55 protein-coding genes (1 of these 55 running past the window's edge) are annotated in these 55,810 nt (G+C 67.4%); 33 read left to right on the top strand and 22 right to left on the bottom strand.

Annotation, left to right across the window (positions count from 1 at the left end; all coding sequences use genetic code 11):
• Window positions 1-105: 105 nt before the first annotated feature.
• Window positions 106-474 carry a cell division protein ZapA gene (locus AC2FAN_RS25395; RefSeq protein WP_265054786.1) on the bottom strand — a complete coding sequence of 123 codons (369 nt, stop codon included), beginning with the start codon at window positions 472-474 and terminating at the stop codon, window positions 106-108.
• A gap of 20 nt (window positions 475-494) precedes the next feature.
• Entirely contained in the window at window positions 495-800 is a 306-nt protein-coding gene (locus AC2FAN_RS25390; RefSeq protein ID WP_320109574.1) for a DUF4164 domain-containing protein, read from the bottom strand.
• A gap of 342 nt (window positions 801-1,142) precedes the next feature.
• Between AC2FAN_RS25390 and tkt the strand changes: the two genes are divergently transcribed.
• The 12 genes from tkt (at window position 1,143) to AC2FAN_RS25330 (ending at window position 13,929) form a co-directional block, all read left to right on the top strand.
• Window positions 1,143-3,140 carry a transketolase gene (gene tkt, locus AC2FAN_RS25385; protein ID WP_485176819.1) on the top strand — a complete coding sequence of 666 codons (1,998 nt, stop codon included), beginning with the start codon at window positions 1,143-1,145 and terminating at the stop codon, window positions 3,138-3,140.
• A gap of 119 nt (window positions 3,141-3,259) precedes the next feature.
• Window positions 3,260-4,270 (top strand): type I glyceraldehyde-3-phosphate dehydrogenase, encoded by a 1,011-nt coding sequence (gap, locus tag AC2FAN_RS25380; RefSeq protein ID WP_265054788.1) that lies wholly within the window; start codon window positions 3,260-3,262, stop codon window positions 4,268-4,270.
• Between the two features lie 103 nt (window positions 4,271-4,373).
• A complete protein-coding gene (locus AC2FAN_RS25375) occupies window positions 4,374-4,871 on the top strand; it encodes a hypothetical protein (RefSeq protein ID WP_485176818.1) in 498 nt (165 codons plus the stop codon).
• The gene (locus AC2FAN_RS25370) at window positions 4,868-5,440 is read left to right on the top strand and encodes a putative glycolipid-binding domain-containing protein (RefSeq protein WP_485176817.1); all 573 of its coding nucleotides are present in this window, start codon (window positions 4,868-4,870) and stop codon (window positions 5,438-5,440) included. Before AC2FAN_RS25375 ends, AC2FAN_RS25370 begins: the two co-directional genes overlap by 4 nt.
• Before the next feature lie 10 nt (window positions 5,441-5,450).
• A complete protein-coding gene (locus AC2FAN_RS25365) occupies window positions 5,451-6,644 on the top strand; it encodes a phosphoglycerate kinase (protein ID WP_485176816.1) in 1,194 nt (397 codons plus the stop codon).
• A 143-nt stretch (window positions 6,645-6,787) separates the two neighbouring features.
• Window positions 6,788-7,870: a class II fructose-bisphosphate aldolase gene (gene fba, locus AC2FAN_RS25360; protein WP_265049935.1), complete on the top strand. Its 1,083-nt coding sequence runs from the start codon at window positions 6,788-6,790 to the stop codon at window positions 7,868-7,870.
• Between the two features lie 316 nt (window positions 7,871-8,186).
• On the top strand, window positions 8,187-9,341 hold the full coding sequence (locus AC2FAN_RS25355) for a benzoate/H(+) symporter BenE family transporter (protein ID WP_485176815.1): 1,155 nt from the start codon (window positions 8,187-8,189) through the stop codon (window positions 9,339-9,341).
• Window positions 9,338-9,991 carry a thiamine phosphate synthase gene (locus AC2FAN_RS25350; RefSeq protein WP_265049937.1) on the top strand — a complete coding sequence of 218 codons (654 nt, stop codon included), beginning with the start codon at window positions 9,338-9,340 and terminating at the stop codon, window positions 9,989-9,991. Before AC2FAN_RS25355 ends, AC2FAN_RS25350 begins: the two co-directional genes overlap by 4 nt.
• Window positions 9,988-10,905: a tetratricopeptide repeat protein gene (locus tag AC2FAN_RS25345; protein ID WP_485176814.1), complete on the top strand. Its 918-nt coding sequence runs from the start codon at window positions 9,988-9,990 to the stop codon at window positions 10,903-10,905. Before AC2FAN_RS25350 ends, AC2FAN_RS25345 begins: the two co-directional genes overlap by 4 nt.
• 91 nt (window positions 10,906-10,996) lie before the next feature.
• A complete protein-coding gene (locus AC2FAN_RS25340) occupies window positions 10,997-11,785 on the top strand; it encodes an inositol monophosphatase family protein (RefSeq protein WP_485176813.1) in 789 nt (262 codons plus the stop codon).
• An 87-nt stretch (window positions 11,786-11,872) separates the two neighbouring features.
• On the top strand, window positions 11,873-12,883 hold the full coding sequence (locus AC2FAN_RS25335; RefSeq protein WP_485176812.1) for a flagellar motor protein MotA: 1,011 nt from the start codon (window positions 11,873-11,875) through the stop codon (window positions 12,881-12,883).
• A 29-nt stretch (window positions 12,884-12,912) separates the two neighbouring features.
• A complete protein-coding gene (locus tag AC2FAN_RS25330; protein ID WP_485176811.1) occupies window positions 12,913-13,929 on the top strand; it encodes a peptidoglycan -binding protein in 1,017 nt (338 codons plus the stop codon).
• A gap of 193 nt (window positions 13,930-14,122) precedes the next feature.
• Here AC2FAN_RS25330 and AC2FAN_RS25325 read toward each other — a convergent pair whose 3' ends face one another.
• Entirely contained in the window at window positions 14,123-15,928 is a 1,806-nt protein-coding gene (locus tag AC2FAN_RS25325) for an ABC transporter transmembrane domain-containing protein (protein WP_485176809.1), read from the bottom strand.
• Between the two features lie 241 nt (window positions 15,929-16,169).
• On the opposite strand from AC2FAN_RS25325, the gene rpmE reads away from it, so the two are divergent.
• Entirely contained in the window at window positions 16,170-16,406 is a 237-nt protein-coding gene (gene rpmE, locus AC2FAN_RS25320; RefSeq protein WP_265049942.1) for a 50S ribosomal protein L31, read from the top strand.
• 306 nt (window positions 16,407-16,712) lie between these two features.
• Here the strand turns inward: rpmE and rcdA are convergent, their stop codons facing one another.
• Both rcdA and AC2FAN_RS25310 read right to left on the bottom strand, forming a co-directional pair.
• Window positions 16,713-17,243, bottom strand: a complete 531-nt coding sequence (gene rcdA, locus AC2FAN_RS25315) for a protease adaptor protein RcdA (protein ID WP_485176808.1) — start codon at window positions 17,241-17,243, stop codon at window positions 16,713-16,715.
• A gap of 372 nt (window positions 17,244-17,615) precedes the next feature.
• The gene (locus AC2FAN_RS25310; RefSeq protein WP_265049944.1) at window positions 17,616-17,816 is read right to left on the bottom strand and encodes a DUF1192 domain-containing protein; all 201 of its coding nucleotides are present in this window, start codon (window positions 17,814-17,816) and stop codon (window positions 17,616-17,618) included.
• A gap of 94 nt (window positions 17,817-17,910) precedes the next feature.
• Here AC2FAN_RS25310 and AC2FAN_RS25305 point away from each other — a divergent pair, with 94 nt between their 5' ends.
• Both AC2FAN_RS25305 and AC2FAN_RS25300 read left to right on the top strand, forming a co-directional pair.
• Window positions 17,911-18,909 carry an NAD(P)H-quinone oxidoreductase gene (locus AC2FAN_RS25305; RefSeq protein WP_485176807.1) on the top strand — a complete coding sequence of 333 codons (999 nt, stop codon included), beginning with the start codon at window positions 17,911-17,913 and terminating at the stop codon, window positions 18,907-18,909.
• Between the two features lie 383 nt (window positions 18,910-19,292).
• Window positions 19,293-20,021, top strand: a complete 729-nt coding sequence (locus AC2FAN_RS25300) for a DUF1013 domain-containing protein (protein WP_265049946.1) — start codon at window positions 19,293-19,295, stop codon at window positions 20,019-20,021.
• A 122-nt stretch (window positions 20,022-20,143) separates the two neighbouring features.
• Here AC2FAN_RS25300 and AC2FAN_RS25295 read toward each other — a convergent pair whose 3' ends face one another.
• Window positions 20,144-22,078, bottom strand: coding sequence for a propionyl-CoA synthetase (locus AC2FAN_RS25295; RefSeq protein ID WP_485176806.1), 1,935 nt, complete (start codon window positions 22,076-22,078; stop codon window positions 20,144-20,146).
• A 175-nt stretch (window positions 22,079-22,253) separates the two neighbouring features.
• Between AC2FAN_RS25295 and AC2FAN_RS25290 the strand changes: the two genes are divergently transcribed.
• A complete protein-coding gene (locus AC2FAN_RS25290; RefSeq protein ID WP_265049948.1) occupies window positions 22,254-23,018 on the top strand; it encodes a sulfite exporter TauE/SafE family protein in 765 nt (254 codons plus the stop codon).
• A 99-nt stretch (window positions 23,019-23,117) separates the two neighbouring features.
• Window positions 23,118-24,746 carry an acyl-CoA synthetase gene (locus AC2FAN_RS25285; protein WP_485176805.1) on the top strand — a complete coding sequence of 543 codons (1,629 nt, stop codon included), beginning with the start codon at window positions 23,118-23,120 and terminating at the stop codon, window positions 24,744-24,746.
• 19 nt (window positions 24,747-24,765) lie between these two features.
• Here the strand turns inward: AC2FAN_RS25285 and AC2FAN_RS25280 are convergent, their stop codons facing one another.
• The 3 genes from AC2FAN_RS25280 to AC2FAN_RS25270 form a co-directional block, all read right to left on the bottom strand.
• Window positions 24,766-25,263, bottom strand: coding sequence for a YidB family protein (locus AC2FAN_RS25280; protein WP_265049950.1), 498 nt, complete (start codon window positions 25,261-25,263; stop codon window positions 24,766-24,768).
• 37 nt (window positions 25,264-25,300) lie between these two features.
• Window positions 25,301-25,561, bottom strand: a complete 261-nt coding sequence (locus tag AC2FAN_RS25275) for a GlsB/YeaQ/YmgE family stress response membrane protein (RefSeq protein WP_265049951.1) — start codon at window positions 25,559-25,561, stop codon at window positions 25,301-25,303.
• Window positions 25,562-25,731: 170 nt separating this feature from the next.
• The gene (locus AC2FAN_RS25270) at window positions 25,732-25,920 is read right to left on the bottom strand and encodes a YdcH family protein (protein ID WP_265049952.1); all 189 of its coding nucleotides are present in this window, start codon (window positions 25,918-25,920) and stop codon (window positions 25,732-25,734) included.
• Window positions 25,921-26,149: 229 nt separating this feature from the next.
• Here AC2FAN_RS25270 and AC2FAN_RS25265 point away from each other — a divergent pair, with 229 nt between their 5' ends.
• From AC2FAN_RS25265 to AC2FAN_RS25245, 5 genes are all read left to right on the top strand, one after another.
• Window positions 26,150-26,368 (top strand): YdcH family protein, encoded by a 219-nt coding sequence (locus AC2FAN_RS25265; protein WP_055728071.1) that lies wholly within the window; start codon window positions 26,150-26,152, stop codon window positions 26,366-26,368.
• 102 nt (window positions 26,369-26,470) lie between these two features.
• Complete coding sequence (gene purE, locus AC2FAN_RS25260; protein ID WP_265049953.1) at window positions 26,471-26,971, top strand: 5-(carboxyamino)imidazole ribonucleotide mutase; 501 nt, start codon at window positions 26,471-26,473, stop codon at window positions 26,969-26,971.
• On the top strand, window positions 26,968-28,068 hold the full coding sequence (locus AC2FAN_RS25255) for a 5-(carboxyamino)imidazole ribonucleotide synthase (RefSeq protein WP_485176804.1): 1,101 nt from the start codon (window positions 26,968-26,970) through the stop codon (window positions 28,066-28,068). The genes purE and AC2FAN_RS25255 overlap by 4 nt, the downstream gene beginning before the upstream one ends.
• Window positions 28,069-28,352: 284 nt before the next feature.
• Window positions 28,353-28,586, top strand: a complete 234-nt coding sequence (gene rpsU / locus AC2FAN_RS25250) for a 30S ribosomal protein S21 (RefSeq protein WP_038359685.1) — start codon at window positions 28,353-28,355, stop codon at window positions 28,584-28,586.
• Window positions 28,587-28,829: 243 nt separating this feature from the next.
• Window positions 28,830-29,681 (top strand): tetratricopeptide repeat protein, encoded by an 852-nt coding sequence (locus AC2FAN_RS25245; protein ID WP_265049955.1) that lies wholly within the window; start codon window positions 28,830-28,832, stop codon window positions 29,679-29,681.
• 21 nt (window positions 29,682-29,702) lie between these two features.
• On the opposite strand, the gene AC2FAN_RS25240 is transcribed toward AC2FAN_RS25245, so the two are convergent.
• The 5 genes from AC2FAN_RS25240 to AC2FAN_RS25220 form a co-directional block, all read right to left on the bottom strand.
• Complete coding sequence (locus tag AC2FAN_RS25240; RefSeq protein WP_476806178.1) at window positions 29,703-30,584, bottom strand: alpha/beta hydrolase; 882 nt, start codon at window positions 30,582-30,584, stop codon at window positions 29,703-29,705.
• Window positions 30,585-30,661: 77 nt separating this feature from the next.
• A complete protein-coding gene (locus tag AC2FAN_RS25235) occupies window positions 30,662-32,068 on the bottom strand; it encodes an NAD(P)(+) transhydrogenase (Re/Si-specific) subunit beta (protein ID WP_265049957.1) in 1,407 nt (468 codons plus the stop codon).
• 3 nt (window positions 32,069-32,071) lie between these two features.
• Entirely contained in the window at window positions 32,072-32,506 is a 435-nt protein-coding gene (locus AC2FAN_RS25230; protein WP_485176803.1) for an NAD(P) transhydrogenase subunit alpha part 2, read from the bottom strand.
• 17 nt (window positions 32,507-32,523) lie between these two features.
• Entirely contained in the window at window positions 32,524-33,663 is a 1,140-nt protein-coding gene (locus AC2FAN_RS25225) for a Re/Si-specific NAD(P)(+) transhydrogenase subunit alpha (protein ID WP_485176802.1), read from the bottom strand.
• Between the two features lie 36 nt (window positions 33,664-33,699).
• Window positions 33,700-33,984, bottom strand: a complete 285-nt coding sequence (locus AC2FAN_RS25220; RefSeq protein ID WP_265049960.1) for an aa3-type cytochrome c oxidase subunit IV — start codon at window positions 33,982-33,984, stop codon at window positions 33,700-33,702.
• Between the two features lie 277 nt (window positions 33,985-34,261).
• Between AC2FAN_RS25220 and AC2FAN_RS25215 the strand changes: the two genes are divergently transcribed.
• A complete protein-coding gene (locus AC2FAN_RS25215; RefSeq protein WP_485176801.1) occupies window positions 34,262-34,483 on the top strand; it encodes a hypothetical protein in 222 nt (73 codons plus the stop codon).
• 5 nt (window positions 34,484-34,488) lie between these two features.
• Here the strand turns inward: AC2FAN_RS25215 and AC2FAN_RS25210 are convergent, their stop codons facing one another.
• The 3 genes from AC2FAN_RS25210 to AC2FAN_RS25200 form a co-directional block, all read right to left on the bottom strand.
• On the bottom strand, window positions 34,489-35,856 hold the full coding sequence (locus AC2FAN_RS25210; RefSeq protein WP_485176799.1) for an ABC1 kinase family protein: 1,368 nt from the start codon (window positions 35,854-35,856) through the stop codon (window positions 34,489-34,491).
• 122 nt (window positions 35,857-35,978) lie between these two features.
• Complete coding sequence (locus AC2FAN_RS25205) at window positions 35,979-36,731, bottom strand: bestrophin-like domain (protein WP_485176797.1); 753 nt, start codon at window positions 36,729-36,731, stop codon at window positions 35,979-35,981.
• Between the two features lie 48 nt (window positions 36,732-36,779).
• Window positions 36,780-37,685, bottom strand: a complete 906-nt coding sequence (locus tag AC2FAN_RS25200) for a beta-keto acid cleavage family enzyme (RefSeq protein WP_485176796.1) — start codon at window positions 37,683-37,685, stop codon at window positions 36,780-36,782.
• Between the two features lie 125 nt (window positions 37,686-37,810).
• Between AC2FAN_RS25200 and AC2FAN_RS25195 the strand changes: the two genes are divergently transcribed.
• On the top strand, window positions 37,811-39,436 hold the full coding sequence (locus tag AC2FAN_RS25195) for an acyl-CoA synthetase (RefSeq protein ID WP_442865030.1): 1,626 nt from the start codon (window positions 37,811-37,813) through the stop codon (window positions 39,434-39,436).
• Between the two features lie 118 nt (window positions 39,437-39,554).
• Here AC2FAN_RS25195 and AC2FAN_RS25190 read toward each other — a convergent pair whose 3' ends face one another.
• Genes AC2FAN_RS25190 through AC2FAN_RS25180 form a run of 3 tightly spaced genes read right to left on the bottom strand, consistent with a single transcriptional unit; the run spans window position 39,555 to window position 42,924 of the window.
• Entirely contained in the window at window positions 39,555-40,409 is an 855-nt protein-coding gene (locus tag AC2FAN_RS25190) for a PCC domain-containing protein (protein WP_485176795.1), read from the bottom strand.
• Window positions 40,406-42,040 carry an acyl-CoA synthetase gene (locus AC2FAN_RS25185; protein ID WP_485176793.1) on the bottom strand — a complete coding sequence of 545 codons (1,635 nt, stop codon included), beginning with the start codon at window positions 42,038-42,040 and terminating at the stop codon, window positions 40,406-40,408. The genes AC2FAN_RS25190 and AC2FAN_RS25185 overlap by 4 nt, the downstream gene beginning before the upstream one ends.
• Window positions 42,037-42,924 (bottom strand): IclR family transcriptional regulator, encoded by an 888-nt coding sequence (locus tag AC2FAN_RS25180; RefSeq protein ID WP_485176792.1) that lies wholly within the window; start codon window positions 42,922-42,924, stop codon window positions 42,037-42,039. The genes AC2FAN_RS25185 and AC2FAN_RS25180 overlap by 4 nt, the downstream gene beginning before the upstream one ends.
• A 226-nt stretch (window positions 42,925-43,150) precedes the next feature.
• Here AC2FAN_RS25180 and AC2FAN_RS25175 point away from each other — a divergent pair, with 226 nt between their 5' ends.
• The 8 genes from AC2FAN_RS25175 (at window position 43,151) to iolB (ending at window position 54,219) form a co-directional block, all read left to right on the top strand.
• On the top strand, window positions 43,151-45,019 hold the full coding sequence (locus AC2FAN_RS25175) for a TRAP transporter large permease (protein WP_265049969.1): 1,869 nt from the start codon (window positions 43,151-43,153) through the stop codon (window positions 45,017-45,019).
• A 189-nt stretch (window positions 45,020-45,208) separates the two neighbouring features.
• The gene (locus AC2FAN_RS25170) at window positions 45,209-46,228 is read left to right on the top strand and encodes a TRAP transporter substrate-binding protein (RefSeq protein ID WP_265049970.1); all 1,020 of its coding nucleotides are present in this window, start codon (window positions 45,209-45,211) and stop codon (window positions 46,226-46,228) included.
• A gap of 152 nt (window positions 46,229-46,380) precedes the next feature.
• On the top strand, window positions 46,381-47,184 hold the full coding sequence (locus AC2FAN_RS25165; protein WP_485176791.1) for an SDR family NAD(P)-dependent oxidoreductase: 804 nt from the start codon (window positions 46,381-46,383) through the stop codon (window positions 47,182-47,184).
• 214 nt (window positions 47,185-47,398) lie between these two features.
• Window positions 47,399-48,262, top strand: coding sequence for a MurR/RpiR family transcriptional regulator (locus AC2FAN_RS25160; protein WP_265049972.1), 864 nt, complete (start codon window positions 47,399-47,401; stop codon window positions 48,260-48,262).
• Window positions 48,263-48,368: 106 nt separating this feature from the next.
• Window positions 48,369-50,303 carry a bifunctional 5-dehydro-2-deoxygluconokinase/5-dehydro-2-deoxyphosphogluconate aldolase gene (locus AC2FAN_RS25155; protein ID WP_485176789.1) on the top strand — a complete coding sequence of 645 codons (1,935 nt, stop codon included), beginning with the start codon at window positions 48,369-48,371 and terminating at the stop codon, window positions 50,301-50,303.
• Window positions 50,304-50,463: 160 nt separating this feature from the next.
• A complete protein-coding gene (iolD, locus tag AC2FAN_RS25150) occupies window positions 50,464-52,314 on the top strand; it encodes a 3D-(3,5/4)-trihydroxycyclohexane-1,2-dione acylhydrolase (decyclizing) (RefSeq protein ID WP_485176787.1) in 1,851 nt (616 codons plus the stop codon).
• A 26-nt stretch (window positions 52,315-52,340) separates the two neighbouring features.
• Window positions 52,341-53,225 carry a myo-inosose-2 dehydratase gene (gene iolE, locus AC2FAN_RS25145; RefSeq protein WP_485176786.1) on the top strand — a complete coding sequence of 295 codons (885 nt, stop codon included), beginning with the start codon at window positions 52,341-52,343 and terminating at the stop codon, window positions 53,223-53,225.
• Window positions 53,226-53,421: 196 nt separating this feature from the next.
• Window positions 53,422-54,219, top strand: coding sequence for a 5-deoxy-glucuronate isomerase (gene iolB / locus AC2FAN_RS25140; protein ID WP_485176785.1), 798 nt, complete (start codon window positions 53,422-53,424; stop codon window positions 54,217-54,219).
• Between the two features lie 66 nt (window positions 54,220-54,285).
• On the opposite strand, the gene AC2FAN_RS25135 is transcribed toward iolB, so the two are convergent.
• Window positions 54,286-54,807, bottom strand: coding sequence for a DUF4156 domain-containing protein (locus AC2FAN_RS25135; RefSeq protein ID WP_476806193.1), 522 nt, complete (start codon window positions 54,805-54,807; stop codon window positions 54,286-54,288).
• A gap of 43 nt (window positions 54,808-54,850) precedes the next feature.
• Here AC2FAN_RS25135 and AC2FAN_RS25130 point away from each other — a divergent pair, with 43 nt between their 5' ends.
• A complete protein-coding gene (locus AC2FAN_RS25130; RefSeq protein ID WP_476806194.1) occupies window positions 54,851-55,150 on the top strand; it encodes a hypothetical protein in 300 nt (99 codons plus the stop codon).
• Window positions 55,151-55,252: 102 nt separating this feature from the next.
• On the opposite strand, the gene AC2FAN_RS25125 is transcribed toward AC2FAN_RS25130, so the two are convergent.
• Window positions 55,253-55,810, bottom strand: partial view of a hypothetical protein gene (locus AC2FAN_RS25125; RefSeq protein ID WP_485176783.1) — the 3' portion only. Its footprint extends 105 nt past the window's final position; only the last 558 of its 663 coding nucleotides appear in the window; the start codon falls outside the window, past its right edge — the gene reads right to left on this strand; the stop codon is at window positions 55,253-55,255.

The following is a 55,810-nucleotide window of genomic DNA, read 5'->3' as shown; positions in this document are numbered from 1 at the left end:
TCGGGCGAAGCGAAGCGCAGACCCGAGAATCTCAAGCAGAAAGAGGCGCCTTTTTCCTCCAGAGATGCTCGGGTCAAGCCCGAGCATGACGACGCGTGGTCCTTCTCAACCCGCCGGCGTCGGGATCAGGCTCTTGGCGACGCCCTCGATCCGCTCGGCCGCCGCGACGAGCGCTTCCGCCGCACGGTCCTCGACATCGCTCAAGCGCTGGTCGGCGGCACCGGCATCGCCCCGTATCGCAGCGTGATCGGCCTCGAGACGGGCCAGCCTCTGCCTGAGTTCATGCACCTCGTCGGCCACCATCAGCGCCGCCATGACATGCAGCCGCATGTCGCCGATCTCGCCGAAGGCCTGCCGCATCTCGCCGATCTTGTCGTCATAGAACTTAGCCAGCCCCTCCAGATGCGGTTCCTCGCCCTCCCCGCAGGCCATGCGGTACGCCTTGCCGGCGATCATGACGTTGACTTGCGGCATCCGCTGTCCTGCCTCTCTGTCTAGCTCGCTTCGGGCTCGGCCGGCTGCTGCGCCTGCACACGGTCGATCACGGCGCCGATGACGTTCATCGCCCGCTCCAGCCGCTGATCGACATCGGCCGCCGCGGTCTCGACATGGCCGAGCCGCGCCATCGCGCCGTCGAGATCGGCCGCGAGCCGCGCCCGATCATCCTGCATCAGCGCCAGTTCCGTTTCGAGATTGCCCCGGCCGCGTTCGGATTCGATCCGCCGCCGCGCCGCCGCCTCGAGCTGCGCAAGCGCGCCGTCGAGACGCGCCAGCGCATTGTCCAACATCAGGCTCGCCACCATCGCTCTCCTTTCAGACCGAAGCCGGCTCACACGATTCGTGACTGAATTTACAGCAGAACGCCGGAAAACAGGAATCGCTCCGAAGACCCGGAAGCACCGCCTCGCAGGCACTTGCCCGCCATGCTTCAGACGCCGTCTGCGGAAAACCGGCAAAAGCCAGCCCCTGCGACCTCGAAAGCCGGATTCCGCGAATTGACTCGACCCGAGGGCAAGGCCTAATCCACCCGTCCTTTTCGAAGCTTGCCAAGCCAGCCAGCAACACTTCCAGCAAGCCCTCCCGCCTGCCCCATGCCGGCTCGGAGCGGCCCTCCCGCCCGCCAGACGGAGCCTGTGATCACCATGACCACCATCGAGCGTGCCCAGCACGACAAGCTCGCCAACGCCATCCGCGGCCTGGCGATGGACGGCGTCGAGAAGGCCAAGTCCGGCCATCCCGGCCTGCCGATGGGCGCCGCCGACGTCGCCACCGTGCTGTTCACCCGCGTGATGAAGTACGACGCCGCCGATCCGCGCTGGCCCGATCGCGACCGCTTCGTGCTCTCCGCCGGCCATGGCTCGATGCTGCTCTACGCCTTGCTCTATCTCACCGGCGCGCCGGGCATGGCGCTCGACGACCTCAAGGCCTTCCGCCAGGTCGGCTCGAAGACCCCCGGCCATCCCGAGAACTTCGAGACCGCCGGCGTCGAGACCACCACCGGCCCGCTCGGCCAGGGTCTGGCGACCTCTGTCGGCATGGCGATGGCCGAGCGCATGCTCGCCGCGGAGTTCGGCAGGAAGGTCGTCGACCACCACACCTACGTCCTCGCCTCGGACGGCGACCTGATGGAGGGCATCAGCCAGGAGGCCATCGCGCTGGCCGGCCACCAGAAGCTCAACAAGCTGATCGTGCTCTGGGACGACAACGGCATCTCGATCGACGGCCCGCTCTCGATCTCCGACAATGTCGATCAGGTCGCCCGCTTCAAGGCCTGCGGCTGGCGCTCGGAGCGCGTCGACGGCCATGATCCCGACGCGATCGAGGCGGCCATCCGCCGCGCCCAGAAGTCCAACAAGCCGACCATGATCGCCTGCAAGACCGTGATCGGCTTCGGCGCGCCGAAGAAAGCCGGCACCTCCAAGGCCCATGGCGAGCCGCTCGGGGCCGAGGAGCTCGCTGCCGCCAAGCAGGCGCTCGGCATCACCGGCGGCGCCTTCGAGGTCGCGGCCGACCTGCTCAAGGCCTGGCGCGGCTTCGGTGCGGCCGGCACTGCCGCCCACAAGGAATGGAAGGAGCGCTTCGCGACCCTGTCCGAGCGCAAGCGCGGCGATTTCGAGCGCCGCATCGCCCATACCGTCCCGGCCAAGCTCGACAAGACGATCCTCGCCCACAAGAAGGCGCTGATCGCGGCGCCGCAGGCCGTCGCGACGCGCAAGGCCTCGGAGCTGGCGCTGGAAGCGATCATCCCGGTCATGCCGGAGCTGGTGATGGGCTCGGCCGACCTGACGCCGTCCAACAACACCCGCACCAAGGCCGCCGAGGACTTCACGCCCAAGACTCCCAAGGGCCGCTATGTCCGCTACGGCATCCGCGAGCACGGCATGGCCGCGGCGATGAACGGCATCACCCTGCATGGCGGCTTCCGCACCGCGGGCGGCACCTTCCTGGTCTTCGCCGACTATGCCCGCCCCGCCATGCGCCTCGCCGCGCTGATGGGGCTGCCGGTCGTCTATGTCATGACGCACGACTCGATCGGCCTTGGCGAGGACGGCCCGACTCACCAGCCGGTCGAGCACCTCGCCTCGCTGCGCTCGATGCCGAACATGCGCGTCTTCCGCCCGGCCGATACGATCGAGACCGCGGAAGCCTGGCAGGCCGCGCTGGAGCGCACCGACGGGCCGACGGTCCTCGCGCTCTCGCGCCAGAACCTGCCGCAGCTGCGCACCGACGCCACCGCGAAGAACCGCTCGGCGGCCGGCGCCTACGAGCTGCTGGCGGCCGAGGGCGGCAAGGCCCAGGTCTCGCTCTTCGCCTCGGGTTCCGAGGTCGAGCTCGCCGTCGCCGCCCGCAAGCTGCTCGCCGAGAAGGGCGTGCGCGCCCGCGTCGTCTCGGTGCCCTCGCTGGAGCTCTTCCTGGCGCAGGACGAGGCGACCCAGGCAGAGGTCGTAGGCAGCGCGCCCATCAAGATCGCAGTCGAGGCCGGCGTGCGCTTCGGCTGGGATGCGGTGATCGGCCATGACGGCACGTTCGTCGGCATGCACTCCTTCGGGGCCAGCGGCCCCTACAAGGAGGTCTACAAGCACTTCGGCATCACGGCGGAAGCGGTCGCCGAGGCGGCGATGAAGAAGCACAACGCCTGATTTTCGATAGAACGGGCTGAGATTCCCAGATCGGGTCTTGCGTTCGGCCATGCTTTGGCCGAATTGCCCGCGTGGATAGCGACGGCTGCGCCGGTTCGCTCGGCGAAGGAGAGGAAGACATGACGGTCAAGGTGGCGATCAACGGCTTCGGCCGCATCGGGCGCAACGTTCTGCGCGCGATCATCGAGTCGAAGCGCAAGGACATCGAGGTCGTGGCGATCAACGATCTCGGCCCGGTCGAGACCAACGCCCATCTCTTCCGCTTCGACTCCGTCCATGGCCGCTTCCCCGGCACGGTGACCGTCTCCGGCGACACGATCGATGTCGGCCGTGGCCCGATCAAGGTCACCGCGATCCGCGATCCCAAGGACCTGCCGCACAAGGCCCTCGGCGTCGACATCGCCCTGGAATGCACCGGCATCTTCACCACCCGCGACAAGGCGGCGGCCCATCTCGCCGCCGGCGCCAAGCGCGTGCTGGTCTCGGCGCCCTGCGATGGCGCCGACCTGACCGTCGTCTTCGGCGTCAACCAGGGAGAGCTGACCAAGGATCACCTCGTGGTCTCGAACGCCTCCTGCACGACCAACTGCCTCGCGCCGGTCGTGCGCGTGCTGCATGACGCAGTCGGCATCGACAAGGGCTTCATGACCACGATCCATGCCTATACCGGCGACCAGCCGACGCTGGACACCATGCACAAGGATCTCTACCGCGGCCGCGCCGCGGCAATGTCGATGATCCCGACCTCGACCGGCGCCGCCAAGGCGATCGGCCTCGTCATCCCCGAGCTCAAGGGCCGTCTCGACGGCACCTCGATCCGCGTGCCCACCCCGAACGTCTCGGTCGTCGACTTCAAGTTCATCTCGAAGCGCAAGACCTCGGTCGAGAAGATCAACGACGCCATCGTCAAGGCCTCGAAGCGCGGCCCGCTCCGGGGCATCCTCGCCGTCACCGACCAGCCGAACGTCTCGATCGACTTCAACCACGATCCGGCGTCCTCGACCTTCGCCCTCGACCAGACCAAGGTCATGGACGACAAGTTCGTGCGCGTGCTGTCCTGGTACGACAACGAATGGGGCTTCTCGAACCGCATGAGCGACACGGCCGTCGCCATGGGCGCCCTGCTCTGATCCATCGCCGCCATACCTCCGAAAGGGGGTATGGTGCATGAAAGCGGGGCCGCAAGCCGCTCGCGGCGCGGCCCCGTCATTTCCGCCAAGCTACGGAGAGCCTATGGCCAAGATCGAGCCGACCGTCATGTCCCCGGCGCCCACCGACGCGCCAGCCGTGACGCCGCCCCCCGCGTTCAGCCCCGCTCCCGCAGCCGCGACGCCGCCGCCGGCCGCTCCGGCCGTCATTGTCGGCTCTGCCGTGCCGGCCTCTGCCGAAACCACGGCGAAGTCCGATCCGCGCCAGCTCGACCAGCTCTCGCGCATCGAGGAGAAGGCGGCCCGCATCGAGGAGAAGTTCGCCCGCTACGAAGCCGTGCTGACCCGCGCCGAGGCCTCGCTGGAGCGCAGCGCCCATAAGGTCGACGCCGCCGCCGGCACCATGGATTTCGCCGCGATCCGCAACGAGATCGCCACCCTGCGCAATCGCATCGACGCGACGCCGCGCGCCGGCACGCTGTTCATGACCGCGATCGTCACGTCGGTGCTCACCGTCATCCTCACCATTCTGGTGCTGAAGTTCGGCGTGCCCGGCCTGTTCGGGGGTCTGCTGGCGCGATGAGCTTCCGGGACGTCGCCCTTCTCGCCGAGCCGCGCAGCCTGCGCTGGCGGCCGGTCGAGGGCGTCGGACTGGAGCATTTCACGCTACGCGGCACGCCCGCGGGCATTCGCGCCGAATCCGTGGTGATCGGCGAGCGCGGCGGCGGCGAGCCCTACGGCGTTTCCTACGCCATCGATTGCGATCCGGGCTTCGCCGTGACGGCCTTGACGATCGCGACCACCAACGGGCGCCGAGTCTTCCTGGAACGACGCGACGGCGCCTGGCGCGATGTCTTCGGCGAGCACCTGCCCGCTTTCGACGACTGCGTCGACATAGACCTCGCCGGCACGCCCTTCACCAACACGCTGCCGATCCGCCGCGAAAGCTGGCAGCCCGGCCAGAGCCGCGAATTCGCGATGCTCTACATCCCTTTCGACAGCTTCGTGCCGCGGCTCGACCGGCAGGTCTACACCTGCCTGGAGCCGCGCCTGTTCCGCTATCAGGCGGCCGACCGCAGCTTCGAGGCCGAATTGTCTGTCGACGATGACGGCCTCGTCGTCGATTATCCCAGCCTGTTCGAACGCATCTGAAGAGACGCCGATGACCGCCTTCCGCACCCTCGACGACGCCGATCTCGCCGGCAAGCGCGTGCTTGTCCGCGTCGACCTCAACGTTCCCATGGAGGACGGCAAGGTCAGCGACACCACCCGCATCGACCGCGTGCTGCCAACCATCCGCGAAATCGCCGACAAGGGCGGCAAGGTCATCCTCCTCGCCCATTTCGGCCGCCCCAAGGGCCGCGACGACAAGAACAGCCTGAAGCAGATCGTGCCGGCGCTCACCGCGGCGCTCGGCCGCCCCGTGGCCTTCGTCGACGACTGCATCGGCGACGATGTCGCCAAGGCCGTCGCGGCGGCTGATAACGGCGACGTGCTCCTACTGGAGAACACCCGCTTTCACGCCGGCGACGAGAAGAACGACCCGGACTTCGTGAGGGCGATCGCCGCCAATGGCGACATCTACGTCAACGACGCCTTCTCGGCCGCACACCGCGCCCATGCCTCGACGGAAGGCCTCGCCCATGTCCTGCCGGCCTATGCCGGCCGCACCATGCAGGCGGAGCTTGAGGCGCTGTCCGCCGGCCTCGACAATCCGGCCCGGCCGGTGATGGCGATCGTCGGCGGCGCCAAGGTCTCGACCAAGCTCGAGCTGCTCGGCAACCTCGTCAGGAAAGTCGACGTGCTCGCCATCGGCGGCGGCATGGCCAACACCTTCCTCGCCGCGCGCGGCGTCAATGTCGGCAAATCGCTCTGCGAGCATGATCTCGTCGGCACCGCCCGCGAGATCGAGGAGAAGGCCAAGGCCGCTGGCTGCGAGATTCTGCTGCCGGTCGATGCGCTGGTCGCACGCGAGTTCAAGGCCCATCCCAGCTACCGGGTCGTGCCGGTCGACGGTGTCGAGACCGACGAGATGATTCTCGATGCCGGCCCGCTCAGCATCGCCGAAGTCGTGCTGCGCCTGGAGAAGGTGAAGACGCTGGTCTGGAACGGCCCCTTCGGCGCCTTCGAATTGCCGCCCTTCGACACCGCGACCGTCGCCGTCGCCAAGGCAGCGGCCAGGCGCGTCAAGGCCGGCGAACTCGTCGCGGTCGCGGGCGGCGGCGACACCGTCTCCGCGATGAACCATGCCGGAGTCGCGGGCGACCTCACCTATGTCTCGACGGCGGGCGGCGCCTTCCTCGAATGGATGGAAGGCAAGGCCCTCCCGGGCGTCGAGGCGCTGCGGAAGGCGTGAGGCACGGAAACGGCATTGAATCGGCCGCTCCGGCGACGGGGCGGCCGTTCGCATTTTAAGGTTTTTACCGCTTTCGCTTTGCGCGGGCGGCGCTTCCGCACTACATCCTCCGACATACCGATTAGCCAAAGGGGAGTGCCATCGTGGCCCGTATCACGCTTCGCCAGTTGCTCGACCACGCCGCCGAGAACGACTACGGCGTGCCCGCTTTCAACATCAACAACATGGAGCAGGCGCTGGCGATCATGGCGGCGGCGGATGCGACCGACGCGCCCGTCATCATCCAGGCCTCGCGCGGCGCCCGCAGCTACGCCAACGACATCATGCTCAAGCACATGATGGACGCCGTCACCGAGATCTACCCGCATATCCCGGTCTGCGTGCATCTCGACCACGGCAACGAGCCGTCGACCTGCATGACCGCGATCCAGGCCGGCTTCACCTCCGTCATGATGGACGGCTCGCTCAAGGCCGACGGCAAGACCCCCGGCGACTGGGACTACAATGTCGGCGTGACCAAGACCGTCACCGACATGGCCCATCTCGGCGGCATCTCCGTCGAAGGAGAGCTTGGCGTCCTGGGTTCGCTTGAAAGCGGCGAGGGCGAGAAGGAGGACGGTCACGGCTTCGAGGGCAAACTCAGCCATGACCAGCTCCTGACCAACCCGGACGAAGCCGTGAAGTTCGTCGCCGAGACCAAGGTCGATGCGCTCGCCATCGCCATGGGCACCTCGCACGGCGCCTACAAGTTCACCCGCAAGCCCGACGGCGCGATCCTCGCGATGAACGTCATCGAGGAGATCCACAAGAAGCTGCCGAACATGCATCTCGTCATGCACGGCTCCTCCTCGGTTCCGCAGGACCTCCAGGACATCATCAACCAGTATGGCGGCAAGATGCCCCAGACCTGGGGCGTGCCGGTCGAGGAGATCCAGCGCGGCATCAAGCACGGCGTGCGCAAGATCAACATCGACACCGACAACCGGATGGCGATGACCGGCCAGATCCGCAAGATCCTGTCCGAGAACCCCGGCGAGTTCGACCCGCGCAAATATCTGAAGCCCGCCATGGAGGCGATGACGAAGCTCTGCACGCTGCGCCTGCAGGAGTTCAACACCGCCGGCCAGGCCTCGAAGATCAAGCGTGTCATCACGCTGGCCGAAATGGCCAAGCGCTACGCCAAGGGCGAGCTCGACCCGACCTTCGGCGCCAAGAAGGCGGCGTGACGCTCTGATCTACCCCCTCTCCCCCTAATCCCGGGCTTGCCCGAGATCAGCTTCGCGAAGTGCCGAACTCGGCAACAGCCGAGTTCGGTCGGGAGAGGTTGGGGTGAGGGGTCGCGCAACGTTTCCGGGAGCCTGCTTTTTCAGGCAAATTCCGGGAACGTTGCGCGACCCCTCGTCCGTCTCGGCTTCGCCGAGCCACCATCTCCCGCAAGGGGAGAAGGGAAAGCGGCGTGATACGGCCATGCGGGAGAGTCTCTTTCCGGCTGGGTGCATTTCTGATTCAAGAGGTCGAACCCCGCCGCCGAGCCCGCAATCCATGTCGATCGTCTTTTCCGCCCTGGTCGCGGTCTTCGTCGGCTTCGCGGCATCCGTCGCCGTCATTCTCTCGGCGGCGCACGCGCTCGGCGCCACGGCCGATCAGACCGTCTCCTGGGTCGCCGCGCTCGCCATCGGCACGGCCCTGCCGAGCATCTGGCTGTCCTGGCGTTACCGCATGCCGATGATCTGCGCCTGGTCGACGCCGGGCGCGGCCCTGATCGCCGCCGCCAGCGGCTTCGACATGGCCTCCGCCGTCGGCGCCTTCCTCGTCGCCGCCGTGCTGATGATGCTGACCGCGGCCTTGCGCCCGCTCGGCGGATTGATCGAGCGCATCCCCATGCCGATCGCCTCGGCGATGCTGGCGGGCGTGATCTTCCGTTTCGTCGTCGCCGTCTTCGACGAGATGAGAATATCGCCGCTGCTGGTGCTGCCGCTGCTCGCGGTCTTCCTCGTCGCGCGGCTTCTCAACCCCTTCCTCGGCGTCATCGCGGCGCTGGTCGCCGGCATCGCCATCAGCTTTGCGGGCGGACTCGCCCATTGGCCGGCGGGAGAGATCGCGCTCACCGGCCTCGAATTCGTCACGCCGCGCTTCGATATTGCCGCCATGCTCGGAATCGGCGTCCCGCTCTATCTCGTCACCATGGCTGCCCAGAACCTGCCCGGCTTCGCCGTGCTCCGCGCGGCCGGCTATAACCCGCCGACGGCGCCGGCCCTGTTCGCCACCGGGCTCGTCTCGCTGCTGACCGCCCCCTTCGGCGCGCATATGACCAACATGGCCGCGATATCGGCCTCGATCTGCACCGGCGGCGACACCCATCCCGATCCGGCCCAGCGCTGGAAGGCGGGCGTTATCTACGGCTTCGCCTATCTCGTCGTCGCCGGCTGCACCGGCCTGCTGATCGCGCTGCTGCTGGCCCTGCCCAAGGCGTTGATCGTCGCCGTGGCTGGGCTGGGCCTCGTTGGCTCGTTCACCGGCGCGCTCGCGCAGGCGATGTCGTCCGACAAGGAGCGCTTCGCCGCGGTCGTCGCCTTCGCCGTCGCGGCCTCCAGCCTCTCGCTTTTCGGCATCGGTTCTGCCTTCTGGAGTCTCGTTGCCGGGCTTAGCGTCTTGACATTGGACTTCGCTGCGGGCCGTTTGCGCAGCCGATCATGACTACACACGCTTCCCCCACCCGCCTGATGCTCGTCACCCCGCCCGTCGAAGACGCGGAGGCGATGGCCTTTCGCCTGATGCAGGCCATGGCCGGCGGCGATGTCGCCGCCGTCGTGCTGCGTCTGTCCCCTGGCGACGACCGCAGCCGGATCGAGCGCGTCAAGCGCCTCGCCGGCCCCGTCCAGGCCAATAATGTCGCCCTCGTCGTCGAGGACAGCGCCCTCGTCGCCACGCGTGGCGGCGCCGATGGCGTCCACCTCACCGGCGGCCCCGAGGCCATCGCGGAGGCCCGCTCCAGCCTGCGCAACGAGCGCATCGTCGGGGCCGGCAACCTGCGCGCCCGCCACGATGCGATGGATGTCGGCGAGGCCGGCGTCGATTACGTCATGTTCGGCGAGCCGCGTGCCGATGGCAGCGTGCCGCCGCTCGCAGCCGTGATCGAGCGCGCCGGCTGGTGGGCCGAAATCTTCGAGACGCCCTGCGTCGCCTACGCGCCCGATGCCGAATCCATCGCCGCCCTGGTCGAGACCGGCGCCGAATTCCTCGCGCTCGGCGCCTGGGCCTTCGAGGAAGGGCAGGACATTCGCGCGCTGGTCGAGGCCGCCAATGCTGCGATCGCGGCCTGCTCGGCGCGGAAGACCGCGCGATGAAGCGGCTTGCCCGCCTCGCCTGTCTTGCCGGCCTCGTGCTGGCGGCGCCGGCCGAGGCTGCGCCCTACGCCGACAATGCCTACGGTGCCTACCAGGCCGGCCATTACCGGCGCGCCCTCTCCGAAGCCCTGAAGCGCATAGAGGCGGACAGCAGCGACGCCGCGGCGATGACGCTGGTCGGCGAGCTCTACCGCCAGGGCCTCGGCATCCCGCCCGACCAGAAGGTCGCGACCGAATGGTATGAGCGGGCCGAGGCGCGCGGCGACGTCAATGCCGCCTTCGCATTGGCGACGCAGCTTCTCGACGAGAAGAGCGGCAAGCGTGACCCGGCCCGCGCCGGCGCCCTGCTCGAAAAAGCCGCCGCTGCCGGCCACCCGGCAGCGAACTACAATCTCGCGCTGACGCTGCTCGCCACCGGCCGCGAGGCTGACGACAAGCCGGCGGTCGCCCATCTCGAGGTCGCGGCCAAGGGCGGGGTCAGCGATGCCATGCATGCGCTCGGCGTGCTGGCGAAGCAGGGCCGCGGCATGCCCGCGAACGAGCAGGTCGCGGCGCGCTGGATGCAGCAATCCGCCGCCGCCGGCAACATTCCCGCCATCGTCGAGTATGCGATCATGCTGTTCAACGGCACCGGAGTGCCGAAGGACGAGGCGGCAGCGGCAAAGTTGTTCCAGCGTGCGGCCGCGCAAGGCAACCCCATCGCCCAAAACCGCCTGGCCAAGCTGTATCAGTTCGGCCTGGGCATTCCGCCGGACACGATCGAGGCCGCCGCCTGGCATCTCGCAGCCCGTTCACAGGGCCTCGACGACCCGGCGCTGGAAGCCATGTTCGACCGCCTGAAGCCGGAGCAGCAGGGCCGCGCCGCGCGCATTGCGGCCAGCCGCATCAGCAGCGCAGTCTTGACGGCGCCCTAAGAGCCGCGCAAGTGACGGCTCGCTATTCTCGCCGGGCGCACAGGCCGCGCCGCAGGCTCATCGCGCCATCGCCGCGCGCAAGAGGTTCCAGATGATCCGTTCCCCCCTGATGACCGTGATGACCGACGCCGTGATCAAGGCGTCCCGCTCGCTCAAGCGCGACTTCGGCGAGGTCGAGAACCTGCAGGTTCTGGCCAAGGGCCCCGGAGACTTCGTCTCCAAGGCCGACCACAAGGCCGAGCAGATCCTGCGCGAGGCGCTGGAGAAGGCCCGCCCCGGCTACGGCTTCGTGATGGAGGAGAGCGGCGTCGTCCACGGCACGGACGAGAGCAATCGCTGGCACATCGACCCGCTCGACGGCACCCACAACTTCCTGCGCGGCATCCCGCACTGGAACATCTCTGTCGCCCTGGAGCGCGACAACCAGTTCATCGCCGGCGTGATCTACGACGCCGCCAAGGACGAGATGTTCGTGGCCGAGAAGGGCAAGGGTGCCTTCGTCAACAACCGCCGCCTGCGCGTGTCCGGCCGCAGCGAGCCGGCGGACATGCTGATCGGCACCGGCATCCCGCATATCGGCAAGGGCGGCCATGGCCAGTTCCTGCGTGAACTCGCCGCCGTGATGCCGCGCTTCGCCAATGTCCGCCGCATGGGCTCCGCCGCGCTCGACATCGCCTATGTCGCCGCCGGCCGCATGGACGCCTATTGGGAGCGTGGCCTCAACACCTGGGATTTCGCGGCGGGCGCCGTGCTGATCCGCGAGGCGGGCGGCACCTTCGGCACGCTCGACGGCAAGCAGGTCACCAGCGCGAAGGACATCCTCTGCGGCAACGAGGCCGGCGAGCAGGCGTTGCGCGCCGCGCTGAAGACCGCGGGCTGAGGAACCTTCCCCGCTCTTTCGTGCTTGATCCCGGAGACGCGGGAGGCGACAGTCCTCCCGCACTCCGAGGCGAACGGAAGACGACGCATGGCGAATGAGGATTTCGCGGCCGAGCCGGTGGCGGCCGCACCAACGCGGGCGGAAACCCGTTTCTCAAGGCCGCTTCGCTACGTCGTCCGCGCGGTTCTGTTCCTGGCCCTGATCGGCTTTCTCGGCTTCATCCTGCAGGGCGGGCTGGTCCAGGCCTTCATGACCAATCCGGGGCTGAACGGCCTCATCCTCGGCGCGCTCCTCGTCGGCGTGCTGATCGCGCTGCGCGAACTCTGGCGCATCCACAGCGAGGCCCGGGCCGCGACCCGCCTCGCCGCCGCCCCCGCCTCGGCGGAAGTGCGGCGCGGACAGGTCATCGCGCCGCTCGGCCCGGTCCTGCCGGCGCTGGACAACGGCTCGCTCGCCCCGGCCCAGGCCGTCTCCGCGCTCGAATCGATAGCGGTCAGGCTCGACGACGGGCGCGAGGTGCTGCGCTATCTCGGGGGCCTGCTCGTCTTCCTCGGCCTGCTCGGCACCTTCTGGGGCCTGCTCGACACGGTCGGCTCGGTCGGCGGCGTCATCAAATCCCTGCGCACCGGGGCCGAGGCCGGCGTGCTCTTCGACGAGCTGAAGGCCGGCCTCTCCGCCCCGCTCGCGGGCATGGGCCTGTCCTTTTCGTCCTCGCTCTTCGGCATCGCCGGCTCGCTGATCCTGGGCTTCCTCGATCTCCAGGTCGCGCAGGCGCAGCGCCGTTTCCGCAACGAGATCGAAAGCTGGCTGGGCACACGCACCGCCATTCCCGGCACCATCGCCCCGTTGCTTGGGGCGGGCGATCCGCTGGCCGATCGCTTCGAGAAGCTGAGCGCGGCGATGGCGGACGGGGCGTCCAACAACCGGGCCGCCACACAGGCGCTCGCCAATCTCGCCGAAGGCATCCAGGGCCTTGTCCAGCACATGCGGGCCGAGCAGCAGATGATCCGTGACTGGGTCGAGGCGCAGGCTTCGCGCGAGAAGGACCTGAAGCGCCTGATCGAGCGCCTTACTGCCGACCAGATCGCTGAGCCATGATCAGCCTCTCCAGCGCAGGACTCTGAAGGATGGCCCTCTCCCGCGCCCATCGCCGCGAGGAAACAAACTTCTGGCCCGGCTTCGTCGATGCACTGTCGACGATGCTGATCGGCATCGTCTTCCTGCTCACCGTCTTCGTGCTTGGCCAGTTCTTCCTCTCGCAGGAGCTCACCGGCAAGGACACGGCGCTGGAGCGGCTCAACCGGCAGATCTCCGAGCTGACGGACCTGCTCGCGCTGGAACGTTCTTCCAACCGGCAGGCCCAGGAGAGCCTGCAGCTCATGCAATCGACCTTGACCCAGTCGCTGGGCGAGCGCGGCCGCCTGCAGGGTCTGATCGATACCCAGAACGGCAACGCCCCGGCTCAGCTCGCCGACGCGCAGAAGGCGCTGGAGACCGAGAAGCAGCTCTCCGCCCGCGCCCAGGCCAGCGTCGATCTCGTCAACCAGCAGATCATGGCCATGCGCCGCCAGCTCGCCGCGCTGGAGGAGGCGCTAGGCGCCTCGGAAGCCAAGGACAAGGAATCGCAGGCCCGCATCTCCGAGCTCGGCTCGCGGCTCAACGTCGCGCTCGCCCAGCGCGTCCAGGAGCTGGCGCGCTATCGTTCGGACTTCTTCGGCCGGCTGCGGCAGGTGCTCGGCACGCGGCCGGACATTCGCGTCGTCGGTGACCGCTTCGTCTTCCAGTCCGAGGTCTTCTTCGATGCCGGCCAGGCCGTGCTGAAGCCCGAGGGCAAGGGCGAGCTCGACAAGCTCGCCACCATCCTGCTCGATCTCGGCAACGAAATGCCGCCGGACCTGCCCTGGATCCTGCGCGTCGACGGCCATACCGACAATCGCCCGATCAGATCGGCACAGTTTCCCTCGAACTGGTATCTCTCCTCGGCGCGCGCCATCGCGGTCGTCGAGTACCTGATCTCGCGCGGCCTCCCGACCGACCGCGTCGCCGCGACCGGCTTCGGCGAATACCAGCCGCTCGACGTCGCCAACAGCGACGAGGCCCACCGCCGCAACCGCCGCATCGAGTTCAAGATCACGGAGCGCTGAGCGTTCTGCGTCTTCTGGAACCTCATCGTCATTCTGGGGCATGCCGTAGGCATGAGCCCGGAACCCAGAACCGATGCCCGATATTGCGATAGACGAGCGCTACCCGCACTTTCCCGTCGAACCGCCTCGGTTCTGGGTTCCGGGTTCTTCGCTACGCGCCCCCCGGAATGACGGAGAGGTTCCCGCGCGCCTCTTACGCCGCCTCGAGCCCGAACTGCAGCGCCGCGAGACGCGCATAAAGCCCACCGCGTGCCTTCAGCTCGGCATGGCTGCCCTCCTCGACGACGCGGCCGTCTTCCAGGACCAGGATGCGGTCGGCCGAGAGGATGGTCGCGAGGCGATGCGCTACCACCAGCGTCGTGCGCCCCTGCATCAGCCTGTCGAGCGCGTCCTGCACCACGCGCTCGCTTTCGGAATCGAGCGCGCTCGTGGCCTCGTCGAGCAGCAGGATCGGCGCGTCCTTCAGGATTGCGCGGGCGATGGCGAGGCGTTGGCGCTGCCCGCCCGACAAGGTAACGCCACGCTCGCCGACCACCGTGTCATAGCCCTCGGGCAAGGCGCGGATGAACTCGTCCGCGGCCGCAAGCCGCGCCGCCGCCTCGACCTCCGCCAGCGAGGCGCCGGGCTGGCCATAGGCGATGTTGTCGCGCACCGAGACGCCGAACACGGTCGGCTCCTGCGGCACCAGCGCGAAGCGCTCGCGCCAGGCCTCGGGATCGGCCTCCGGTCCGGCGACGCCGTCGACGACCACGCGCCCATTCTGCGGATCGTAGAAGCGCAGAGCCAATTGCAGCACGGTGCTCTTGCCCGCGCCCGATGGCCCGACCAGCGCCACGCGCTCGCCCGGCCTGATCGAGAAATTCAGGTTCGACAGCGCCGGGCCGACGCGCCCGGGATAGCTGAAGGAGACGTTCTCGAAGGCGAGTTCGCCGAGCGAGGGATGCGGCATAGGCTTGGGATGCGGCGGCGCGGCGATGGCCGGCTTCATCGCCAGGATCTCGCCGAGCCGGCTCGAGGCGCCGGCAGCCGCGCTGATATCGCCATAGACCTCGGAGAGCTGGCCGAGCGAGCTCGCCGCCAGCACCGCATAGAGAATGAACTGCGAGAGCCGCCCGCCGGTCATCCGCCCCTCGAAGACCTCGGTCGCCCCGGTCCAGAGCACGCAGACGACGCTCGCGCTGACCAGGAAGATCGCGACGCCCGAAAGCAGCGCGCGCGATGCCGTCGCCTGGCGCGAAGCCGAATAGGCCCCGTCCGAAGCCGCCTCGAACCGCGCCGAGGTCTGGCTGGCAGCGCCGAAGGATTGCATCGTGCGGATCGCACCGACCGCCTCGGCGGCGAAGGCCGAGGCGTCGGCCAGCCGGTCCTGCGCCGCCCGCGCCCGCCTGCGCACCGTGCGCCCGGACAGCACGAGCGGGATGACGATCAGCGGGATGACGCCGATGACGATGGCCGAGAGCCGCGGGCTCGTCGCCACCATCAGCCCGAGCGCGCCCAACGCCATGATGGCGTTGCGCAACGCGATCGAGGCCGTCGAGGCGAAGGTCGACTTGATCTGCGTGGTGTCGGCGGTGAGCCGCGAGACGAGGTCGCCCGCCCGGCTCGAATCGAAGAAGGCCGGCTCCAGCCGCGTGAGGTGCCGGAAGACGTCGGCGCGCAGGGAGGCGACGATGCGCTCGCCCACCGTCATGACGAGGTAGAAGCGCGCCGAGCTCGCCAGCGCCAATACGGCGACGACGCCGATCAGCAGGATGAAATAGCTGTTGGCGAGTTGCTGTTCGCCCCCGGTGAAACCGACATCGATGACGCGCCGGACCGCCATGGGCAGCACCAGCGTCGCCAGCGACGCGATGACGAGCGCAACCAGCGCCAGGGCGATCCGCCCCTTCTGCGCCTGCGCATAGGGCCAGAAGGTCGCCAGAGAGCGGAAGTCGGGCCGCGCTTTCTTGTCGTTCTTGTCAGCCTCGGCCACGCGCCGGACCTCCTTCGTCTCTCGCATGCGCCACGCACGCTCTTTCAACCAATATCAATCTCGCTTCGTGAAGCCGATAGCGGCGCCCTTGGCAAACGACTCAACGCCGCAGGGGCCGCCTCGAATGCCGGTTAAGCTTGCGCTGTGGTCCCGGCTGCGATATGTGCACGCGACTTCACGACAGGCTCATCCGAATTCTTTTCGACGGGCCGGGCAGGCCCGCCTGCTTGTCGATGCGCCCGTTTTTGTAAGCTTCGAGGATTTCGTCATGGCCAAGTCCGGCATCCACCCCGACTATCACAACATCAAGGTCGTCATGACCGATGGCACCGAATATGCCACCCGTTCGACCTACGGCAAGGAAGGGGACACCCTCAACCTTGACATCGACCCCAAGACCCACCCGGCCTGGACCGGCGGCACCCAGCATATGCTGGACCGTGGCGGGCGTGTGTCGCGCTTCAACACGCGCTTCGCCGGCCTGGGCACGATCGGCAAGAAGTGATGCTGCGGCGCTCTGGCGCCGTCGTTGACCTGAAACAAAAAACCCGGCCTCGCGGCCGGGTTTTTTGTTGGAAATCCTGAACGCGCAGGCATCAGTTCGATCGAGCGGAACTGCGCCGTCATTCCGGGGCGGCCCGCAGGGGCGAGCCGGGAACCCAGAACCGGTGCGTTTCACGCAGGAGGCGCGAGCGTCGAGCCCGCATTCGAACGGCACCGGTTCTGATTTCCCGGCTCAAGCGCTCCGCGCCTGCCCCGGAATGAAGGCGGTGTCCTGCGACGAAAGCCGGTCAGCGACGCCCGATGATCCTCAATGCGTCAGGCCGAGCCGGGCCTGAAGGCTCGCCAGCTGGTCCTGGACGGGGTTGCGAGCTTCGCTGCGGGTCTCGGCTCCCGACATCTGGCTTTCGAGATGGCGCAGGCGCGCCTGCAGCCGCTGCGAATGCGCCATCAGATCGCGCAGGCGTTCCGGCAGTTGCGCGACGATATGTTCGGCCGGCGCGATCATCGGATCACCGATCTTGACCTTGTTGTGCTCTGTCCTGGCCTGCTCGGCCGTCAGTTCGCCCTCGGCCACGGCACGTTGCACCAGGAGCCAGGAGGCGATCTGCATCAGCCGGGTGGTCAGGCGCATGCTCTCGGTAGCGTAGGTCAGCGCGACCTCGCGCGGCAGCGCCGCCGCTTCCTTGCGGCCGTCCCCGTCGAGATAGGCGGCCGTCTGCTCCACCAGCCCCATGCCCTCGCGGAACAGCAGCATGAAGGCGTCGGATCGCACGAAGCGACGCGCGAAGGAAAGGGCGCCCTCTTTCGTCTGCGGATCGAGCAGCTGGGCATCGTTCATGCGGTGTCTCCCATCGGCACAAGCCCGTGCGCCTTTGAAACGCGTCACGGATCATGCCGCCGATGTCGCAAGGATAGCGCCGATCACGTTTCCCGACGCCGGTAAGATGTCGTTAAGGTTAACGCGGCTAAACAGCTCTGGCGAGATACGACCGTCAGCTCGCCCGGACACGGGAATAAACGCGCTTATGGGCACGGTGCGCGAGAGACGCCAAAGACAAAAAAAGAGCCGCCAAAGGCGGCTCGAAGGTCAACAGGGAGGCGTCAAACAGAGTGGGCAGGAGCCACTCGACATCCAGACAAACTGGATGATGCGATTCATACTTTGGAATCTTTAACGCACCCTTAACGGGCGTGCCTTTTTGACCCTTTTTCAGGCCAGCTTTCGGAAAAACGCGTCCGCCGCGGAGCGCGACGCATCCTTTTTCGCGCGCGCCTCGGCCAGGCGTTCGATCTCGGCCTTCAGCACCGAGATGCGCTCATCGATCTCGGCGAGCGAGAGCATCGACAGATCCTGCCCGATCTCATGCACGCTCTTCGGCTTGGGGCGATCATCCTCCGGGAATATCGACATGGCGGCCTCGCATCTGCTCAAACTGCGCGCGGCAGGCTAGCCAACTCACGGCCGCAGTCACGCTGCGCCGCACCATGACGAAGGACGACAGGCCATGAAGCCCCTACCCGAGACGATGACGGCGATCGGCATCGCGCAGCCCGGCGGACCGGAAGTCCTGCGGCCGGAGAGCCGTCCTGTGCCGAAGCCCGGCCCGGGCCAGATCCTCGTCGCCCTCGCCGCAGCCGGCGTGAACCGCCCCGATGTCCTGCAGCGCCAGGGCGGCTACAGCCCGCCGCCCGGCGCCTCCGATATCCCCGGCCTCGAAATCGCCGGCACCGTCGTCGCGCGCGGAGAAGGAACGGAGCGCTTCGCGATCGGCCAGCAGGTCTGCGGCCTCGTCGCCGGGGGCGGCTATGCACAATATGCCGTGGTCCACGAGAGCAACGCGCTGCCCGTACCCGACGGCCTCTCGCTGATCGAGGCCGGCGCAATCCCCGAGACCTTCTTCACCGTCTGGACCAACGTCTTCCAGCGCGGGCGGCTGCAGGCCGGCGAGAGCTTTCTGGTCCATGGCGGCTCGTCAGGGATCGGCACCACGGCGATCCAGCTCGCCAAGGCCTTCGGCGCGACCGTGCTGGCGACCGCCGGTTCCGAGGACAAATGCCGGGCCTGCCGCGAGCTCGGCGCCGACCATGCCATCAACTACCGCACGGAAGATTTCGTCGTGGCGGTGAAGGCGGCGACCGAGGGACGCGGCGTCGACCTCATCCTCGACATGGTCGGCGGCGACTATATCGACCGCAACTACGAAGCCGCCGCCGATCAGGGCCGCATCGTCCAGATCGCCTTCCTCAACGGCCCGAAGGCCACAGTCAATTTCAGCCGGCTGATGCTGAAGCGCCTGACCCATACAGGCTCGACGCTGCGCCCCCGCACCATCGCCGAGAAGGCGGCCATCGCAGCCGAGTTGCAGGAGAAGGTCTGGCCGCTGCTGGAAGCCGGGCGCTGCAAGCCCCTGATCAACGCGACCTTCCCGCTCGCAGAGGCCGCGCAGGCGCACCGGCTGATGGAATCCAGCGCCCATATCGGCAAGATCGTGCTGACGGTGTGACTCCCCTCGCCGTCATTCCGGGGCTTTGCGCAGCGAAGAGCCCGGAACCCAGAACCAATGTCCTTCTGGCGAGCCTTGCAACGAGGTCCGCCCCGTCATGGAAAGCGCATCGTTTCTAGGTTCCGGGCTCAGGCCTTCGGCCTGCCCCGGAATGACGATTCGGTTGCGCCAACTGCCAGCAGCCTCTGCTACTACAGCGCACGCTTTCCATGGACACCTGCCCCGCCCTCGCCTATAAGGCGCGCCATCCTGCTCATCGTCGATGATTTGGATGGCCGGCCGGGGAGGCCGGTCGGCGCATGAGAGCTTTTGTCCGCGACCTTGCCTTGACGAGCCCCAGCCAAGCGAGCTGACGGCGCGAAGGCATTTCAGGAGACGCAACCGTGTCACAAACCCCGCTGATGCCCAAGGCCACCGCGGTCTGGCTGGTCGAGAACACCTCGCTGACCTTCGAGCAGATCGCCGAGTTCTGCAAACTGCACCCGCTCGAGGTGCGCGGCATCGCCGATGGCGAAGTTGCGGCCGGCATCAAGGGCCTCGACCCCATCACCTCCGGCCAGCTCACCCGCGAGGAGCTGGAGCGCGCCGCCAAGAACCCGAGCCATCATCTGCGTCTCGCCGAACGCAAGGTGAAGGTGCCGGAGATCAAGCGGACCAAGGGCCCGCGCTACACCCCGGTCTCGAAGCGCCAGGATCGCCCGAACGCGATCCTCTGGCTGTTGCGCAACCATCCCGAGCTCAAGGATGCCCAGATCATCCGCCTGATCGGCACGACCAAGTCGACGATCGCGCAGATCCGCGACCGCACGCACTGGAACGCCCAGCAGCTCACCCCGATCGACCCTGTCAGCCTCGGCCTGTGCTCGCAGATCGACCTGGATTTCGAGGTCGGCCGCGCCGCCAAGGATCGCCCCGCCGCGCTGGTGGAAGCCGGCTCGACCCTGCTCCCGGCCGAGGAGACGACCGCTCGCGAGCCCAAGCCTTCCGAGAGCCAGCCCTTCGCCGACATGAGCCGGCCGAAGCGCGAGGAGGAGGCCGCGATCGACGTCGATTCCGTCTTCGCCAAGCTGAAGCAGCTCAAGCGCCCGGCCGATGAGGACGACGAGGGCTGAAGCTTTCTAGCCAGCCGTCATGTTCGGGCTTGACCCGAGCATCTCGGAAATCAGTGCTCTCTTGTCCTGAGATTCTCGGGTCGAAGCGTCGCTTCGCCCGAGAATGACGTCAGGATCGGGATTTACCCGATCCCCCTGCCCTTCAGCGCCGTACCGATCTCGCCCAGCACCGCGGGGTCCTCGATCGTCGCCGGCACGGCATAATCCTCGCCATCCGCGATCTTCTTCATCGTCGCCCGCAGGATTTTGCCGGAGCGCGTCTTCGGCAGCCGGTTGACCGTCAGCGCCAGCTTGAACGCCGCGACCGGACCAATCCGCTCGCGCACCAGTGCGACAAGCTCGCGCTCGACCTGCTCGGGCGTCTCGGTCGCGCCTGCCTTGAGCACGACGAAGCCGCAGGGCTGCTCGCCCTTGAGCGCGTCGCGGATGCCGACGACCGCGCATTCCGCCACCGCCGGATGCGCCGCCAGCACCTCCTCCATCCCGCCGGTCGAGAGGCGATGGCCGGCGACATTGATGATGTCGTCGGTGCGGCCCATGATGAAGACATAGCCGTCCGCGTCGATGAAGCCGGCATCCGAGGTATTGTAGTAACCCGGATAGGTCGTGAGATAAGCCTCCCTGAAGCGCTCGTCGTCGTTCCAGAGCGTCGGCAGCGCACCGGGCGGCAACGGCAGCTTGAGCACGATCGCGCCCATCTTGCTCGCTTCGACCTGCCGCCCGCCCTCATCGAGGCACTGCACGTCCCAGCCCGGCAGCGGCACGGTCGGCGAGCCGTGCTTGATCGGCAGCAGGCCGAGCCCCATGGGATCGCCGACGATCGGAGAGCCGCTCTCCGTCTGCCACCAATGGTCGATCACCGGCACCTTCAACAGTGCCTCGGCCCATTTCAGCGTCTCGGGATCGGCCCGCTCGCCGGCCAGGAACAGCGCCCTGAAGCGCGACAGGTCGTGCCCGGCGAGATGCCTGCCCTCCGGGTCCTCCTTGCGGATGGCGCGGAAGGCGGTCGGCGCCGTGAACAGCACCTTGACGCCATGCTCGGCGATCACCCGCCAGAAGGCGCCGGGATCGGGCGTGCCGACCGGCTTGCCCTCGTAGAGCACGCTCGTCGCCCCCTGGATCAGCGGCGCATAGACGATGTAGCCGTGGCCGACGACCCAACCGACATCGGAGGCGCAGAACATCACTTCGCCCGGCCCGACATCGAAAAGCTGGTCCATCGTCGCCTTGAGCACGACCATGTGCCCGCCATTGTCGCGCACCACGCCCTTCGGACGGCCGGTCGTGCCGGAGGTGTAGAGGATGTAGAGCGGGTCGGTGGCGGCGACCTCGACGCAGTCGGCCCTGCGCCCTGCCGCCTTGGCGGCTGCGACCAGCGTGCGCCAGTTCCTGTCGCGCGTGGCATGCATCGAGGCGTCCGCCTGCGGCCGCTGCAGCACGACGCAGGTCTCGGGCTTGTGCGTGGCCATCGCGATCGCGCCGTCGAGCAGCGGCTTGTATTCGACCACGCGCGTCGGCTCGACACCGCAGGTCGCGGTCAGGATCACCTTGGGCTCGGCATCGTCGATGCGCGTGGCCAGCTCCTTGGCGGCGAAGCCGCCGAACACCACCGAATGCACCGCGCCGATGCGCGCGCAGGCCAGCATGGCGAAGGCGGCTTCCGGCACCATCGGCATGTAGATGATGACGCGGTCGCCCTTGCCGACACCGAGATCCTGCAGCACGGCCGCGAGCGTCGCGACCTCGTCGAGCATCTGGGCGTAGGTGTAGCTCGCCTTCGTCCCTGTGACCGGGCTGTCATGGATCAGCGCGACCTGCTCGCCGCGCCCGTCGCGGACGTGGCGGTCGAGCGCGTTGAAGCAGGTGTTGCAGGTCGCATCCGGGAACCAGCGGCCATAGATGCCCGCAGCCGCATCGAAAGCCCTGGCGGGCGGCTTGATCCAGTCGATGCCCTCGGCGATATCAAGCCAATACGCGTCCGGATCGGCCCGCCAGCGGGCATAGGTTTCGTAATAGCCTTCGGCGGGCCGGGCGGGCGCCGCATGGGAGCCATTCATCGGAAGCGTTCCTCTGCGCCGGATTTCATCCTAAAGCCCCGCAGCGAGCCGGCGTTGGCGGGGCCGATTTGCGCGGAAGACTGCGCACTCCCCTTGGCCAGCGCAAGCTTCGTGTGCTTACGACTTTCGCCCATCCCGTTCCGCATCTCTCGGCCCTGCGCCCCGGCGTCGCTCCATGCCCTTCGACCTCGTCTTCTTCGCCGCCATGGTGCCGGCCGTCATCCTGACGGGATTGGCGAAGGGTGGATTCTCCGGGATCGGCCTGCTCTCCCTGCCACTGATGGCCCTGGTCGTCTCGCCGGTGACGGCGGCGGCGATCATGCTGCCGCTGCTGATCGCGCAGGATGTCGTCTCAGTCTGGTCGTACCGGCGCGAATTCGACCGGCGCAACCTGGCGACGCTGGCGCCCGGCGCGCTGCTGGGCGTGCTCGCCGGCTACCTGTTGGCGGCGAAGGTCTCGGATGCGGCCGTCGTCCTCGCCGTCGGGCTGATTTCGATCGGCTTCGCGCTGCGCCGCATGCTGGGCGACGGCAAGAGGCCGCCCGCGGTCCAGCGCGCCAGCTGGGGGCCGGGCAGCCTCTGGGGCTTTCTCTGCGGCTTCACCAGCATGGTCGCCCATGCCGGCGGACCGCCCTTCCAGATCTACGTGATGCCGCAGCGCCTGCCGCCCGCGATCTTCGTCGGCACCGGCGCGATCTTCTTCGCCGCGATGAATCTGGTGAAGATCATCCCCTATCTCGCGCTCGGCCAGTTCAGCAGCCAAAACCTCATGGCGTCTGCCGCCCTGCTGCCGTTCGCCGTGGCCGCGACCTTCGCCGGCGTCTGGCTGGTCCGGCGTGTGCCGGCCGAGCGCTTCTACGGGATCATCTACTGGCTGCTGCTGCTCGTCGGCGCGAAGCTCGTCTTCGACGGCGTGCGCGGCCTGCATCTGCTCGGCTGAGGCGCAGCCGCGCGATTGCGCCGCATCGGAAAAAGGGATGGATTACGCGGAGGCGCACCAGCCGCTAAGGCTGTCCGCGCCTGCGTGGAAGGTTTTGCGATGACCCCTTCGGCCTACGACACCGATCTTGACCGCAACCCGGCGAATTTCCAGCCGCTGACGCCGCTGACCTTCCTCGAACGCGCCGCCGCCGTCTTCCCGGATCGCACGGCGATCATCCACGGGCCGCTGCGCCGCTCCTATGCCGAGTTCTATGCGCGTTCCCGCCGCCTCGCCTCGGCCCTGGCCAAGGCTGGCATCGGCAAGAACGACACCGTGGCGGCGATGCTGCCGAACACGCCGGCCATGCTCGAATGCCATTACGGCGCGCCGATGGCCGGCGCGGTGCTGAACACGCTGAACACCCGGCTCGATGCCGCGATCATCGCCTTCTCGCTCGACCATGGCGGCGCCAAGGTGCTGATCACCGACCGCGAGTTCTCGAAGACGATCAAGGAGGCCCTCGCCCTCTGCAAGGCGAAGCCGCTCGTCATCGACTACGATGACCCGGTCTATGACGGCCCGGGCGAGCGGCTGGGCAGCACCGAATACGAGGATTTCATCGCCGGCGGCGATCCCGATTTCGACTGGCAGATGCCATCGGACGAATGGGACGCCATCGCGCTGAACTACACCTCCGGCACGACCGGCGATCCCAAGGGCGTGGTCTATCACCATCGCGGCGCCAATCTGCTGGCGACCTCCAACGTCATCACCGGCAATATGGGCCGGCATCCCGTCTATCTCTGGACGCTGCCGATGTTCCACTGCAATGGCTGGTGCTTCCCCTGGACGATCTCGATCGTTGCCGGCACCCATGTCTGCCTGCGGCAGGTCCGGGCCAAGGCGATGTACGACGCGCTCGCCGACCATGGCGTGACGCATCTCTGCGGCGCGCCGATCGTGATGTCCGCACTGCTCAACGCCTCAGCCGAGGAGCGCCGCGACTTCCCCCAGACGGTCGCCTTCTTCACCGCCGCCGCCCCGCCGCCCGAGGCCGTGCTCGCCGGCATGAAGCAGGCAGGTTTCGAGGTGACGCATCTCTACGGCCTCACCGAGTGCTACGGCCCCTCCGTCGTCAACGACTGGAACGATGACTGGAACGCGCTTTCCCCTGCCGAGCAGGCGACCAAGAAGGCCCGCCAGGGCGTGCGCTACCCGGCGCTGGAAGGGCTCGACGTGCTCGATCCCGAGACGATGGAGCCGGTGCCGCGCGACGGGCAGACGCTCGGCGAAGTCATGATGCGCGGCAATGTCGTGATGAAGGGCTATCTCGGCAACCCTAAGTCCACGCAGGCCGCGTTCGCTGGGGGCTGGTTCCACACCGGCGATCTCGGCGTGCGCTATCCCGACGGCTACATTCAGCTCAAGGACCGCTCCAAGGACATCATCATCTCCGGAGGCGAGAACATCTCGTCGATCGAGGTCGAGGATGCGCTCTACAAGCATCCCGCCGTTCAGGTTGCCGCGGTGGTGGCGCGGCCCGACGAGAAATGGGGCGAGACGCCCTGTGCCTTCATCGAGCTGAAGCCGGGCAAGGCGGCGACCGAGGCGGAGATCATCGCCTGGTGCAAGCAGCACCTCGCCTCGTTCAAATGCCCGAGGACGGTCGTCTTCGCCGAGGTGCCGAAGACCTCGACCGGCAAAATCCAGAAATTCCGGCTGCGGGAGATGGCGCGGGCGCTGTGAGAGCCCGCGCCGTTCGCCGTCAGGCGCGGTTCAGGCGTCCGTCCGGCGTGTAGTTGTCCACCGCCTCGGGCAGCACCTTCGACAGCCGCGCCAGCAGATCCTCGCGCGACAACCCGGTCTGACGGGCGATCGCATCGATGACCTGCGGCCCGAGCGCCTGCTCCAGATCGGTCGGCGCGACCTCCTCGTTCGGGCCCTGCCGCACCCAGGAATCGGCCTTCTCGCCCTGCCCCGACTGGTTGAAGCGGTCGACGAGCTCGCCGAGGCCGTTGTTCAGCACGGCGCCGACGCCGCCCGCCCCCAGCAATCCGCCGAGGCTGCCGAGCAGGCCGCCACCCTCCTGAGGCACAGACTGCGCCTGTCCCGGCTGGGGCGCAGGAATCTGTCCCGGCTCCGGCTGGCCCCGGCTGCCGAGCCACTCGGAGATCTTGTCGCGGTTCTGGTAACCCGCGACGGCGAGAAGCCCGAGCAGGGCTGTCAGCGACGGAAAACCGCTGCTGCTGTTGTCGTCACTCACGGCGATCACTCCTTCTCTCGTGCAAAGGATACCTGGATCAGACAGTGCGATTGCGGCCGGAAATGGCCGCCCAGACGACCAGGACGACAATGGCACCGACGACGGCGCCGATCAGCCCCGCCCCCTGACCGGGAGCGTACCAACCGAGTGACTGGCCGAGATAGGTCGCGACGAAGGCCCCGATGATGCCCAGGATCGTCGTCAGGATGAAGCCGGACGGCTCGTTCGAGCCCGGCATGATGAACTTCGCGACGACACCGGCGACGAAGCCGATGATGATGGTCCAGATAATGCCCATGCTATCCCTCCCTTGCTGAAGCGCGGCACATCAACCCACGGCCATGCGACAAAGTTCCGTTCGGCCCCGACGGCATCTGCCCATCGGCGCGGACAATAAAAAAACCGGCCCCTTTCGGGGCCGGCTCGTCCGCATCTCGAATCAGTGACGGGTTGAGCGCCCGCTTCGCTTCAATGCAAGGTTCGCGATGGCATCGTCTGCCTTACGCGTTCGATCTCATCCTTCAGTTGCAATTTCTTCCGCTTCAACTCGGCCACGCTGAGATCGCTCGAGGACGGGCTCGCCATAGCCTGGGCGATCGTATCTTCGAGCTGGCGATGCTTGCGCTCGAGTTCCGCAAGACGGGTTTGCAACGACATCTGGATCCTCCTGATCAGCGGTTGACGTCTCAATCTGGCATAGAGCCGGCTTCGCGTCTGCCCTGTGATGTCACACGGCATTCATGAGTTTCTTTGATCCTCTCCGGCTCATTCCCGGAAAGTCGTGAATAGGACGACCTTCAGGCCCTTGCGCGACGGCGGATGCCCTTGCGGGGCGCGCAGCGGCAAAGGCATAGTCACGCCCAATAACGGCGATGATGAGATGGCCATGGGATTCGAGCTCAGCCCTGAAGAGGTCGAGACCTTCACCGCGGAGCTGGCGCGGCTGCGGGAGGAACATCGCGATCTCGACAGTGCCATCGATGCGCTGGAGCGGGTCGGCTCGATCAACCAGATCCAGGTGCAGCGGCTGAAGAAGCGCAAGCTCTACCTGAAGGACCGCATCGCCCAGATCGAGGATGCGCTGACTCCCGACATCATCGCGTGACGCTGCGCCTTTCCGGCGGCGCTGTGCCCGATTCGCCCTTGCTTCACGGGCCCTGGACGGTCTAGATCGCGCGCTTCCGTAAGCGGAGCCCGAGCGCATCTCATGGCCGAGACCAGCACACCCGTCGCCATCATCATGGGCAGCCAGTCCGACTGGGCGACGATGCGCCACGCCGCCGAGACGCTCGACGCGCTCGCCATCCCCTATGACGCCCGCATCGTCTCGGCCCATCGCACGCCGGAGCGCCTGTTCGCCTTCGCCAAGGGCGCCAGGGCCGAGGGCTTCAAGGTGGTGATCGCCGGCGCCGGCGGCGCCGCGCATCTGCCGGGCATGGCGGCATCGCTGACGCCGCTGCCGGTCTTCGGCGTGCCCGTCGAATCCAAGGCCCTGTCGGGGCAGGACAGCCTGCTCTCCATCGTGCAGATGCCGGCCGGCATCCCGGTCGGCACGCTCGCCATCGGCCGGGCCGGCGCCGTCAACGCGGCCCTGCTCGCCGCAGCCGTGCTCGCCCTTTCGGATGCGGGCCTGGCGGAGCGGCTGGACGCCTATCGCGCCCGCCAGAGCGCAGGCATCGCCGAGCGGCCCAACCGGGACGAGGCATGAGCCCGCCCGTCCCCACCGGCCTTGCGCCGGGCGCCGTGCTCGGCATCCTCGGCGGCGGCCAGCTCGCCCGCATGATCGCGCTGGCGTCGGCCGATCTCGGCATCCGCTGCCATGTCTTCGCGCCCGAAGCCGACAGCCCGGCCTTCGACGTCGCCGCCCGTCACACCATCGCCGACTACGAGGACGAGGCCGCGCTCGCCGCCTTCGCGGGTGCCGTCGATGTCGTGACCTATGAATTCGAGAACGTCCCGGCCGCGACCGCGGCCTTCCTCGCCGGGCGTGCCCCGCTGCATCCCGGCGCACGCGCTCTCGCGGTGACGCAGGACCGTTTCAGCGAGAAGAGCTTCGTCGCCGGGCTCGGCCTGCCCGTGGCACCCTTCCGCGCGGTCGATTCGCTCGCCGACCTCGAAGTCGCCGTCGCCGAGCTCGGCCGCCCTTCGGTGCTGAAGACCCGGCGCTTCGGCTATGACGGCAAGGGACAGGTCAAGATCGCGCCCGGCAGCGATCTCGCCGAGGCGCATGAGGCGATCGGCCGCTTCCCCGCGATCCTCGAAGGCTTCGTGCCCTTCGTCCGCGAGGTTTCGGTCGTCGCCGCCCGCGGCATCGACGGCGCCTTCGCCGCCTTCGACGTCTGCGAGAACGAGCATCGCGACCACATCCTCGCCTTCACCCATGTGCCCGCGAATCTCTCCGCCCCGGCCTCCGATGCGGCGATCGAGGCCGCACGCCGCATCGGCGAGGCGCTGGGCTATGTCGGCGTCTTCACCGTCGAGCTGTTCGTGCTGGAAGCGCAGGTCGGCAAGGGCGAGCGCATCGTCGTCAACGAGATCGCCCCGCGCGTCCACAATTCCGGGCATTGGACCAGCGAGGGCGCGCTGACCTCGCAGTTCCACCAGCATGTCCGCGCCGTCTGCGGCTTCCCGCTCGGTGCCACCACCCGGCGCGGCCGGATCGAGATGGAAAACCTGATCGGCGACGCCGCGCTGCGGTGGCGCGAGATCCTGGCCGAGTCCGGCGCCCATCTCCACCTCTACGGCAAGCGCGACGCCCGCCCCGGCCGCAAGATGGGCCATGTCACGCGGGTCATGCCGGAATAAGCATCGCCGTCATGCTCGGGCTTGCCCCGTGCATCTGGTGCCGGAAGAGGCTCCCAGGCCTTGTCCTGCCGGAGATTCTCGGGTCTGCACTTCGCTCCGCCCCAGAATGACGCCACGGTTCTATCGGAACCACGGAAAGCCCTAGTAAAAACCGCCATTTTCACCGCTCCATGCCGTGGACAGGCGAAATGAATTCTGGTATCCGCACGAACCTTCGAGCGATGTGCCCTGCGCCATCGTCGGCGCTGATTATTGACTCAACCCGCTAAGGACGGACGTTTCACGTGCAGGTTCTCGTTCGCGACAACAATGTCGACCAGGCTCTCCGCGCTCTCAAGAAAAAGATGCAGCGCGAAGGTATCTTCCGCGAGATGAAGCTCCGCGGCCACTACGAGAAGCCGTCCGAGAAGAAGGCGCGCGAGAAGGCCGAGGCCGTCCGCCGCGCCCGCAAGCTGGTTCGCAAGAAGCTGCAGCGCGAAGGCCTCCTGCCTGCGCCGGTCAAGCCGAAGCGCCCCTGATCCGTTCCGGACGGCCTTCGGGCCGCCTTGGAAAGGGCCGATAGCGATCTGCGCCTGGAGCCCGCTCCGGGCGCTCTTGCTTTTCGGCGGCGTTAACCAAGTTTTGGCGGGTTTGAGTCGTTCTTTCCCGTGAGGCGCTGTCGGTTGGGGAGCGCAGAGACGCCGCGGCCGGCCCTCGGGCCGGATCAGCCTCCCGCAAGGGGGCAAGCGGCAGGCGAAGCACTGAACCAAAAGAGGCAGAGCATGATCCGAGGCAGGTATTGGCTGGCAGCAGCCGGCATGGCGGTCGCGCTCGCAGGGTGCGACACCGTCTCGAATTTATCCTCGCAGCCCGCCGTCGCCGAGCTCGACACACGCGACACCGCCGATGCCAACGTCAACATCGGCTCGTTGACCGAGGTCATCAACCGTAACCAGAACGACCCCGGCGCCTATAACACCCGCGGGGCGGCCTATGCCCGGGTCGGCCGCTTCTCGGACGCGATTTCGGACTTCACCAAGGCGGTCCAGATCGACCCGAACCTGGCTTCGGCCTACACGAATCGCGGTCTCGCGCTGCGCCAGAGCGGCCGCACCGACGCCGCGCTGGCCGATTTCAACCGCGCCACCACGGCCAATGCCAATTATGCGCCGGCCTATGTCGCCCGCGCCAACCTGCTGCGCCAGCAGGGCAACAGCCAGCAGGCCATCGCCGACCTCAACACCGCGATTCGCCTCAACCCGGAAGCGGCCGAGGCCTTCCATGCCCGCGGGCTGGTCTACCAGAAGGAAGGCCAGCATCAGCATGCCGTCACCGATTTCGATTCGGTGATCGACCGCAATCCCTACACCGCCCCGCCCTATATCGCGCGCGGCCAGAGCCTGAACGCGCTCGGCAAGTACGACGCCGCGCTCGAGGATTTCACGGCCGCGCTCAATGTCGACAACCGCAACGCCGACGCCTGGGCCGGCCGCGGCTTCGCCTTCGAGAAGCTCGGCAAGAAGACCGAGGCCTCCGAAGCCTATCAGCGCGCGCTGGGCCTCGACGGCAACAACGCCCAGGCGCGGGCCGGCGCCTCCCGGATGGGTGGCGGCGGCGGCTTCTTCCGGAGCTGAGGAGCCACTCTTCGGGCTTCTTCAGGGTGACGCGCCGGCCTTGGCCGCCTGCGCGCCCACCGTGCGGGTTTCGGCTCCGGCCGGGCCGCCCGCGGCGACATCCGCGAGGAAACGCCGCACCTCGGCGACCGAGCCGTAGCGCGGCAAATCCTCGTGCCGGCCGGCCGGAAAGCGCAGGAAGCGCTTGGGCGTGTTGGCCAGCTCATAAAGCGCCTGCCCCTGGGCGAAGGGGATGACCTGGTCGCGCTCGCCATGCATCACGAGCAGCGGCACCTTGACCCGCCCGATGATCTCGTCCGAGCGGAACTTGTCCTTCATCAGCAGCCCCACCGGCACGTAAGGGTAGATGGCCTGCGCGACGGAGACGGTCGAGAGATAGGGTGCTTCCAGCACCACCGCTCGCAGCGGCACCTCCGCCGCCAGCTTCAGCACCACGCCGGTCCCGAGCGATTCTCCGTAGCCGACCAGCCGCCCGGTGCCGAAACGCTCGGCAGCGGCGCCATAGGCGGCGCGGGCATCCTGCAGCAGCCCCTCCTCGCTCGGGCTGCCGGTCGAGCCGCCATAGCCGCGATAGCTCACCGCGAAGAGCCCCGTCCCGTCTTCCGTCAGCGCGCGGAACCGCCCCGCCCGGCCTGCCCGCCCGAGATTGCCGGCATTGCCATGGAAATAGAGCAGGACGGGCTTGTCGGCGCGCGGCGGCACGACCCAGGCGACGAGCCGTTCACCATCGGCGGTCGCGATGCTCGCCTCCTCAGCCGCGACGAGGCCCGCGGTCGCGATATCGGCCCTGGCCGGATCACGCGGATACATCAGCTCGCGCTGGCGCAGATAGAGCATGCCTAGCATGGCCAGATAGCCGGCGACGCCAAAGACGAGCAGCAGCTTCAGAAGGCGCAGAATCATGCGGGGGCATGCCCGGAAAGCGAAAGGGCCGGCGATCAAGCCGGCCCTTTGCAGCAATCCGATGACGGCTGGCGTGTTTAATGCGCCATCGCCTTGACGATGTCGTCGGTGACCTTCTTGGCGTCGCCGAACAGCATCATCGTGTTGGGCCGGAAGAACAGCTCGTTCTCGACGCCGGCATAGCCGGCCGCCATGCCGCGCTTGATGAAGAGCACGGTCTTGGCCTTCTCGACGTCGAGGATCGGCATGCCGTAGATCGGCGATGCCTTGTCGGTCTTGGCCGCCGGGTTGGTGACGTCGTTGGCGCCGATGACGAAGGCGACGTCGGCCTGGCCGAATTCCGAGTTGATGTCCTCGAGCTCGAAGACCTCGTCATAGGGCACGTTGGCCTCGGCCAGCAGCACGTTCATGTGGCCGGGCATGCGGCCCGCCACCGGATGGATGGCGTATTTGACCTCGACGCCTTCCTTCTTGAGCAGGTCGGCCATCTCGCGCAGCGTATGCTGCGCCTGGGCCACCGCCATGCCGTAGCCCGGCACGATGATGACCTTGCCGGCGTTCTTCATGATGTAGGCGGCATCATCCGCCGAGCCCTGCTTGACGGGCCGAGCCTCGACCGCACCGCCAGCGCCCGCCGCGGCATCGTCGCCGCCGAAGCCGCCGAGGATGACGGAGATGAAGCTCCGGTTCATCGCCTTGCACATGATGTAGGACAGGATCGCGCCCGACGAGCCGACCAGCGCGCCGGTGATGATCAGCGCCATGTTCCCGAGCGTGAAGCCGATGCCGGCGGCGGCCCAACCCGAATAGGAGTTGAGCATCGAGACGACGACGGGCATGTCTGCGCCGCCGATCGGGATGATCAGCAGGATGCCGAGCGCCAGCGAGACCGCGACGATCAGCCAGAAGACCGCATGGCTCTCCGACTTGATGAAGATCGCCAGCAGCACGATGAGCGCGATGCCGAGCCCGATATTGATGCCGTGGCGCTGCGGCAGCATGATCGGCTTGCCGCTCATGCGCCCGTCGAGCTTGAGGAAGGCGATGATCGAGCCGGTGAAGGTGATCGCGCCGATGGCGACGCCGAGCGCCATCTCGAACAGGCTCGCGCCCTTGATCGAGCCGGTATGGCCGATGCCGAAGGCTTCCGGCGCATAGAGCGCCGCCGCCGCCACCAGCACGGCGGCAAGGCCGACGAGCGAGTGGAAGAAGGCGACGAGCTGCGGCATCTGCGTCATCTGCACGCGCTTGGCCATATAGGCGCCGATGCCGCCGCCGATGGCGATGCCGAGGATGACCAGCAGCCAGCCGGAGAAGCCGGAGGGCGGGAAGAACAGCACGGTCGTGACGATGGCGATCGCCATGCCGATCATGCCGTAGCGGTTGCCCTGCCGCGAGGTCGTCGGATGCGACAGGCCCCGCAGGGCCATGATGAACAGGACGCCCGAAACGACGTAGAGCAGGGCTGAGAGGTTCGCGGCCATGCGTCAGCCCTTCTTCTTGTACATCGCGAGCATGCGCTCGGTGACGAGGAAGCCGCCGAAGATGTTCACCGAGGCGAGGATCAGCGCCAGGAAGCCGAAGACCTTGGCCCAGATCGGCCCGTCGCCGAGCGCCGGCAGGGTCTCGACGCCGACGGCGAGCAGCGCGCCGACGACGATGACCGAGGAGATCGCATTGGTGACCGACATCAGCGGCGTGTGAAGGGCCGGCGTCACCGACCAGACGACGTAGTAGCCGACGAAGACGGCGAGCACGAAGATCGCGAGGCGATAGACCGTCGGGTCGACGCCGCCGGTGGCGATGCTGGCGGCGGCGGCGGCCTGGTCGGCATAGCGCTCGGCGAGCTCGGCCGCTTGCCTGGCGAGCGCGGCCGCGTTGCGGGCCTGTTCGAGAGCCTGTTCGGTGGTCGGATTTGCCATGTTCGGAATTCCTTCGCTCAGGCCTTCGGCGCGAAATTCGGATGGATGACGGCGCCGTCCTTCGTCAGGGCGGTGGCCTTCACCAGCTCGTCGTCCCAGTTCACCGCGAGCTTCTTCTCGGCCTTGTCGATCAGCGTCTCGACGAAGGCATAGAGGTTCTTGGCGTAGAGCGAGGACGAGGTCGCCGGCAGGCGGCCGGGCACGTTGAGATGGCCGACGATCTTGACGCCGTTCGGGGTCGTGACGACCTCGCCGGGCTTCGCCAGCTCGCAATTGCCGCCGCGCTCGACCGCGAGGTCGACGATCACCGAGCCCGGCTTCATGCTCTCGACCATCGCGGTCGAAATCAGCTTCGGCGCGGGCCGGCCGGGGATCAGCGCGGTGGTGATGACGATGTCCTGCTTGGCGATGTGGCTGGCGGTCAATTCCGCCTGCTTCGCCTGATACTCCTTGGACATCTCCTTGGCGTAGCCGCCGGCCGTCTGCGCCTGCTTGAACTCCTCGTCCTCGACGGCGAGGAACTTGGCGCCGAGCGATTCGACCTGTTCCTTGGTGGCGGGGCGCACATCGGTCGCGGTCACGATGGCGCCAAGGCGGCGCGCGGTGGCGATCGCCTGCAGGCCGGCAACGCCGACGCCCATGATGAAGATGCGCGCGGCCGGCACCGTGCCCGCCGCCGTCATCATCATCGGCAGCGCCCGGCCGTATTCGGCGGCGCCGTCGATCACGGCGCGGTAGCCGGCGAGATTGGCCTGCGAGGACAGCACGTCCATCACCTGCGCGCGGGTGATGCGCGGCATGAATTCCATGGCGAAGGCGGCGACATTGGCCTTGGCCAGCGCCTCGACCTGCGCCTCGCTGCCATAGGGGTCCATCACGGCGATGACGAGCGCGCCCGCAGGCAGGCCGGCGATCTCGCCCTCGCCCGGACGGCGCACCTTCAGCACGATGTCGGCACCGGCGAGCGCCTTGGCCGCGGTCTTCGCGATCGTCGCACCGGCCGCCTCGTATTCCGCGTCGACGATGCCGGAAGCAATGCCGGCCCCCGTCTGGATCACGACCTCGGCGCCGAGGCCCTTGAACTTGCGGACGGTCTCCGGCGTCGCGGCGACGCGGGTTTCCGCCCCTTGCGTTTCGGCTGGGACAGCAATGCGCATGGTGGGGCAGGCCTTTCCGGCGTTATGGGAAGACGGTCAGAGCAGCAGGAGCGCGAGCAGCATCAGCACCAGCGCGACGAGCGGTGCACGCCAGGAAATCGAGGGAGCGGCGATGCCGACGCCCGTGCCGACCACGGCGAGCAGCGTGCCGATCAGTGCCGTGCCCCAGGCATGCTTGGTGCCGCCAACCGCGAGCGCCGCGACGATCGCGAGGCAGGCGACGGTGCCGACCTCGGCGAAGTGCACGAAGCCCGTATAGGTCCGTTCATGCTCGTTATAGTCCATCGCGGGGATGTCGGCATGTTGGGCGTGGTCGGCCATGGTCTCGATCCTGAAAAAGACACAGTCTCTTTACGCCTGTAGCGCACCCGCGACGCACGGGCAACGCGGCAGCGACGCGTGCCGGCGAGATGCATCGCTCGCCAGCCTGGCACCTATCCAATACCGGCGGCCATTCGCCATTTCAATCGATTTAATCGGACGTAACCCGACAGTATCTCATCGCCGCCCTTGGCGGCCATTAACGGCATTTCGGCAAAGGCCGGGACGATCCTCCCGGATTCGGTTAAATTCTTGCAATCGAGTGGAGGCGCTTTCCGTGGACGATCCGCGCAAGAATACCGATGGCGATGATCGCTTCGCGCTCGATCCCGCCCTGCAGGTGAAAGCCAGGCGCTGGTTTGCCGAAGCACGAGAGCAGACCAAGCGCGACGACGAGGAGATCGCCGCCTGGCGCAGCGACGCCCGTCCAACCGGAGGCGATGGCGGAAGCGGCGGTTTCGGCGGCGACGGCGGAGGGGATTGCGGCGGGGGCGACTGAGCCGCTCAGGCCTGCGCCTTCAGCCCGGCGCCCGCCAGCGCCGTGCTTTGCCGCTCGGCCACTCGCTCCAATGAGAAGCCGTCGATCTCCGCCTCGAACAGCCGGTGGAAATTCAGCTCCGCGTCGAGATGAAGGAAGACGCCGCCGAGCCCGATCGCGGCGCGGTCCATGAAGACGAACTCCCGCGGCACGGTCACCGGCCCGCGCTGCTTCAGGGCCTGATGCACCTGGAAGGCCTGCTTGCGGCCGTATTCGGCCGGGCTGACGCCTTCGGCGATACGCCGTGTCCGGTCCTCCAGCAGCGGCCCGTAGATGAAGCGCGCCCAGATGTTCAGCGTGTCGACGAGATCCTTGGTCAGCCCCTTGAAGCCCCAGGTCTCGTAGGCATGGACGACGCGGGCATCCTCGCCGTCGCGCAGGCCGCGATAGAGATCGACCACCCCGCCGACGAAGGAGGGCGGGAAGATGCGGATGCAGCCATAGTCGAGCAGGTTGATGCCATCAGGCTCGCCGGCCTCCGAAAACACCGTGTAGTTGCCGAGATGCGGGTCGCCATGGATGACGCCGTGATGGCTGAAGGGCCGCCACCAGGCCTTGAACATCGCGGTCGAGATCCGGTCGCGCGCCTCCTGCCCGTCCTGCTTGTGCGAGAGGATGGGGCTGCCGTCGAGCCAGTGCATGGTGAGCAGCCGCCCGGTCGAGAGCCCCGCCTCGACAGCCGGCACGCGCACCTGCGCCGTGTCGGCGAGGATGGTCTGGTAGAGCGCGATATGCTTCGCCTCGCGGCGGTAGTCGAGCTCCTCGCGGACGCGGGCGCCGATCTCCTTGGCGATCTCGGTCGTATCGATCACCGCGCCCATGCGCCGATGCAATGCGAACAGTATCTCGAGCTGGGCGATATCGGCTTCCACGGCCGATTCCATGTCGGGATATTGCAGCTTGCAGGCGAGGGGGGCGCCTTCGGTCGTCGTGGCGCGGTGCACCTGCCCGAGCGAGGCCGCCGCCGCCGGCTTGAGGTCGAACTCGCCGAAGTGCTCGCGCCAGCCCGCGCCGAGCTCCGCCATCATCCGGCGCTTGACGAAGGCCGCGCCCATCGGCGGCGCCTGCGACTGCAGCTTCTGCAATTCGGCGGCATATTCGGGCGGCACGACGTCGGGAATGGTGGCGACGAGCTGGGCCACCTTCATGATGGGCCCCTTCAGCCCGCCGAGCGCCTTCGCCAAGGCCTCGGCATTGGAGGCATCGCGTCCCTCGACGCCGAAGAGCCGGGCGCCGGCGATCCGCGCCGCCACCCCGCCGACATTGGCCCCGACGCGGGCATAGCGCGCGGCACGGGCAGAAAAGCGGTTGGCTTCGGTATCGCGGTCGGACATCGGCTCGCTTTCGCGGGATCGGGCTTCACCTGATGTAAGCCGTCGCGCGGGGGATGCCAGTGCGGCCCGTCGCCTCGCCGGTCATGCCGCGGGCCGAGTGCGCCCCGGCGCATGGGGCCGCGTCACGGCCGCCCCAACCGTTCGAGCGCCGTCCTGAAAGGGGCGTCGGAGACACGGATGAAGCCGAGATAGGGATGATCCATGTCGATGATGAGGACCAGGGCGACACTGACGGACAGGGCGCAGACGAGCAGCGTGAACACGACCGTCCCGTTGCTCGGCGCGAGGATACCGAAGGAGGCGAAGAGCAAGGTGAACCACAGGATCAGCACCGCGAGGAACGGCGTGGGAAACCCGCCCACCTCCGTTTCGGTGCGCACCCATCTCGCTTCGGCGATGTCGCCGCTGACCTGCAGCGCGCGGGACTGAAGCAGGCGCTGCGCTTCGGTCGTCGGCGTCAGGCCCCGCAGCCCATCCTGAATGGCTTCGACGTCGAAGCCCTCGGCCAGCGGGACATCGTGGACGCCGTCATCCCGTTCGGCGCTCAGCCTCGCTTCGAGCGCCTTGCGAAGCGCCAGGCGCATCGGCTGCGTTTCCGGCCCGTAATGCGCCATGACGCGATCGAGCAGGAGCACGCGCGCCGCCGACGTCCGCCTCTCCAGGCCGGCATCGTCGAAGGATCGCTTCGCCGAAGCGATGAGGAGCCCGAGCGCCAGCGCGGAAAGCGTCCCGATGATCGCCGTCGCCAGCTTGATCGCATCCCTGGATTCGGGAGCCAGATGGTGGTCGGGCAGGCGCGAGCGCAGCACCATCCCTGCGAGCGCCGCGCCGAACACGCAGAGAAAGGCGATGCAGCCGATGGCGATGGGGCTCATTGCGCGCCTGATGCCTCTCGCCCTGTCGGGCAAGCCGGCAAGATATCGTCAGCTTGACGTTGCGTCCACCGCCGGCCGGCGTCCCGCGAGATCCGCCCGCACCTCGGCCACGCTGGCGGCCCGCCCTCCGGCAGCCTCGACCTTGCGGACCGTCTCGGCGATCAAGGCTGCATTGGTCTTGGTGCAGCCGAAGGGCGCATCCTCCAGCCCGCCGCGAACATGGACCCCGCGCGCGACGGCGGGCGCGATCAGCTCGGATAGATCGACGCCAAGCCCGGCGATCATCACCGGGGCTTCGGGAGCATCCTCGGCCAGCAGCTTGAGATGCGCCTCCAGCGCCCATTCGCGCGGCGGAAAGCCCCAGGCGAAGGTGTCGGAGAACATCAGCCGGTAGATCGGCGTGGGCATGCCTGGATAGGCCCTGGCCAATGCGGCCCCCAGCCGCGTGAAGCCGGGCTCGTAGATCGCATAGCTCGGATGGACCTTGTGACGCTCGGCCACCTCCATGCCCTCGCGGATATGCTCGCCGGGGTTCTGATAGATGAAGCCCGGCTCTCCCTGCGGGATGCCGGCGAAGGTCGTCCAGTTGCACGAGCCGGGATCGAGCACGCCCCATTCGACGAGGCCGCGCTTCGCGAGTTCCTCGAGATGGGTGTACCGGCCCGAGCCGATCATGTCGCCGGCATAGCCGGAACCGAGGATCGGGATCGTCGGATAGACGATCGCGTCGACCTTGGCGCGAATGCCCTCGATCGCCTGCGCATAGAGCTCCCAGTCGTCGCGCTGGCGGCCCGTCGCGACATCGTAGACGTGCAGATGCACGATCGCAGCACCGGCCTCGACCGCCGCGATGCCGTCGGCGACGATATCGGGAATGCTGATTGGAATACCAGGCTGGCGCTCTTTGCCCCAGGGCCCGTTGATCGCGGCTTCGATCCAGATCGGCTTGGTCACAGGCATTTCCTCGATCGGCTTATGCGGCTTTCCGCAGACCGTAAGCCGCGTCCGCCGGGCTTGTCAGCCTGCCCGCAGGCTGGGCAGGATCGGCAGGAATGCATGAGAGCGACCGGAGCGGACCTGTGTTGGAGCGCGGCACGACTTATGAAGATTCGCTGCGCCGCTTCGCCTGGCGCATCCCGGAGCGCTTCAACATCGGCACCGCCTGCTCGGACGCCCATGCCGACGGCACCGGCCGTCCGGCCCTGATCTTCGAGGAGGCTGACGGCAAGGTCGCGACGCTCTCGTTCGACGACCTCGCCCGTGCATCGAACCGCTTCGCCAATCTGCTCAGCGCTCACGGCATCGGCCCGGGCGAGCGCGTCGGCATTCTGCTGCCGCAATCGCCGCAGACCGCGATCGCCCATCTCGGCACCTACAAGCGCGGCGCCATCGCCCTGCCGCTCTTCATCCAGTTCGGCCCGGAGGCGCTGGAGCACCGGCTCGGCCATAGCGGCGCCAGCGTCCTCGTCACCGATGCCGAGAACATCGGCAAGGTCGAGGCAATCCGCGATGCGCTGCCGAACCTGCGCAAGATCTTCGTCGTCGGCGGCGCCGGCCATCTCGATTTCGAGGCGGAGATGGCGAAGGCTTCCGACAGCTTCACCGCCGCCGACACCCGCGCCGACGACCCGGCCGTGATCATCTATACCTCCGGGACCACCGGTAAGCCGAAGGGCGCGCTCCATGCCCATCGCGTCCTGCTCGGCCATCTGCCGGGCGTGCAGATGCCGCAGGAGTTCTTCCCGCAGGCCGGCGACCTGTTCTGGACACCCGCCGACTGGGCCTGGATCGGCGGACTGCTCGATGTGCTGCTGCCGAGCCTCTATTGCGGCGTGCCGGTGCTCGCCTCCCGCGCCCGCAAATTCGATCCCGAGGCTGCCTTCGCGCTGATGGCGCGCCACAAGGTCCGCAACGCCTTCCTGCCGCCGACAGCCCTCAAACTGATGCGGCAGGTCGGCAATCCCCAGCGCTTCGGCTATTCCATGCGCTCGATCGGCACCGGCGGCGAGACGCTCGGCGCCGACATGCTCGACTGGAGCCGCGAGACCTTCGGTTTCCCGGTCAACGAATTCTACGGCCAGACCGAGGCGAACCTCCTCGTCGCCAATTGCGCCAGCCTGTTTCCGGTAAAGCCGGGCTCGATGGGCCACGCCGTGCCCGGCCACCGCGTGGCGGTGATCTCGCCCGAGGGGCGTGAGTTGCCGCCCGGCGAGCCGGGGCTGATCGCGGTCAACAGGCCGGACCCGGTAATGATGCTGGAATACTGGAACCAGCCCGACGCCACCGCGGCGAAATTCATCGGCGACTGGCTGGTCACCGGCGATACCGGGTCGCGCGACGATGAGGGCTATTTCTGGTTCCAGGGCCGCGACGACGACATCATCTCCTCGGGCTCCTACCGCATCGGCCCGGGCGATATCGAGGATTGCATCATCCGCCACCCGGCCGTGCTGATGGTGGCGGTCGTCGGCGTGCCAGACCCCGTCCGCACCGAGATCGTCAAGGCGTTCGTGTTGCCGAAGCCGGGCATCGATCCTTCCGCGGCGCTGGCAGCCGAGATCCAGGCCTTCGTGCGCGACCGGCTGGCGGCCTACCAGTATCCGCGCGAGGTCGAGTTCGTGACGGAGCTACCGCTGACCGCCACAGGCAAGATCATGCGCAAGGATCTGCGGAATCGGGAGATCGAGAAGCAGCGGGGCGGCTGAAACCTCTCGTCATGCTCGGGCTTGACCCGAGCATCTCTGGCAAAGAGGCTCCGACGCACCTTGTTCGGCAGGAGATTCTCGGGTCTGCGCTACGTTCCGCCCGAGAATGACGACGCTGCTATCGCGCCTCCAGCACCAGCTCGAAGGTCATCAGCACCGGATTGTCGCCGCGCTTCAGCCGCCCGCTCGCCAGCGTGCCCTTGTAGTCGACCAGCGCGACATCGATCGCAGCCTCGAACCCGCCCTCGCCCGCCGCGATCCGTCCATGAGTGATCGCGACCTCCGTGGCGAAATTCTCGACCACCCCGCCATCCGCGAAGCGCGCGCCGATCGTCGAGCCGACACCGCCATGGATCACCGCCTCCCGGATGCCATGCTCGGCGCAGAACCGCTCCAGCGCTTCGCAGAAATCGACGTTTGGCTTCACCCGCAGCGCAAAGAAACGCCCGTTGCGCGTCGCGTCGAGCAGCGCCGCCGGTTTCGGCCCGAACAGTTTGAAATTCGTCTCCCCGTCCGGCTCGGCGACGAAAGCCGTCCCGTCGAGCCCCACCGCCGGCAGCGTGATCGTCTCGGCGACCACCGTCTCGTCGGGCAGGATATGACCGCCGCTGCGCTTGGCCGGCCCCTCAGCCCAGAGTGCATGGGCGTGGAAGAACGGCGTGCCGTCGCGCTGGCCGAAGGTCATCGCGCCGAGCTCGACCTGCGTCACCCCCGCTGGCCGGAAGGTCTCGCTGTAGAAAGCGGCGTGCTCCGGCGTCTTCGACAACGCCGGCATCACATAGGCGAAGGGCGAGAGCTTGAGCCCGTCAAGCTTGGCCACGCCGGAGACGAAGCCCGCCGCCGCGAAGCTGCGCCTGACGGCCTCCAGCAGCGGCAAGCCCGCCTGCAGCGTCATCGGGAAGGAAAGCCCATGGCATTCCGCCCACTGGATGCGCTCGGGCGTGCCGATGCCGGGCTGCTCGATCCGCCTCACTTTGCCCTCCCCTTCAGGAAATCGAGCTCGCCACGCTTTTCCAGCTCGTCCTTGACGAGGCGTTTCGGCACCTTGCCATAGCCGGATTTCGGCAGGGCCTCCCAGAACAGGAAACGCTTCGGCATCTTGTAGCGCGCGATCTTGGGGCTAAGGAAATCGGCGATCTCGGCCTCCGTCGCGCGCTGTCCTGGCCTGTTGACGCAGACCGCGATGCCGATCTCGCCCCAGACCGGGTCGGGCACGCCGAGCACCGCGACCTCGGCGATAGCCGGATGGGTCAGGATCTTCTCCTCGATCTCGCGCGGATAAATGTTCGAGCCGCCGGAGATGTACATGTCCGAGGCGCGGCCGGTGATGTAGACGAAGCCCTGCTCGTCCATATGGCCGAGATCGCCGGTCCGGAACCACCCGCCGCGGAAGGATTTCGCATTGGCCTCGGCGTTGTCGTAGTAGCCGGCAAAGACGGCCGGGCCGATCACGCAGATCTCGCCCTGCACGTTCGCGCCGACCTCCTTCCCGTCCTCGTCCTGAATCTGCACCTGCATGCCCGTGCGCTCGAAGCCGCAGGTGCCGATGCGCGCATGCGGCCCGTCTTCGGGCTCATGCAGCGCCGGCGGCAGCACGGTGATGTTGCCGGTCACCTCGCCCAGCCCGAAATACTGCACGATCACCTTGCCGAGCTTGGCGAGCGCCGCCTTCTGGTCCTCGCGATACATCGGCGCCCCCGCATAGATGATGTGGCGCAGGCTGGAATGGTCGTGCTGGTCGGCGGCGGGATGCTCGACCAGCATCTTCAGGATCGTCGGCACCGTGAAGATATTGGTGATGCGGTGCTTGGCGATCAGCCGATAGGCCTCGTCGATATCGAATCGTTCGGTCGGCAACAGGATCGAGGCCGCGCCGCGCGCCGAGATCACTAATTGGTGCACGCCCGCGCCATGCGAGAGCGGCGCCACCACCAGCGAGGCGTCGGCCTCGGTCGAGCCCGGCACCAGGTCGCAGAGATGGTTGGTGATCACGAAGCCCATCTGGCCATGGGTCAGCACGGCGGCCTTGGAGCGCCCGGTCGTGCCCGAGGTGAAGAAGAACCAGCAGGGATCGTCATGCTCGACCGCGGCGTTCTCGACCTTTTGGCCGCGATGGCGCGCGATCACCGCCCCGACCTCGTCCTCGCCGAAGGCTCCATCGCCAATCCGCCAGGTGAACTCCGGCGCCGAGCTCGTGGCGGCAACCGCCGCGGCATGCTCCGGGAAGTCGCCATGGCAGAGGAAGCCCTTGGCGCCGGAGGCCGTGGCGAGATAGGCCACCTCGTGCGGCAGCAGGCGGAAATTCGTGGGTACCCAGACCGCGCCAAGCCGGAAGGTCGCGAACATCGAGACGAACATCGCGTCGCAGTTCTTGGAATGGACGAGCAGACGGTCGCCCTTGCCGATGCCGCGCGCCTTCAGGCCCGCCGCCAGCGCCGAGACCTGCGCATCGATCTCGGCCCAGTCGAGCGTCTTCTCGCCCCAGATGAAGGCGGGGTGCTCGGCCAGGCGCCGCGCGTTCTGCGTCGCGATATGGGCGAGGTTCATCACGCGCCGCGTCATCGGCACGACGCCTCCGGCGGGGGCTGCGGTTACGGAGCTCATCGTGCGGCTCTCCCTGTCTCGATCGATCGCGGCGCGGCCGCCGTCATGGGCCTGGCGCCCTGTTTGGAAACGAACATCTGCGCCAGCAGCGCTTCCATCCGCACGCCCTCGCGTACCAGCAGCCCCGAAAGCTCGGTCTGCCGCGCCGGCGCCATGCGGCTGTCGATCGCGGCGATCGACAAAGCCCCGGCGACGCGCCCGTCCGGATAGCGGAAGGCGCGGCCTACTCCCCATGAGCTGGCGACGAGCCGGCCGGGATTGAGCGAGAAGCCGCGCTCGCGCGTCTCGACGATATCGGCGCGCATCGCTTCGGGCGCGAAGCCCGGATAGCGCGCCAGCAGCACGGCCGCGTTGGCGGCGATGATGCGGTCCACATCGTCGTCCGGCAGCGCGGCGAGGATCGCGAGTGAACCCGCCCCGACGCCCAGCGGATGCTGGTCGCCACCCTGCAGCGCATGGGTCCGCACCGGATAGGTGCCCTCCTCCCGATGCAGGCAGATCGCATAATTCTCGCGCCGCACGGTCAGGAAGCTCGTATCCTTCGTGTCCGTCGAAAGACGGCGAAGGCTGTCCATCGCCATATCGAGCACGCCATGGCGGCGCCCCGCCAGCACGCCGAGCACGAAGGCCTCCTCGCCCAGGCAATAGCGGCGCGTCTGCGGCTCCTGCTCGACGAGCCCGGCCCGCATCAGCGCCAGCAGCAGCCGCCGCGTCGTCGGCTTGTTGAGCCCGCTGCCGGAGACGATCTCGCCGAGCGGCAAGCCTTCGGCCGGCTCGCGCCCGATCAGCGAGAGCAGCCCCAGAGCGCGGTCGACGCTCTGCGAGCCGGACAGACCGGCTTCCGGCGCGGAACTCTGCGGCAAGCGCTCCTCCAGATAGTCCATGATATGGACCTTGTTCTTATCCTCAGAGCCTAGATTGGTGCATTGCCGATTGCAACGCCGCCTTCATCGTGTAAATCTGCCACGCGTCCACTGCTCACAGTGTGGACCACAATCGACGCCGACAGTTCACAAGATCGGCGCGAAGGGAGGATGAGCGATGGCCCTAGAGGCACACTGCGTGGCGGGGACAAGCCCGTGCCGCCCAAGCCGTAGCTGAGGTCGCGGCATGGTCGATGTCGTCGATACGCTGGCGCTGCCCGAGAACCTGAGCGAGAACGCGGATGCGCGCCCCGGCTCCCCGATCATGCGCCCGGTCGAGTTCGTCGCCGGCGCGCTCGTCGCCTTCATCATCTGCGTGCTGCTGCTCGGCGTCACCTCGCGCTATGTCTTCTCGCTGCCCTTCGTCTGGGTCGACGAGGTCGCCTCGATCTCGTTCATATGGCTGGCCATGCTCGGCTCGGCCATCGCCATCGACCGCAACGAGCATCTGCGCCTGTCGCTCTTCGTCAACATGATGCCGGAGCGGCTGCGCCAGTTCGTCGAGACCTTCGCGCTGCTCGCCATCGCGGCCTTCCTGGCGGCCATGGTCTATCCCGCGATCGACTACACGATCGAGGAAAGCTACGTCACCTCGGCCGCGCTCAACATTCCCAATAGCTGGCGCGTCTCCGCCATCGCCATCGGCATCGTGCTGATGCTGCTGCTCGCACTGCGCTATGCGATCAAGACCTCCCGCCCGCAGGATCTGGCCCTGGCCGCCGCCACGATCGTGGGCCTGGGCCTGCTGTTCTGGCTGGGCACGCCGGTCTTCAAGGGACTTGGCTACCTCAACATCCTGATCTTCCTGATCGGCGTCGTCGCGCTCTGCCTTGTTGCCGGCGTTCCCATCGCCTTCTGCTTCGGGCTGGGCACGCTCTGTTTCCTGATGTTCTCGACCAGCGTGCCGACCGTCGTGATGGTCGGGCGCATGGATGAGGGCATGTCGAGCATCATCCTGCTCTCGGTGCCGATCTTCGTGCTGCTCGGCTGCATCCTCGACGCCACCGGCATGGGCAAGGCGATCGTCGACTTCCTCGCCTCGATGCTCGGCCATGTCCGCGCCGGCATGTCCTATGTCCTGCTCGGCTCGCTCTTCCTGGTTTCCGGCATCTCGGGCTCCAAGGTCTCGGACATGGCGACGGTCGCGCCCGCTCTCTTCCCCGAGATGAAGCGGCGCGGCTACAAGCCCAAGGACCTGATCGCGCTGCTCTCCACCGGCGCGGCGATGGCCGACACCGTGCCGCCCTCGATCGTGCTGATCGTGCTCGGCTCCGTCGCCGGCGTCTCGATCGCCGGGCTGTTCAATGCCGGCTTCGTCATCGCCGGCGTGCTGCTGCTGGCGCTCGCCGGCCTCGCCCGCTGGAAGGCGATGGCCGAGGATATGAAGGGCGTGCGTCGCGCGCCCTTCTCGATCATCGGCAAGGCGGCTCTGATCGCCGCGCCCGCGCTCGTCCTGCCCTTCATCATCCGGGCCGCGGTCGGCGGCGGCGTCGCCACCGCCACGGAAGTCTCGACCATCGCCGTGCTCTACGCGCTGATCATCGGCATGGTGCTCTATGGCGGCATCGGCCGGGCCAAGTTCTACGCCATGCTGGTCGAGACCGCCGCGCTCTCGGGCGCAATCCTGATGATTCTCGGCACCGCGCTCGCCATGGCCTGGGCCCTGACCCAGACCGGCTTCGCCCGCGACCTCGCCACCTTCATGGCGGGCCTGCCCGGCGGCTGGCTCACCTTCATGGCGGTCACGATCGTCGTCTTCATGATCCTCGGCTGCGTGCTGGAAGGCCTGCCGGCGATCGTGCTGATGGCGCCGCTGATGTTCCCGATCGCCAAGAACCTCGGCATCAACGACATCCATTATTCGATGGTCGTCGTCACGGCGATGAACATCGGCCTGATGACGCCGCCGATCGGCATCGGCTTCTATATCGCCTGCAAGATCGGCAACGTCTCGCCGGACGAAGCGATGGGCGCGATCTGGCCCTATCTCATCGCGCTGCTGATCGGCCTCGTCGTCATCGCCCTCGTCCCCGGCCTATCGACCTGGGTGCTGTGAAGCTCATGTTGAAACGAACAGGCTCGACGTCATCCCGGACAAGCGGCGCTAGCCGCGCAGATCCGGGATCCATCGTAGAGCACAGAGCCCTACGATGGATCCCGGCGCTCCGCTACGCTGCGGCCGGGATGACCCGCCCCTGAAATCAGCCGCAGCAACAAGTAAAAGCAATCCAAGGAGAAAACGCCCATGACCATCTCACGCCGCAGCCTGCTCCAGGCGACAGCCGCCGCCTCCGCCATCGGCACCTTCCATATCGGCCGCGCCAATGCGCAGGCCGCCGAGTTCACCTACAAATACGCCAACAACCTGCCCGTCGCGCACCCGATGAACACGCGCGCCAACGAGGCGGTGGCGAAGATCAAGCAGGAGACGAACGGGCGCGTCGATATCCAGATCTTCCCGAACAACCAGCTCGGCTCCGACACCGACATGCTGAGCCAGGTCCGCTCGGGCGGCGTCGAGTTCTTCACGCTCTCGCCGCTGATCCTGTCGACGCTGGTCGCCAACGCCTCGCTGTCGGGCATCGGCTTCGCCTTCCCGAACTACGATGCGGTCTGGAAAGCGATGGACGGCGAGCTCGGCGCTTACGTCCGCGGCCAGATCAACAAGGCCAACCTCGTCGTCATGGACAAGATCTGGGACAACGGCTTCCGCCAGATCACCTCCTCCAGGGGCCCGGTCAACACGCCCGAGGACCTCAAGGGCTTCAAGATCCGCGTGCCGGTCTCCCCGCTCTGGACCTCGATGTTCACCGCCTTCCAGTCGGCCCCGGCCAGCATCAACTTCGCCGAGGTCTACACGGCCCTGCAGACCAAGATCGTCGACGGCCAGGAGAACCCCCTCGCCATCATCTCGACGGCCAAGCTCTTCGAAGTGCAGAAGTATCTCTCGCTGACCAACCACATGTGGGATGGCTTCTGGTTCCTGGCCAATCGCCGCGCCTGGGAGAAGCTGCCGGAGGACCTGCGCGCCATCGTCGCCAAGAACATCAACGCCGCCGCCCTTCTGGAGCGAGACGACGTCTTCAAGCTCAACGCCGGCCTGCAGGGCGAGCTGGTCTCGAAGGGCATGGTTGCCAACGAGACCAAGGCCGACGCCTTCCGCGAAGCGCTGCGCAAGGCCGGCTTCTATGCCGAGTGGAAGAAGAAGTACGGCGACGAGGCCTGGACGATCCTGGAGAAGGCGGTCGGCAGCTCGCTGAGCTGATCGCTCCGTAACCGTCATTCTCGGGCGAAGCGAAGCTTCGACCCGAGAATCTCATGACCAGCTAGCTCTGGTTTCCGTCATGCTCGGGTCAAGCCCGAGCATGACGCGCTTCCTCGACGCGTCCGCGCTACGCCACAGAAAGACTGACCACCATGGCCGACCGGCTGAAGGGCAAGATCGCCATCGTCTTCGGCGCCGGCTCGTCGGGGCCCGGCTGGGGCAATGGCAAGGCCGCCGCTGTCGCCTACGCCCGCGAGGGCGCCGGCGTCGCCTGCGTCGACCTGAACCGCGAAGCCGCCGAAGAGACGGCAAGCATCATCGCCGGTGAAGGCGGCAAGGCGCTGGCGCTCGCCGCCGACGTCACGAAGCTCGCCTCGGTCGAGGCCTGCGTCGCCGACGCGGCGCGCCATTTCGGCCGCATCGACATCCTGCACAACAATGTCGGCGTTACCCACATGGGCGGGCCGGTCGAGCTGTCGGAGGAGCAGTTCAACGCCTCGCTGCAGCTCAATCTCGGCTCGGTCTATCGCTGCGCCAAGGCCGTGATCCCGCAGATGCTGAAGGGCGGCGGCGGCGCCATCGTCAACATCTCCTCGCTCGCCGCCATCCGCTGGACCGGCTATCCCTACTTCGCCTACTACGCCACCAAGGCGGCGGTGAACCAGGCGACCGTCGCGCTGGCGATGCAGTACGCCCGGCAGAACATCCGCGCCAACTGCATCATGCCCGGCCTGATCGACACCCCGCTGATCTACAAGCAGATCTCCTCGCAATACGCCTCGGTCGAGGAGATGGTCGCCGCACGCGATGCGCAGGTGCCGATGGGCAAGATGGGCACGGCCTGGGACATCGCCAACGCCGCCGTCTTCCTCGCCTCCGACGAGGCGAAGTTCATCACCGGTGTCTGCCTGCCGGTCGATGGCGGCCAGAGCTGCACCGCCGGCCTGCCGGGCTGACTCGCGGCGTCATTCTCAGGCGAAGCGAAGCGGAAACCCGAGAATCTCATGCCGAAGAAGCGGCCGGAGCCTCTTTCGGCAGGAGATGCTCGGGTCAAGCCCGAGCATGACAGCCTCTCCCCCGTCGATTGTTCATTCCCCCATTGGAACGCTTGCTCCATTTCCGCTTCGCTGCCAGAACTGTCGCAACAGGGACGGCAACGGAAACCCAAGAATGAGCGAAACCGCCGTTGCGGAACTGCCGCGCGATTTCGACGGCCTGCGCACGCTGATTCTCGCCCAGCGCGAGAGCCTGCCCAAGCGCATCGCCCAGATCGCGGCCTATTCGCTCGACAATCCCGACGAGATCGCCTTCGGCACCGCCGCCAGCATCGCCGTCTCGGCCGGCGTCCAGCCCTCGACGCTGATCCGCTTCGCCCAGCATCTCGGCTTCGATGGCTTCACCAGCCTGCAGGGCGTCTTCCGCGAGCGGCTGCGCGAGCGCAATTCGAGCTATGAGGAGCGCCTCAGCACGCTGCGGACCGGCGAAGGCGCCGCCGGTAACCACCACATTCTCGACGGCTTTCTCACCGCCTCGCGCAAGTCGCTCGACGTGATGAGCCGCAGCCTCGACGACGCGACGCTCGACCGCGCGATCACGATGCTGGCGGGGGCAGAGACCATCTATATCCTCGCCCGCCGCCGCTCATACCCCATCGCGAGCTATCTCGCCTATGCGCTCGGCAAGCTCGGCGTCCGCTACCAGCTCGTCGAATCGGCGGCCGGGCTCGACCCGGAGATGATCGCCTTCGCCTCGCCGAAGGACGCCGTGCTCGTCGTCAGCTTCTCGCCCTACGCGCAGGCCACCGTCGAGGACGCACGCGGCCTCGCCGAACGCGGCGTCCCGCTGGTCGCCATCACCGATAGCGCCTTTTCCCCGCTCGCGAGCTTCGCCAGCCTCTGGTTCGAGGTCGCCGAGGCCGATTTCGGCGGCTTCCGCACGCTCTCCTCGACCATGGCGCTGGCGATGGCGCTCTCCGTCGGCATCGGCGAGGCCCGCCGCATCGGCCGCAAGGGTCGCCGGCGCGGGCAAGCTTGACGTCTGAGGAACATCTATTCCGCATTGACGAAATAATGGAATTATTATTTCATGACGGCAGCAAGGGTCGTTCGGCCCCAACGAGCATCGCAGCCGGGAGGATGATATGACGGGACCGCTCGGCGGATCGGCGCAGGCGCTCGACGTCATCACCATCGGCCGCGCTTCGGTCGACCTCTACGGCCAGCAGATCGGCTCGCGGCTCGAGGATGTCACCAGCTTCGCCAAGTCGGTCGGGGGCTGCCCGGCGAACATCGCCATCGGCACGGCGCGGCTCGGGCTACGTTCGGCCTTGCTCACCCGCGTCGGCAACGAGCAGTTCGGCCGCTTCCTGCGCGAGCAGCTCGGCCGCGAAGGCGTCAATCTCGACGGGCTCAAGACCGACCCCGAGCGGCTGACCGCGCTCGCCATCCTCTCGGTCGAGAGCGACACATCCTTCCCGCTGCTGTTCTATCGCGAGAACTGCGCCGACATGGCGCTGGAGGAGGGCGACATCGACCCCGCCTTCATCGCGAAGGCCCGCGCCGTCGTCGTCACCGGTACGCATTTCGCGCGCCCGAAGCCGGAGGCCGCCCAGCGCAAGGCGATGAAGCTGATGCACGGGAACGGCGGCAAGGTCGTGCTCGACATCGACTATCGCCCCAATCTCTGGGGCCTCGCCGGCCATGACGCCGGCGACAACCGCTACATCGCCTCGCAGGCCGTCTCCGAGCGGATGAAGACGGTCCTGCCCGGCTGCGACCTCATCATCGGCACGGAAGAAGAGGTGCTGATCGCGTCCGGCGAAAGCGAGTTGCTGCCGGCGCTGAAGACCATTCGCGCGCTGACGCCTGCGACCATCGTGCTCAAGCGCGGCCCGATGGGCTGCATCGTCTATGACGGCGCGATCCCGGACGATCTGGAAGACGGTATCGTCGGCAAGGGTTTCCCGATCGAGGTCTACAATGTGCTCGGCGCGGGCGACGCCTTCATGTCCGGCTTCCTGCGCGGCTGGCTCGGCGGCGAAACCCTGCAGACCGCGGCGACCTGGGCCAATGCCTGCGGCGCCTTCGCGGTCTCGCGCCTGCTCTGCTCGCCGGAAAGCCCGACCTTCGAGGAACTGCAGTATTTCCTGAAGAACGGCAGCCCGCACCGCGCCCTGCGCAAGGATGAGGACATAAACCACATCCATTGGGCGACGACGCGCCGCCGCGACATCCCCTCGCTGATGGCGCTGGCCTGCGACCATCGCTCGCAGCTCGAGGAGCTGGCGGCGAAGGCCGGGACCGATCCCGCCCGCATCCGCGACTTCAAGGTGCTCGCAGTCAAGGCCGCCGCCCGCGTCGCCAATGGCCGGCCCGGCTACGGCATGCTGCTCGACGAGAAGCATGGCCGCGAGGCGATGTTCGAATTCGCCCGCCATCCCTTCGCCTGGCTCGGCCGCCCGGTCGAACTGCCGGGCTCGCGCCCGCTGCGGTTCGAGATGAGCCAGGATATCGGCTCGGCCCTGCCGGAATGGCCGGTCGAGCACTGCATCAAGTGCCTGTGCTTCTATCATCCGGACGATGCTCCTGAACTGAAGCAGGCCCAGCAGGACAAGCTGCGCGGCCTGTTCGAGGCGGCGCGCAAGGTCGGCCGCGAGCTCCTGATCGAGATCATCGCCGGCAAGAACGGCCCGCTCGGCCCCGACACCATCGCCCGCGCGCTGGAGGAGATCTACGCGCTCGGCATCAAGCCGGACTGGTGGAAGCTCGAGCCGCAATCCTCACCTGCCGCCTGGGCGGCCATCGAGCAGACCATCGCGAAGCACGATCCCTGGTGCCGCGGCGTCCTCCTGCTCGGCCTCGACGCGCCGGTCGAGGAGTTGGAAGCCGGCTTTGCCGCCACGGCCAATGCGCCGGTCGTCAAGGGTTTCGCAGTCGGCCGCACCATCTTCATGTCGGCAGCCGAGGGCTGGCTTTCGGGCCAGCTGGATGACGAGGCTGCCATCGCCGACATGGCCAGGCGCTTCGGCGCGTTGACCGACCTCTGGCTTGCCACGCGCGGCCGCAAGGCGGCATAGCTTTCATGCGATCGGCCCACCCACGCGGGTCATCCCGGCCAAGCCGCGCGAGCGGCGCCGAGCCGGGATCCATGCCTGAACGGTTCCGGCATGGATCCGGGGTCTCGCTTCCCTCGCCCGGGATGACTTCATCATTCGTTGCGGAAAGTCGGAATCCGAAATGACTGGCACCATCCGCCTCACCATGGCACAGGCGCTGACGCGCTTCCTCAGCCGCCAGATGACCGAGATCGACGGAGAGCGTCTCCCGATCTTCGGCGGCGTCTGGGCGATCTTCGGCCATGGCAACGTCGCGGGCCTCGGCGAGGCGCTCTGGCACGAGCGCGAGCGCCTGCCGACCTTCCGCGCCCATAACGAGCAGGCCATGGCCCATGCCGCCATCGCCTACGCCAAGGCGAACATGCGCCGCCGCTTCATGGCCGCGACCACCTCGATCGGCCCCGGCGCGACCAACCTCGTCACCGCTGCGGCGCTGGCCCATGTCAACCGCCTGCCGGTGCTGCTGCTGCCGGGCGACGTCTTCGCCAACCGCATTCCCGATCCCGTCCTCCAGCAGGTCGAGGCTTTCGGCGACGGCACCGTCTCGGCGAATGACTGCTTTAAGCCCGTCTCGCGCTATTTCGACCGCATCACCCGGCCCGGGCAGATCATCCCGGCGCTCGCCCGCGCCATGCAGGTGCTGACCGACCCCGCCGAATGCGGCCCTGTGACGCTCGCGCTCTGCCAGGACGTTCAGGCCGAGGCCTATGATTACCCCGAGAGCTTCTTCACTGAACGCCTCTGGACGCCGCGTCGTCCGCGCGCCGACCGCGCCGAGCTGAAGGCCGCCGCCGAGGCCCTGAAGGCCGCAAGGAAGCCATTGATCGTCGCTGGCGGCGGCGTGCTCTATTCCGGCGCCTCCGACGATCTCGCCCGCTTCTCGGCCGCGACGGGCATTCCCGTCTGCGAGACGCAAGGGGGCAAGTCCTCCCTGCCGGACGACAACCCGCTGAACATGGCGGCCGTCGGCGTCACCGGCACCGCGGCCGCCAACCGTCTCGCCGCCGAGGCCGACCTCATCCTCGCGGTCGGCTCACGCCTGCAGGATTTCACCACCGGCTCTTGGGCACTGTTCGGCGCCCCGCAGAAGACGATCATCGGCCTCAACGTTCAGGCTTTCGATGCCGGCAAGCACCGGGCCCTGCCGCTCGTCGCCGACGCGCGCGAAGGTCTTGCCGAACTGGCTGAGGCCATCGCCGGCTGGAAGGCCCCGGAAAGCTGGACCGCCGACGCCAAGGCCGGCAAGGCCGACTGGCGCAGGGAAGCGGATCAGGTCACGGCCGCCACCAACGCCGCCCTGCCCTCGGACGCGCAGGTCATCGGCGCGGTTCAACGCAGTCTCGGCTCGGATATCATTCTGCTGCATGCGGCAGGCGGTCTGCCGGGCGAGTTGCACAAGCTCTGGCAGGCCGGCCCGCCCGGTTCCTATCACGGCGAATACGGCTTCTCCTGCATGGGCTACGAGATCGCCGGCGGGCTCGGCGCCAAGATGGCGAAACCGGAGAAGGAAATCGTCGTCATGGTCGGCGACGGCTCCTATCTCATGCTCAATTCCGAGATCGCTACCTCGGTGATGCTGGGCCTGAAGCTCACCATCGTCCTGCTCGACAATCGCGGCTACGGCTGCATCAACCGCCTCCAGAACGCCACCGGCAGCGCCTCCTTCAACAACCTGCTGAAGGATGCCCGCCACGAGACGCTGCCCGAGATCGACTTCGTCGCCCATGCCGCCAGCCTCGGCGCCATCGCGACCAAGGCGGCGTCGATTGCCGAACTGGAGACCGCGCTGGCGCAGGCCAAGGCCAACACCCGCACCACGGTCGTCGTCATCGACACCGACCCGCTGATCTCGACCGGCGCCGGCGGCGCCTGGTGGGACGTGGCGGTGCCCGAGGTCAGCGCGCGCGCGGAAGTCCGGGCGGCGCGAGCCAACTATGAAACCCGCGTGAAGCGGCAGCACATCGGCGACTGAACCCGCCTATCGGAAAGACGAAAGACATGATCCGCATCGGCGCGAACCCCATCGGCTGGTCGAATGACGACATGCTGGAGATCGGCGGCGACATCCCGCTCGAAACCTGCCTGAACGAGGCGCGAGAAGCCGGCTTCACCGGCATGGAGCTCGGCAACAAGTTTCCGCGCGAGGCCGGCAAGCTGAAGCCGATCCTGGACGCTCACGGCCACGCCCTCGTCTCGGGCTGGTACTCGACCGAGCTGCTCGTCCGCGACGTCGCCGCCGAGATGGCGGCCGTCAAGGCTCACGCGACGCTGCTGCGCGACATGGGCTGCTCGGTCCTGATCGCGGCGGAGACGTCGAACGCGATCCATTCCGACATCACCAGGCCGCTTTCGGCGCGGCCGGTCCTGCCAAAAGCGAAATGGGACGATTTCGGCGCGCGCTACACCAACTTCGCCGAGGCGGTGAAGGCCGAGTACGGCCTGCAGCTCGTCTATCACCATCACATGGGTACGGTGGTGCAGACCGAGGCCGAGATCGATCGCTTCATGGGCGTCACCGGCCCGGCCGTCGGCCTGCTGCTCGACACCGGCCATGCCACCTGGGGCGGCGGCGACCCGGCCCGCATCGCCCGTCACTGGAAGGCGCGCATCCACCATGTCCACTGCAAGGACATCCGCGAAGCCGTGATGTGGCGCTCCAATCGCGAGGACTGGTCCTTCCTCGAATCCGTGCTCGCCGGCGTCTATACCGTGCCGGGCGACGGCCTCATCGACTATGTTCGCGTGCTCAGGGAGCTTCAGGGCTATTCCGGCTGGATCGTCGTCGAGGCGGAGCAGGATCCGAAGAAGGCCGAGCCGGCGACCTATGCCAAGCTCGGCCATGCCAATCTGGCGCGCTTCATCAAGGAAGCCGGATTGGCTTAACACCGCCGCCGTCATTCCGGGGCGCCCGCAGGGCGAGCCCGGAACCCATAACCGCAGTTGGTGAAGACGTTTCCGGAACGGCGCCGCCCTGTTCGGTATAGGCAGCGGTTATGGGTTCCGGGCTCTTCGCTGCGCGAAGCCCCGGAATGACGGCGTGGTCCTGCGGCCAACGCCTCAATCGCCAAGGAACCGACCCATGTCCCATCTCAAGATCCGCCCCTCCGGCTCCCTTGGCCGCGTCACCCATGTCACGCCGGAAAGCGCCGGCTGGACCTATGTCGGCTTCGATCTGCACCGGCTGAAGCCGGGCGAAACCGTCTCGGCCAGGACCGGCGACCGCGAGACCTGCCTCGTCTTCGTCACCGGCAAGGGCGAGGTCACGGCCGGCGGGCAAGGGCTCGGCGAACTCGGCGAGCGCATGACGCCGTTCGAGGGCAAGCCGTGGTCGGTCTATATTCCGCAGGATTCCGATTGGTCGGTCACCGCCACCACCGATCTCGAACTCGCGATCTGCAGCGCGCCTGGGCTTAAAGGCGGTTTACCCGTACGCGTCATCAAGCCCGGCGATCTCGGCCAGGAAATCCGTGGCAAGGGCTCGAACACGCGCCACGTCACCAACATCCTGCCCGAAGGCGAGCCGGCGGATTCCCTGCTGGTGGTCGAGGTCATCACGCCCGCCGGCAACACGTCAAGCTATCCGCCCCACAAGCACGACCGGGACGAGCTGCCGCAAGAGTCATACCTCGAAGAAACCTACTACCACCGCCTCAACCCGCCGCAGGGCTTCGGCTTCCAGCGCGTCTATACCGACGACCGCAGCCTCGACGAAGCGATGGCGATCGAGGATGGCGACGTCGTGCTGGTGCCGAAGGGCTATCACCCCTGCGCCACCTGCCATGGCTACGATCTCTATTATCTCAACGTCATGGCCGGGCCGAAGCGGACATGGAAGTTCCACAACGCCGCCGAGCATGAGTGGATGCTGAAGAGCTGAACCACCTGCCCTTCGGGCGCCGAGGTCAGGCCTGGGCGCCCGTGAGCAGTTCAGTCGGCATCCGTCTCATGGATTGCACTTGTAGACCGTGCCGGAGGTCTCCGGCCCCTTCCACTTGATGTCGGCGACAGTGGAGAAGACATGGGTTCCACCCATCTCCGCGCCCTTGATCTTCAGGCGGGTGATGATCGAATCGCGCGCCGTATCCGTCAGCAGCACCGAATGCAGATCGGACCTGCCGTCGATCTCGCCAAGCTTGGTGCAGTTCTCCACAACCCCCTTCGCATCGGTCACCACGACGATGCTGCTGCGCGAGGTGTGATAGGCGCAGGCCCCCAGCAACAAAGCCGGCACAAGAATGAAGAAACGCGGCATTGCCATGGTTCGGGCTGTCCTGATCGATTTGTGCCCCATGTTCAGCCGCTCCGCCATAAATGCAAGTCCGGGGATATGGAAGCGGCGTCTTGCCGCCCGGCAGGTTCGCCGCTGCTTTCCTGAGGCACTGATTGCTGCGGGATTGAATGAATTCGACCGCACGAACTTTAACGCAAAGCCCGCGTCATTCTTGACCTGCGATGGCGGCTGCATTTAAGTCGCGACAGGCCAATGGGAGGCTGAAAAAGGATAAACGATGCGTAGCATTTTGATTGTTGGCGCCATGGCCGCGCTCCTTGCCGGTTGCCAGACCGCGCAGGAGTCCATGGCCGACGCTGAAGTCACCTGTGAGGCCCAGGGCTTCCGTCCGGGCACCCGTGCTTATCAGCAGTGCCGTTCGGCGAACTATGTCGAGAACCGCCGCGCCTCGAACGAAACCGGCAATGCCGTCGCAGCCGGCGTCGCGGCCGGTGTCATCGGGGGCGCCCTCGTTGCCGCCGACAACCGCTCTTATTACGGCCGCGGCTATTACGGACGCCGTGGCTACTGGTGGTGATAGGTGAGCGCATCCCATTAGGATGCGTCTCCCCATAGGATAATGAAAAGAAGGGCCCTGCGGCATGCCGCAGGGCCCTTCTTCTTAGGAGAGCTGGTTGCTTCAGCGCTTGGCAGTACGTCGCCGCGCCGGAGCCGGCTCCTTGGCCGCGCTCGAAGCCGACGTCAGAAGCGAGCCGATCACATAAACGGCAAGCCCCAGCCCGACCATGACGGCCATGGGCTCGCGCTCCGCGCGCTTCGCCAGCATGCGGCCGCCCATATCGGCATAGTCGCGCGCCCGCGCCGCGTAGTCGTTGGCGCGATCCGCATAATCGTCCGCGCTCTCGCGGCGGGCGCTCAGCCAGCTGCTGCCAGCCTTCAGGGCACGGTTGCCGGCGTCCGCAGCATCGGAGCCGTAGTCGTTGAGCCAGCTACGCATGCGGCCATAGTCCGGCTCGTAGCGCTCCCAGCGCGAGGAGGGCTGGCTGCGCAGCGTCGCCCAGGCAATCAGCCCGATGCTCACGGCACCCAGGCCGAGCGTCGCGAGCGGATGCCGCTCGACGGTGCGCACGACGGTGTCCCCGCCTTCTCGAACCGCCTCCATCGGATCGGCCTCGTCCCAGGCTTCCTTGGCTCGCTCATAGCCGTCCTTCACGGTCTCGCTCGCCTTGTCGGCCAT

This window comes from Allobosea sp. RIT-PG3_2, assembly GCF_057321085.1.
Note: the sequence above shows the minus strand (reverse complement) of the source record. Positions and strands in the feature narration are given on the sequence as shown.

Coding starts and splice junctions, on each gene's coding strand:
- iolE (WP_485176786.1), top strand. CDS start 52,341: ATGATCCGCATCGGCGCGAACCCCATCGGCTGGTCGAATGACGACATG.
- AC2FAN_RS25290 (WP_265049948.1), top strand. CDS start 22,254: ATGCCCTTCGACCTCGTCTTCTTCGCCGCCATGGTGCCGGCCGTCATC.
- gap (WP_265054788.1), top strand. CDS start 3,260: ATGACGGTCAAGGTGGCGATCAACGGCTTCGGCCGCATCGGGCGCAAC.
- rpmE (WP_265049942.1), top strand. CDS start 16,170: ATGGCCAAGTCCGGCATCCACCCCGACTATCACAACATCAAGGTCGTC.
- AC2FAN_RS25275 (WP_265049951.1), bottom strand. CDS start 25,561: ATGGGCATTATCTGGACCATCATCATCGGCTTCGTCGCCGGTGTCGTC.
- AC2FAN_RS25350 (WP_265049937.1), top strand. CDS start 9,338: ATGACTACACACGCTTCCCCCACCCGCCTGATGCTCGTCACCCCGCCC.
- AC2FAN_RS25375 (WP_485176818.1), top strand. CDS start 4,374: ATGGCCAAGATCGAGCCGACCGTCATGTCCCCGGCGCCCACCGACGCG.
- AC2FAN_RS25310 (WP_265049944.1), bottom strand. CDS start 17,816: ATGTCGATATTCCCGGAGGATGATCGCCCCAAGCCGAAGAGCGTGCAT.
- AC2FAN_RS25130 (WP_476806194.1), top strand. CDS start 54,851: ATGCGTAGCATTTTGATTGTTGGCGCCATGGCCGCGCTCCTTGCCGGT.
- AC2FAN_RS25155 (WP_485176789.1), top strand. CDS start 48,369: ATGACGGGACCGCTCGGCGGATCGGCGCAGGCGCTCGACGTCATCACC.
- AC2FAN_RS25285 (WP_485176805.1), top strand. CDS start 23,118: ATGACCCCTTCGGCCTACGACACCGATCTTGACCGCAACCCGGCGAAT.
- AC2FAN_RS25205 (WP_485176797.1), bottom strand. CDS start 36,731: ATGAGCCCCATCGCCATCGGCTGCATCGCCTTTCTCTGCGTGTTCGGC.
- AC2FAN_RS25160 (WP_265049972.1), top strand. CDS start 47,399: ATGAGCGAAACCGCCGTTGCGGAACTGCCGCGCGATTTCGACGGCCTG.
- AC2FAN_RS25135 (WP_476806193.1), bottom strand. CDS start 54,807: ATGCAGCCGCCATCGCAGGTCAAGAATGACGCGGGCTTTGCGTTAAAG.
- AC2FAN_RS25175 (WP_265049969.1), top strand. CDS start 43,151: ATGGTCGATGTCGTCGATACGCTGGCGCTGCCCGAGAACCTGAGCGAG.
- AC2FAN_RS25305 (WP_485176807.1), top strand. CDS start 17,911: ATGAAGCCCCTACCCGAGACGATGACGGCGATCGGCATCGCGCAGCCC.
- AC2FAN_RS25230 (WP_485176803.1), bottom strand. CDS start 32,506: ATGGCAAATCCGACCACCGAACAGGCTCTCGAACAGGCCCGCAACGCG.
- iolB (WP_485176785.1), top strand. CDS start 53,422: ATGTCCCATCTCAAGATCCGCCCCTCCGGCTCCCTTGGCCGCGTCACC.
- AC2FAN_RS25270 (WP_265049952.1), bottom strand. CDS start 25,920: ATGTCGTTGCAAACCCGTCTTGCGGAACTCGAGCGCAAGCATCGCCAG.
- AC2FAN_RS25370 (WP_485176817.1), top strand. CDS start 4,868: ATGAGCTTCCGGGACGTCGCCCTTCTCGCCGAGCCGCGCAGCCTGCGC.
- AC2FAN_RS25170 (WP_265049970.1), top strand. CDS start 45,209: ATGACCATCTCACGCCGCAGCCTGCTCCAGGCGACAGCCGCCGCCTCC.
- AC2FAN_RS25345 (WP_485176814.1), top strand. CDS start 9,988: ATGAAGCGGCTTGCCCGCCTCGCCTGTCTTGCCGGCCTCGTGCTGGCG.
- AC2FAN_RS25210 (WP_485176799.1), bottom strand. CDS start 35,856: ATGTCCGACCGCGATACCGAAGCCAACCGCTTTTCTGCCCGTGCCGCG.
- purE (WP_265049953.1), top strand. CDS start 26,471: ATGGCCGAGACCAGCACACCCGTCGCCATCATCATGGGCAGCCAGTCC.
- iolD (WP_485176787.1), top strand. CDS start 50,464: ATGACTGGCACCATCCGCCTCACCATGGCACAGGCGCTGACGCGCTTC.
- AC2FAN_RS25325 (WP_485176809.1), bottom strand. CDS start 15,928: ATGCGAGAGACGAAGGAGGTCCGGCGCGTGGCCGAGGCTGACAAGAAC.
- rcdA (WP_485176808.1), bottom strand. CDS start 17,243: ATGAACGATGCCCAGCTGCTCGATCCGCAGACGAAAGAGGGCGCCCTT.
- AC2FAN_RS25220 (WP_265049960.1), bottom strand. CDS start 33,984: ATGGCCGACCACGCCCAACATGCCGACATCCCCGCGATGGACTATAAC.
- AC2FAN_RS25180 (WP_485176792.1), bottom strand. CDS start 42,924: ATGGACTATCTGGAGGAGCGCTTGCCGCAGAGTTCCGCGCCGGAAGCC.
- AC2FAN_RS25225 (WP_485176802.1), bottom strand. CDS start 33,663: ATGCGCATTGCTGTCCCAGCCGAAACGCAAGGGGCGGAAACCCGCGTC.
- AC2FAN_RS25365 (WP_485176816.1), top strand. CDS start 5,451: ATGACCGCCTTCCGCACCCTCGACGACGCCGATCTCGCCGGCAAGCGC.
- AC2FAN_RS25295 (WP_485176806.1), bottom strand. CDS start 22,078: ATGAATGGCTCCCATGCGGCGCCCGCCCGGCCCGCCGAAGGCTATTAC.
- AC2FAN_RS25165 (WP_485176791.1), top strand. CDS start 46,381: ATGGCCGACCGGCTGAAGGGCAAGATCGCCATCGTCTTCGGCGCCGGC.
- AC2FAN_RS25255 (WP_485176804.1), top strand. CDS start 26,968: ATGAGCCCGCCCGTCCCCACCGGCCTTGCGCCGGGCGCCGTGCTCGGC.
- AC2FAN_RS25245 (WP_265049955.1), top strand. CDS start 28,830: ATGATCCGAGGCAGGTATTGGCTGGCAGCAGCCGGCATGGCGGTCGCG.
- AC2FAN_RS25330 (WP_485176811.1), top strand. CDS start 12,913: ATGGCCCTCTCCCGCGCCCATCGCCGCGAGGAAACAAACTTCTGGCCC.
- AC2FAN_RS25355 (WP_485176815.1), top strand. CDS start 8,187: ATGTCGATCGTCTTTTCCGCCCTGGTCGCGGTCTTCGTCGGCTTCGCG.
- AC2FAN_RS25265 (WP_055728071.1), top strand. CDS start 26,150: ATGGGATTCGAGCTCAGCCCTGAAGAGGTCGAGACCTTCACCGCGGAG.
- AC2FAN_RS25335 (WP_485176812.1), top strand. CDS start 11,873: ATGGCGAATGAGGATTTCGCGGCCGAGCCGGTGGCGGCCGCACCAACG.
- AC2FAN_RS25185 (WP_485176793.1), bottom strand. CDS start 42,040: ATGAGCTCCGTAACCGCAGCCCCCGCCGGAGGCGTCGTGCCGATGACG.
- AC2FAN_RS25240 (WP_476806178.1), bottom strand. CDS start 30,584: ATGATTCTGCGCCTTCTGAAGCTGCTGCTCGTCTTTGGCGTCGCCGGC.
- tkt (WP_485176819.1), top strand. CDS start 1,143: ATGACCACCATCGAGCGTGCCCAGCACGACAAGCTCGCCAACGCCATC.
- AC2FAN_RS25235 (WP_265049957.1), bottom strand. CDS start 32,068: ATGGCCGCGAACCTCTCAGCCCTGCTCTACGTCGTTTCGGGCGTCCTG.
- AC2FAN_RS25395 (WP_265054786.1), bottom strand. CDS start 474: ATGCCGCAAGTCAACGTCATGATCGCCGGCAAGGCGTACCGCATGGCC.
- AC2FAN_RS25340 (WP_485176813.1), top strand. CDS start 10,997: ATGATCCGTTCCCCCCTGATGACCGTGATGACCGACGCCGTGATCAAG.